The following is a 55,690-nucleotide window of genomic DNA, read 5'->3' as shown; positions in this document are numbered from 1 at the left end:
CGCTCGTGTCGCTGCGCGGGATCGCCAAACATTTTCCAGGCGTCATCGCCAATGCGGATGTCGACCTCGACATCCGTGCCGGCGAGATTCACGCGCTTCTGGGTGAGAACGGCGCCGGCAAGTCGACCTTGATGAACATCCTGACCGGCATCTACCAGGCCGATGCCGGGGAGATCGCCATCGATGGAAAGCCCGTTCGTTTCGGTTCTCCCCTTGATGCTATCGCGGCAGGCATCGGCATGGTTCACCAGCACTTCAAGCTGGTCCAAGCCTTTACCGTCGCCGAAAATATCCATCTCGGATGGGGGGAAACGCCACGGCTGGCGTCGGCCAGGCAACTGGAAGCGAGAACGGCCGCGATCGCAGAAAAGTTCAATCTTGCCGTCAGACCGGACGCCCGCATCCACGCGCTGTCGGCCGGCGAGCAGCAGCGCGTCGAGATCCTGCGCGTGCTGGCGCGGGACGCGCGCGTCCTGATCCTCGACGAGCCGACAGCCGTGCTGACGCCATCCGAGGCACGGGAACTGTTCAAGGCGCTCGACGCCTTCCGCAAATCCGGCAACGCCGTCATCTTCATCAGCCACAAGCTTCATGAAGTCCTGGAGATTTCAGACCGGGTGACGGTTCTTCGCGGCGGCCGCAAGGTGGCGACGCACGAGACGAAAGACTGCGACCACCGCATGCTCGCCGGACTGATGGTCGGGCGCGAAATCGTGCTGGGCAACTACCGCGACCGGTCGGCAGAACCGGGGAACGATGCCCGCCCCACGGTCCTGGAACTCAGGAATGTCTGCGCCGACGACCAGCGCGGCCTGCCAGCGCTCCGGAACATCGATCTCGCCATCCGGGCCGGTGAAATACTGGGCATTGCAGGTGTTGCGGGCAATGGCCAGCGTGAACTGAGCCAGGTCATCACCGGCATCCGGCCGCTTGTTTCCGGCGAAATCCTGGTCGGTGGAAAGGCGGTAAGCCACCAGGACGCGGCAGCCTTCGCAGCATTCGGCATCGGCCACATCCCGGAGGACCGCTTGCGTAGCGGCTTGGCACCTTCGCTCTCGATCGACGACAATGTGGTGATCCGGGAATACAAGACCGATGCGGTCTCGCGCGGTCCGTTCTTCGACCCGCGGGCCGCCAACCGGCTGGCGCGGACCATCGCCGCGGACGCCGAGGTGGCGATTCCCGATTTCAGCATGCCGGTGCGGAACCTCTCGGGTGGCAACCAGCAGCGCCTCGTCGCCCGGCGCGAAATCCGCATCGCGCGGAAAGTCCTGGTCGCTGCCTACCCAAGCCGTGGCCTGGATATCGGCGCCATCAACACCATGCTTCGCTATTTCGTCGAACTTCGAAACCAGGGCGTGGCCGTCGTCCTGATTTCGGAAGACCTCGAAGAATTGCTCAGTCTCTCGGACCGCATCGCGGTTCTCTACGAAGGCCGGATCATGTCAGTTTTTGATGCCGAAAGCGCCGATATGGAGACCATAGGTCTCCTGATGGGCGGGCAGACGGCGGCTGCGCCCGCAACCAGCGGCGCGAGGTCGTGATGTCCTGGCGTCTGCAGCGCTTTCCTTCGCCGAAGCCTTCCGTTGCTCTTGCGGTCCGCGCCGTGGCGATCCTGCTTGCCCTCGTCGTCGGCGGCCTCGTTGTCGCCGTCTCCGGGCTCAACCCGTTCGCCCTCGGCAACCAGGTCATGAAGTCGACATTCGGCTCGAGCTTCGGGCTGGAGGATCTCGGCCTTCTGGCGACACCGCTCATCCTGACCGGGCTTGCGGTCATGATCACCCGGCGCATCGGGTTGTGGAACATCGGTGCCGAAGGCCAGTTCTATGCAGGTGCGCTGGCAGCCGCCGCGATCGGCCTTTTTGTCGAAGGCCCGGCCTGGCTGATGCTGCCGGCGATGTTCCTGGCGGGCGTCGCCGGCGGCATGGCATGGATCACCATCCCGACGCTTGCCCGTGCCTTTGTCGGCGTCAACGAACTCATTACCACGCTGCTGCTGAATTTCGTGGCGACCCTGCTCGTCTACTATTTCGCCACCGGACCATGGCGCGACCGGGGTGCTGGAACGCTCGGCTCCACGCCGCGCATTCGCTACGAGATGCCCGAACTCTGGGGCATGGTTCACTGGGGCTTTGCCATTGCGGTGGTGCTGACGGTTCTGGCGGCGGCGGTGCTGTCCTTCACCCGCTGGGGTTACGAGGTGCGGATCAGCGGCGCCAATCCCGAAAATGCGCTCTATGCCGGCATCCCCGTGCGGCGGCGCATCATCGCGGTGATGCTGTTGTCGGGCGCAGTCGCGGGCGTTGCCGGAATGCTGGAAGTGGCCGGCACGGTGCACCGGCTGCAGGGCGGCATCTCCAACAATTTCGGCTATCTCGGCATCATCGTTGCGGTGCTGGCACGCACCTCGTGTCTTGGCGTCTTTGCCGCCGCGGCACTGATGGCCTTCATCCTCAACGCCGGCATCATCCTGCAAACGCAGGGACTTACCACCAGCGCGATCGTGGCGCTGACCGGCCTGGTGTTGCTGTTCACCGCCATCGGCGACGAGTTTGCGCATTATCGCCTCGTCCGCGCCGATCGAGCCACCGCATAGGATGCCGCCATGGATATCATAACCGGGTTGCTGACGACCGCCGTGCTTGCCGGAGGCGTCCTGGCACTGGCAGCACTGGGCGAGGTCATCTGCCAGCGCGTCGGGGTGGTCAATCTGGGCGTCGAGGGCCTGATGGCACTCGGCGCGGTGACGGCAATCGCCGTCACCATCAGCGTGCCGAACCCGTCGGTCGGCTTTGCCGCAGCACTCTTGGTCGGGCTTTGCTTCGGCATGGTGTTTGCCATGGCGACGGTGCTCTTCCGCGCCAACCAGGTCCTGTGCGGCCTCGCCCTGACGCTGATGGGGACGGGACTTGCCGCCACCGTCGGCAGGGCGTTTTCCGGAATGCCGGCCAAGGCGACCTTCCAGCCGGTGATCGTGCCCTATCTGAGCGACATTCCCATTCTTGGACCGGCCTTCTTCTCCCAGAACATCCTCGTCTACCTGACCTTCATCATCCTGCCGGTCGCCATACACTACCTGATGTTCAAGACACGCCACGGCCTCAACATGCGCGCGGTCGGAGAGAACCCGGGTGCTGCCGACGCCGCCGGCATACCGGTCCAGGCGATGCGCTTCTGGTACGTGTCCCTGGGTGCGGCGCTGGCGGCGGGGGCCGGCGCCTATCTCACACTGGCCTTTGTCCCATCATGGTCGGACGGGATTGTCGCCGGACGCGGCTGGATCGCCGTCGCGCTGGTCATCTTTGCCCGCTACAGGCCGATGAATGTGGTGATGGCGGCGCTGCTGTTCGGGTTGATCACGGCACTTGGCTATGTCGGGCAGGCACGCAACTGGCCGGTCGCCCCTGCCCTTCTCGGCATGCTGCCCTATCTCGGGACACTGTGCTTCATCATCGTTCCCGTCATCGTCCTGCGTCGCATGAGGCAGTTGCCGGCGGCGCCTGCAGCGCTCGGCCTGCCCTATTTCCGCGATGTGCGCTGAACATCTGAAATTCTGAAAACCGGATCCCGTAACGGATCGCGTAGGAGGATACGCATGACCATCGATATCGCCATCATCAACGGCACCGTGATGCCCATGGGCGGCACTGTGCCGATCGAGCGCGGAGCGATCACCATCGCCGGCGGCAAGATCCTGGCCGTCGGCCCGCAGGAAACCATCGACGTCAGCGGCGCTGCAAAGGTCATCGACGCCTCCAACTGCGTGGTCATGCCGGGATTCTGCGACAGCCACACGCATATTGCCTCGAACCTGCTCCTGCGCGGTCTCCTGGAGGACGTCAGGCTGTTCGAATGGCTCTCCACCATGTGGCAGCTCAAACGCAATTTCGATCCCGAGACGCTGTACTGGGCGAGCCTGAACGGTCTCGTCGAAATGGTGAAGTCGGGCGTCACTTCCTTCAACGAGCATTTCGATGCCTATGCGGTGGAGCCGCAGATCGAGGCGCTCAAGAAAATCCCGCTTCGCTCCACCCTTGGCTACGGCTTTGCCGACCGCGGCGTCTATGCATCGATCACCGACTGGTCATGGAAGACGCTGCACAGCTTCGGCGATCTCGTCGCCAAGCACCACAAATCGCAAAACGGATTGCTGCACGTCGGACTGTCACCGCATGCCACATATTCCTGCGGGCCGGAAATGTTCCGCCTGTCGCGCGAGGTCGCCGACGCACACAATGTGCCGATCCACATTCACCTCGCCGAAGCGCCCCAGGAGACGGTCTATGTCGCCGAAACCTACGGCACGTCAGCGGTGCGTTGGCTTCATTCGCTCGAGTTCCTGAAGTCCGATGTGACCGCCGCCCACTGCACGCAACTCGACGAAGATGACGTGAAGATACTGGCAGCGACCAAGACGAAGATCGCCCATTGCCCGTGCTGCAACGCCAAGGTGACTTCCGGTACGCTGCCGCTCAAATGCGTGCGCGAGCACGGCGTCACGGTCGGCCTGGCCACAGACGGGCCAGCCAGCCACAACACCCTCGACATGTTCCAGGAAATGAAGTTCGCCGGCCTCATCCACAAGGACAAGACAGCCGACCCGGAATTCCTGAAGACGACCGAAATCCTGGAAATGGCAACCTCCGAGGGCGCCAAGGCGATGAACCGGCCCGAGACCGGCAAGCTTGCCCCCGGCATGGCCGCCGATGTCATCGTCGTCGACCTCGACAAGGCGCACACGCAGCCGGTCTATGACACCGCAGCGGCACTGGTCTATTCGAGCCGTGCCGACGACGTGCTGCATACCATCGTCGCCGGGCGCCTGCTGATGGAGAACCGCATCGTCGTCGGCATCGACGAGGCGGAAATCAGGGCCAATTTCCGCAGCAAGGCCCATGCGCTCCGCAAGCGCAGCCTGGGCTAGTCGGCTCTGCTGCCACTACGGCGCCCGTAGTGACAGGCCTGGTCATTCCGCAGACACCGAAAGCAATCCGGAAGCACTCGACGCTGTTGCGTCGAGTGCCAGCGATGCGACCATGATCGACGTCGAGGCGAGCGCGTCAGTACCTCTGCTGGATCGTGCTGGTGACAACGGGATCCACGTCCCGGTCGCCGTTGGCGGACAGCGCCACCAACACACCCAGGCTGATGGCAATGGGCGCAAAGAGCAGCGCGACATTTGCCAAGCACTTTACTGGTCCCCACCGGTCGGAGGTGATTTTCCGTTCGTCATCCATGGGGCAATCCTGAGTCGGCTGTTTCACTGCCGTCGGTAGCCGCCCCATTTGGCACGATTAAGCCCCATCCACCGCGTCTTCAGGGCATGGTTAAGGATGCGTGAAGTGCCCCAGGAGCGTTGCCTCGCCGCTTCACCTCGCGACGCTCACATCCGACTTTTGCCTTCGTGGAGTTAGCGGGATGAACATTCCGGGTGACTGCTTCAACAGCCGCTAGGCGCCGAAGGGGCTTGCGCATACAGTCTCAAGCTCCACCATGGAGCTCCCACGAATACGCCGGAGCGATGTCTGCAAGTGAAATGCGCGAACCGGTGCCTGCCATGAAAGCCACGATCGTCCTCCTTGCCTGCCTGGCCCTGTCCTCATGCGGCATGGCAAAAGCCGCAAGGCAAACAGGCCAGACCTTCGACACGTACGGGTGTCTGGCGCGGGACTTCAAAGGCCAGCCCTCGTGCGACGTCGCGGAAAGCGCAACACCCAAGCCATGACTGGACCGGTGGCCGAGCCACCAGCGCAGCGGTGTGCTATTTTGCGGCGCGGCGCCTGGTTGTCTTGCCCGCGCCGGCGCCGGTCGAGGCGTTCTTCAGCCCGGCCTCGATAAGCTCTCCCGTGCGGCGATAGTGTTCGGCAAGGAGCCGGACCGCGCCCTCGCCGTCCCGCTGCAAGGCAGCCTTCATGAGCGCCGAGTGCTCTTCCAGCAGGTTGCGCGGGCGTGCACGCAACTCGTCCGACAGCACCGGCCGGCGATACCGCTCCGTCCTGGTGTAGAGCTGCGCTGCGATGTCGAGCAGTGCCGGCGAGCCACATGCCGAGATCAGCGCATGGTGGAAGCCCTGATGCCGATCCTCCAGGGCCTGGTCAAAGGTGCCCTCGGCTTGCGACGCCTGCAATTCGTGCCTGGCTACGGCCTTGCCAAAGGCATGAAAGGAGGCGACCACCCGCGCCTCCCAGTCGTCGGTGCCCAGGCGGACAGCCCGCCGCAATGCCTCCGATTCGACCAGGATGCGTATACCGATCACATCCCACATCTCGTCCAGCGACACGCCCGCGACGCGAAATCCACGCAGTGAAGCCAGTTCGGCGAGCCGGTCGCTGCTCAGGCGCGTCAGCGCCTCGCGCAAGGGAGAAAAGCTGAGGCCATAACGGTCGCGCAGCACAGCAAGACGCAGCGGCTCGCCGGCCGGGAAAACGCCATTGAGAATGTCGTCGCGGATCAGCCGGTAGGCGCGGTCGGCAAGCGACCCTTCGGATTCGGCGAACTCTGGCTCGGGCACTGGGCTCTGTCTCGAATGGCGATGCAAATGGCGGACCTCGTCACAATCTACCGGCTCAAATATTTTGTGCAATGTGCAATATTTTATAAAATCTGTTGACGCCGGCTGATGGCCATCTATGTTGCGGACGAACGAAATCGGGACGGAGGCGCCGGCATCGGCGGTCGCCTCGCCACCATCAGACAGAGGTGAAAACATGCGTTTGGTTACCTATCGCAGCAGCGTCACTGCGGCGGCGCGTCTCGGCGCGCTGGTCAACGACCTGGTCGTCGACCTGCAGGCGCTCGCGGCCTATTACGACCTGGAACTGCCAAGCGACATGCTGGAGTTCATCGACCTCGGCCCCGCGGCGCTCGATACTGCGCGCAAGATCATCGAGGATTCGACCGATGACTGGCCGGTCGGCACGGTCTTCTACGCTGCCAACGTCAAGCTGCTGGCACCGATCCCGCGGCCGCGCAAGAACATCTTCGGCATCGGCCTGAACTATGTCGAGCACATCACCGAATCGGCGCACATGCTCGAAAACGCGGCAAATCTGCCGAACGAGCCGGTCATCTTCTCCAAGCCGCCGACCACGGTCTGCGGCCCCGGCGACGCCATCGAGCACAACGCCAAGCTCACCCAGCAGCTCGACTGGGAAGTCGAACTCGCCGTGGTCATCGGCCAGCGCGCCAAGCGCGTGTCGGAAGAAGACGCGCTTGGGCACGTCTTCGGCTACAGCGTCATGATCGACGTGTCGGCCCGCGACTGCCGCCGCGCCGGCCAATGGATCGTCTCCAAGGGCCAGGATACCTACGCCCCGTTCGGCCCGTGCATCGTCACCGCCGACGAGATCGCCAACCCACACGCCCTCGACCTGTGGCTCACCGTCAACGGCGTGACCAAGCAGAAGTCGAATACGCAGCACATGCTGTTCAAGGTGCCCTACCTGATCTCGGACATCAGCCAGGGCATCGCGCTCGAGCCCGGCGACATCATCGCCACCGGCACCCCGGAAGGCGTTGGCGCGGGTCGCACGCCCAAGGAATGGCTGTGGCCAGGCGATGTCGTCGAAGCAGGCGTCGATGGCATCGGGCGCCTGCGTTGCCCGGTCGTCGCCGTCTAGACTGTACCGATGAGAGCCGCCTTGCCGCGCGAGGCGGCTCTCGTACCTTCTCAAATTGAGCCGGCACGAGCCCGCAGCTTCAAAGTGCCAACGGCAACCGTTGTCGTGCGACGCAGAGAAGTCAGGGATCTGGTGGTGATGACGCGATCAGCCGCGTCGCCGCGCTTGTTGCGCACCGCGCTACGGAACCTGCTTGAAGCCGCGCCGCCGGTTAGGGTTTGGCCGCCTGTAACCGCTTCCTGAGATCGAGAAGATCGAGCGTGCAGGCGCCGTTCCGGATCGCATCGCGCAGTGTCGCTTCCTTGGCCTCGCGGTCGCGGGCAGCAGAAATCGCGCCGGCGATGTCCGCCCGGCGCACGACAACGACGCCATCCTCGTCGCCCAGGATGGCGTCTCCCGGCCCCACTTGCTCTCCGGCAAGGCTGATCGGCCGGCCGATGCTGCCCAGGCGATTTTTGGTCGTGCCCTTGATGCACAGGCCTCGCGCAAATACCGGGAAATTCATCTGCCTGATGGTCGTGGCATCGCGGACGCAGCCGTCGATGACCAGGCCACGGATGCCCCTGGCGAAGCATGCCTCTGCAAGCAGGTCGCCGAAAGGACCATCGTCGAGCGCACCCTGGTGATCCACGACCAGCACATCGCCGGGACGCGCCACGGCGATGGCAGCGTGGATCATCAGGTTGTCGCCGGCCGGGCAATGCACGGTCAGGGCGGAGCCACAGACGCGCATTGCCGGATCGAGCGGTTTCAGAGCGCCGGACACCGCACCGCGCTGCCCGTTCGCCTCGTGGATCGTCGCCGACGAAAATGTGGCGAGTTCTTCCAGGAGGGCTGGAACGGGCCGTTCGAAATCAGCATCCATGTTCGCGCCCCTCGTCAGGTTTTCTAAGCCGCAACCGTGCCGATGCGGATCGTCAGCGGCTCGAGCCCGGCAATGGTGCCGACCAGTTCGTCGCCGGGGCCGACCGGGCCGACGCCATGGGGCGTGCCGGTCAGGATGACGTCGCCGGCGTGCAGTTCGAAATAGGTCGACAGGTTGGCGATGATTTCCGGAACCTTCCAGATCAGCAGGCTGATGTCGGAATCCTGCCTTGCCTCGCCATTGACGGTGAGCTTGATGTTGCCCGACGACACGTGACCGACCTTTTCGACCGGCGTGATCGGGCCGCAGGGGCACGACTGGTCGAACGACTTGGCGATCTCCCACGGCCTGCCGCTGCCCTGGATGTCGCGCCGCGTCATGTCCAGACCGACGCAATAGCCGTAGACATGATCGAGTGCGTCGGACTCGGCGATGTTGTAGCCGCCCGACTTCAACACGACCGCCAGTTCCATCTCATGATGGAAGTCCTTGGTCATGGTGGCGTAGTGGATCGTCGCTCCATCCTGGACGATCGCGTCAGTCGGTTTCTGGAAGAAAATCGGCGGATCGCGATCCTCGTTGCCGCCCATCTCGCGCACGTGGGCAACGTAGTTGCGCCCGACGCAATAGATGCGACGAACCGGAAACCGCTCCGCCTTGCCCACGACCGGCAGCGATACCTGCTGCGGCGCCTCAACTACGTACCCATTGGCCATATTGGCTCCTCCCTGTTGAACGATCTGACATAGAGCACACAAACGTATCCCACGCAGCAAAAAATGTATGATTTTTTTCTATCTGCATTTTCATGCATTCAAAATTCGGGCCAGCGCCAGACGATGCCATTGCGGACACCTTCCGCGTATCTGGTGGAATCCGGCAGCAATCCCCTCAAAATGAGACATTTTTCTACATAACGGACCTGGGAGCGCCTCTCGCGCGTCAAACAAAAGCTCGCCTACCTCGCGGCTTTCGCGCGCGTCAGCGCATCATAGAAATATGTTTTTGACAGCTATTGCGAAAAATGTAGATTGTTTGAAGGCGTTGTTGACGGAACAAATCCGCGCAGCCGCCACGGGAGGAACAGCTTATGAAAATGGGTCCGGAACTACACCGCAGCGCCAGGGTGGCGCTGACTTTGGTTTTCGCCTCGATCGCCGGCGCAACCGGAAGCGCGTATGCCCAGGAGACCAAGGTCACGATCGTCGTGCCCAATCCCTCGGCCATCAACAATTTTCCGCTGCACGTCGCCATTGGAGAGGGCTACTTCAAGGAACAGGGCCTCGACGTCACCGTGGAGGCGGTGAACGGCTCGGCTTCGGTGCTTCAGTCGATGGCGGCCGGACAGGCGCAGATCGGCAACCCGGGCCCCGGCCCGCTGCTCGGCGCGCGCGCCCGCGGCGAAGATGTCGTCTTCATCTACAACCAGTTCCCGAAGTCCATCTTCGGCCTCGTCGTCAAAGAGGACTCGGCGATCAAGACGCCCACCGACCTCAAGGGCACGACGGTCGGCGTCGGCACGGCCGATGGCGCCGAAGTCGGCTTCAGCCGCGCCATCCTTTCCAAGTCCGGCCTGGCAGAAGGCAATGACTACAAGTTCCTCGCCGTCGGCGACGGCGGCACTGCGGCTGCGGCGTTCCTGAACAACGAGGTCGAATCCTATGCGGCGGCCGTCAGCGACGCGGCGATCATCGGCGCACGCGGCATCCCGCTGCGCGAGATAACGCCTGAGGAATTCCTCTCCTTCTTCGGCAATGGCTGGGCCGTGACGCGCAGCTATCTCGACGGCAATCCAAAGGTCATCGAAGGTTTCGGCAAGGCGCTGGTCAAGGCAACCAAGTTCGGCCTGGATCCCGCCAACAAGGACGCCGTGCTCGCCCATGCCGCAGTCGGCAATCCGCAGGAAGCCGAGGATCCGAAGTTTGCGGCAGCCCTTCTGACCGCCATCCAGGATCGCGTCACGCCGCTCGACGTCTCCACCGGCTACGGCTACCAGCCGCCGGAGCACTGGAAGATGTGGCATGAAAGCCAGGTGGCAACGGGCGCCCTGTCCAAGCCTTTGGACGACCTGAACGCAGCCTACACGAACGAGTTCGTGAAAGCCTGGAACGAATGAACGCACTTCAGCGATCCGCATTCGATGGGGCCGGCCTGGCAGGCCGGCCCGTATACGAGCTCAGGGGCGTCGCCAAAAGCTATGCGCGGCGCTCGATCCACGCGCTCGACCGGGTCGACCTGACCTTGACCGAGGGGAGCTTTTCCTCGGTCATCGGCCCCTCCGGCTGCGGCAAGTCCACGCTGCTCAAGATCATGGCGGGTGTCCTGCCGCCAACCGAAGGCAGCGTCTATCTCGAGGGCACGCCGGTCACCGGCACGCGCCGGGACATCGGCATGATGTTCCAGCAGGCGACGTTGTTTCCGTGGCGCACGACGCTCGAAAACATCGTCCTGCCGATCGAGATCCGCGACGGCAAGAAGGCTGCGCGGGCCATGCACGACGAGGCGCGGGCCCTGCTCGATCTGGTCGGGCTGAAGGGCTTCGATTCCGTGCGGCCCAACGAACTGTCCGGCGGCATGGCACAGCGCGCGGCGATCTGCCGGATGCTGATCACCAAGCCTGCAGTGCTGCTGCTCGACGAGCCGTTCAGCGCGCTCGACGAACTGTCGCGCGACTTCATGAACATGGAGTTGCAGCGCATCTGCATGGAACGCAACGCCACCGCGTTCCTGGTCACCCACTCCATTCCCGAAGCGGTGATCCTGTCCGACACCGTCTATGTCATGTCGCCACGGCCCGGCAACTTCGTCGAGGCCATCAACATCGACCTGCCGCGGCCAAGAACGCTCGACATGATGACCGATCCGAAATTTGGCGAGTATGTGCGCCGCATTCGCGCTCGGCTCGACAAGGGAGCATTCCTGTAATGACCGCAATCGACAATACGGATCAGCGCCCGGAAACAATCTGGAGCGAGCATGTCTCCTTCATGGACCGGATTCCCCGTTCGATCGCCATGGGCGGACTGCTGGTCGGCTTCGTCGCCCTGTGGCAGTTGATCTATGCGATCGGGGTCGTCTCTCCGATCATCCTTCCAGGCCCATGGGAAACCGGTGCCGACATCGCCTTCGTCGGCAAGAACCTGTTCACCGGCGGCTACATGCTGACGGCGCTGTGGATTACCATCAAGGAGGTGATCTTCGGTTTCGCCATTGCCATCACGATCGGCTTCCTGCTCGGTATCCTTGTCGGCGAGACGACGTTCGGCGAGCGTGCGGTGCTGCCCTACCTCGTCGCCATCGACACCATGCCCAAGGTTGCCTTCGCGCCACTGTTTCTTGCCTGGCTCGGCTTCGGCATTGCCTCGAAAGTGGCGCTTGCCGCATTCATCGCAACGTTCCCGATCGTGGTCGGAACGGCAGCCGGGCTCTATGTGGCCGACGAAAACGCACGCATGCTGTTCAAGACCATGGGTGCCAGCCGCTTCCAGACGCTGTTCAAGATGAAACTGCCGCTGGGCCTGCCGCAGATATTCACCGGGCTGAAGATCGCGGCCGTCGGCGTCATGGCCGGCGCCATCACCGGCGAGTTTCTCGGCGGCGGCAAGGGCTTTGGCGAACTCATCCGCGTCGCCTCGTCCCAGCTCAACACGCCAAGAGTGTTTTCGCTGATCATTTTCCTCAGCCTCTTGGGACTGACCCTGTTTTGGTCGGTGGTGTGGCTGGAGAAGAAGCTGGTTTTCTGGCACAAATCGAGCGTGAGCGGAGGCATCGGTACGTGAGGCTTGGCGATAGATTGGGCAACGCATGACACTGGTCGATCAGGCTCTAGCCGAGTCGAAAGCTGGCGAAGGCAGCCGTGCCGAAAAGGTGACGACGGCGACCTTCGTCTACCAGCACCTGCGCCGGGACATCCTCAAGGGTGAGCTCAAGCCCGGCCAGAAGCTGCAGATCGACCAGGTCGCGGCACGCTATTCCGCCGGCACCAATCCGGTTCGCGAGGCGCTCAACCGGCTGTCGTCCGAGCGCCTCGTCGATCGCCACGAGCAGCGCGGTTTCTCGGTGCCGCAGCTGTCGCTCGACAGCCTGCGCGAGCTGGTCAAGACGCGCTGCTGGCTTGAAGCGAAGGCGCTTGAGGAATCCATCGCCAACCGGACCCAGGCGTGGGAGGACAATGTCATCCTCACCTATCATCGCCTGTCGCGCACCAAGGTCCGGCTGCCAGAGGAAGGCGGCGACAATTCGGAATGGGAAATCAAGCATCGCGCCTTCCACAACGCGCTGATTGCGGCTTGCGGCTCCTCGCTGCTGATCAACTACTGCAACGAGATGATGGATCATGCCGAGCGCTACAGATACATCTCGATGATCATCGCGACGACGCCGCGCCGCGATTCCAACGAAGAACATCGCCTGATCATGGAGGCGACCATCGACGGCAATGTCGAATTGGCGAAAGAGCAGCTGGTCAACCAGTACCAGACGACCCTGCGGCTCCTGGAAGAACAGCTCGAAATCGTCGGGGCGGCGTGACCCGGGAAATCTCGAACGGCGAGGTGGCTCCCCAGGCACTTTACGCGCCTCGCCCAAGGCCCTAATCCGACTGCAACATTACCCGGCAGCGGAAGGAAGAATCATGTCCGACGACGTCATCGTGAAAGACAGCAACGGCTCGCAGCTCAACGACGGCGACTCCGTGACCCTGATCAAGGATCTGAAGGTCAAGGGAACCTCGGAGACCATCAAGCGCGGCACGCTGGTCAAGAACATCCGCCTCAATGGGAACCCCGGCGAGGTCGAATGCAACACCAAGCAGGTGAAGGGACTGGTGCTGAAGACCGAGTTCCTGAAAAAGGCCTGACCCGCCTGCCCTACGCATCTGGCGCAACAGGCGCGTCAACGCGGTTTTAAGCTCTCGGGTCCAGACTCGGCGCATGGGTGGATTCGCGCTTCCGAAACTGAGATGGCTGGTGCTTGGAGCGTTTGCAGCGGGCGGCTGGGCGATGACCCAGGACATGCCCAGCAAGGCGCGGGTCGACGACCGTCCGGCAAGGGCAGCGAGCCGCCCCAAAAACCCTGCCACGCCTCCCAGGGAAGCCGCTGCCGTCCGGCCCAAAGCGAATGTCGGTCCCCAGTCCGATGCCAACGTCGTGCGGCCAAAAGCAGAGGTCCCACGGCGCGAAGCGAAAAACCCGCCCAAGACGAGTCAGCAAAAGCTGGCCAGCGCCCAGGCATCGAAAGTCGAACGATCTGGCACCAAGCCCAGTACGCGGCAGCCGACGCCGCAATCCGACTCCGCCCTGCGGCCACCCGCCGACATCAAGACCGGCTCCATCTCGCGGGCACCGACGCCTATGCCGCGCCCCAGGACCACCTCCGCTGCGACCGCGAAATCCGTAGCGGCCAAACCAAAGGCCGAGGCAGCACCCCAACTCAACGTGCTTTACACCAGCACGACGGTCTATCTGCGCCGGCGCCCCAACATGTCGGCGCCCGTCACCTCCAGCCTGAAGCAGGGCGAAAGTGTCCGCGTCTTTGCCCGCGACGGCAAATGGACGCTCGTCTCTGCCTCCGGCCGCAAGGGCTGGGTCCACGGCGAGAATTTGCGGCCAGCCGATCCAGGCGCGCCACGGCCCAGGCAGCAACTGGCGCAGCCGGGAAAGACGGCCATACCGGGCTGACAAGGCAATTTTTGCTGCCGAAACGACGCATATCGCAGCGGTTTGGGCTTTGCGGGTTGAAACCAAACGCATCCGGTGCCAAATCTGCGGCAATGGCTCGCACCCCCGCTGCGGGCAGCCCCAGACATAGTCCGGCAGAGGTCAATGGTCAGCTATCTCGACGCCGCCACGGCGCCCCTCAGGAACACAGGCCAGATCCGCCTCTACGGCGCGGACGCCTTCGAAGGCATGCGCAAGGCCTGTGCGCTCACTGCCCGATGCCTCGACGAACTGGTCGACCGCGTGGCGCCCGGCGTCACCACCGATGCAATCGACCGCTTCGTCTTCGAGTTCGGCATGGACCACGGCGCAATGCCCGCCACGCTCAACTATCGCGGCTACACCAAGTCAAGCTGCACCTCGATCAACCATGTCGTCTGCCACGGCATTCCCGACAACAAGCCACTCAAGGATGGCGACATCGTCAACATCGACGTGACCTACATCCTCGATGGCTGGCACGGCGACTCGAGCCGCATGTACCCGGTGGGCACCGTCAAGCGCGCTGCCGAGCGCCTGCTCGAAGTCACGCATGAGTGCCTGATGCGCGGCATTGCGGCGGTGCGGCCGGGCGCGCGCACCGGTGCCATCGGCGCCGCCATCCAGACATATGCCGAGGCCGAGCGCTGCTCCGTCGTGCGCGACTTCTGCGGCCATGGCGTGGGCGCCCTCTTCCATGATGCGCCGAACATCCTGCACTATGGCAACGTCAACGAAGGCGTCGAGATGCGGCAAGGCATGATCTTCACCATCGAGCCGATGATCAATCTCGGCCGGCCGCACGTGAAGGTGCTGAACGACGGCTGGACGGCGGTCACCCGCGACCGCTCCCTGTCTGCACAATACGAGCACACCATCGGCGTGACGGCCGACGGCTGCGAGATCTTCACGCTGTCGCCCAAGGGGCTCGACCGGCCGGGCCTGCCCGCATAATATCGCTTTCGCCGGCTTCATTCCGGCGGGGGCGGCATGGCAAGCGACGAGCACGACGAGCGCGGTTTCTTCGGCGAGCGGCCATTGCCGACGATCAAGCGCGCCGCCACCCAGGAAAAGCCCCACTATCTCGGCCATCGCGACAGGCTGCGCGAGCGGTTTTCGACCGCGGGCGGCGAAACGCTTGCCGACTACGAACTGCTCGAACTGCTTCTGTTCAGGCTTATCCCGCGCTCGGATACCAAGCCGGTGGCCAAGGCCCTGCTCGCCCGCTTCGGCACGCTTGCCGAAGTTTTAGGCGCTCCAGCCCACCTGCTGCAGGAGGTCAAAGGCATCGGGCCATCGGTCGCGCTCGACCTCAAGATCGTCGCGGCTGCGGCAAGGCGCCTGGCCCGCGGCGAGATCAGCCGCCGCGAAGTGCTGTCGTCGTGGAACCAGGTGCTCGACTATTGCAGGGCGTCGATGGCCTTCGAAGCGCGCGAGCAGTTCCGCATCCTGTTCCTCGACAAGAAAAACGTCCTGATCGCCGACGAGGTGCAGCAGACCGGCACCGTCGACCACACGCCCGTCTATCCGCGCGAAGTCATCAAGCGCGCGCTGGAGCTGTCGGCAACCGCGATCATCCTCGTCCACAACCACCCATCCGGCGACCCGACGCCGTCGCGCGCCGATATCGAGATGACCAGGACCATCATCGATACGGCCAAGCCACTGGGCATCGCGGTGCATGACCACATCATCATCGGCAAGAACGGCTTTGCCAGCATGAAGGGGCTGTTGCTGATCTAGCTCATGATTGCGGCCGCAGCGCCCGCGACGGCATGAAACAAAAAAGGCCGCCGGATTTCTCCAGCGGCCCGTTCGATCTGAGGAGTGTCGCCTTATTCGGCGTCGGCTTCCTTGGCCTTCTTCTTCGGAGCCTTCTTCTTGGGCTCTTCGCCCTCGGCCTTGTCAGCCTTCTTGGCCGCAGCCTTCTTCGCCGGCTTTTCCGAACCCTCGTCCTCGTCGTCGGCGAGCAGTTCTTCCTTGCTCACCTTCTTGTCGGTGACGGAGACCTGCGACAGCAGGTGATCGACGACCTTTTCCTCGAACAGCGGCGCCCGCAGGTTGACCAGCGCCGACGGGTTGTTGCGGTAGAAGTCGAACACTTCCTGCTGCTGGCTGGCCGGGTAGCGGCGAACGGTGTCGAACAGGCCGCGCTGCAGCTCTTCGTCGTTGACCGTCACGCCGGCCTTTTCGCCGATCTCGGCGAGAACCAGACCAAGGCGCACCCGGCGCTCGGCCAGGCGCTGGTACTCGGCGCGGGCCTCTTCTTCAGTCGTCTCTTCGTCGGCGAAGGTGCGGCCGGCGATCTCGAGGTCGCGGGTCACCTGGCTCCAGATATTGCCGAATTCGGCTTCGACGAGCTTCGAGGGTGCCTCGAACTGGTAGGCGCCGTCGAGCTGGTCGAGCAGCTGGCGCTTGACCTTCTGGCGCGTCATGGCGCCGAACTGGTTCTCGATCTGGCCGCGAACGATGTCGCGCAGCTTCTCGAGCGATTCCAGGCCGAGGTTCTTGGCGGTCTCGTCATTGACCTCGAGCTTGCCGGGGGCAGCGATCTCCTTGACGGTGACGTCGAAGGTCGCTTCCTTGCCGGCGAGATGAGCGGCCTGGTAGTTTTCCGGGAAGGTCACGGTGACGAGCTTCTCGTCGCCGGCCTTGGCGCCGATCAGCTGGTCTTCGAAGCCGGGGATGAATTCCTTGGAACCGAGCACCAGCGGCTGGTCGCCGCCCGTGCCGCCGTCGAAGGCAACGCCGTCGATCTTGCCGACATAGTCGATGGTGACGCGGTCGCCTTCGGCGGCCTTGCCGGTCTTCGGCTCATAGGAACGCGCCGACTCGGCAACGCGGTTGACCTGCTCGTCGATCTCGCTTTCCGGAACGTCGTAGACCGGGCGCGACACCTTGATGTCAGTGAAATCCTTGATCTCGATCGCCGGGATGACTTCGTAGCTCAGCGAGAATTCGAAATCGACACCGCCGGCCAGGATCTTCTCGGCTTCCTTCTCGTCCTCGGTCATCACGACGTCGGGCTGCATCGCAGCCTTTTCACCGCGCTCGGCGATGATCGTGCGGGTCGAGTCGGTCAGGATCTCGTTGACGACTTCGGCCATGAAGGACTTGCCGTACATCTTGCGGATGTGCTGCATCGGCACCTTGCCCGGACGGAAGCCGTTGATGCGGACCTTGTCCTTGGCGGCCGAAAGCCGCTTCTCGAGGCGGGCTTCCATGTCGCCGGCAGGAACCGAGACCTTGATCTCGCGCTTGAGGCCGGAGTTGAGCGTTTCGGTGACCTGCATCATCAAACCTTTGTTTTACGTATGGCGCGGCTCAGACGGCGTCCTGCCGTTCAGCCTGCCGGAATTCGTTTGCCGGGGATGGCTTCAAGTTCGCAAATCGGCATCCAGGTCCGCCATATGCGGTCCGTTTGTTCCGCCGTCGTCCGAAGATTACGATAAGCTGTTGTTTTTCCGACTTCTTATCGCATCCTGCAGAGACGGATACTTGCGTCCCATCTTACTCGACAGGCCTTTTGTCACAGGCGGGCCGAATTTTCAACTATCTTCGCGGTTTCTCCCGGCCGAGGTCATTTCCGCTCCGAGATTGACAGAATGATGGCAGCATGGGATTGGCGTTCGCATGCGGATGTGGCGGAACTGGTAGACGCCCTGGATTTAGGTTCCAGTGCCGAGAGGCGTGTAGGTTCGACTCCTATCATCCGCACCACAGTCTCCCAGCCCGCCCTGCCACCAACCGCCCGGCCACGCATCTGACGGCTCAGTACAGCGGCTCCTCGAACAGCATGGTGTCGCCGTCCATCAATGCCTTGATCTGGCCGGTGCCGTCGCTGGCAACGGCGACCTTGATGCCGAAGCTGCGCAATTCGGGTTCAGAGCCGGAGTTGCGCTTGCGCATCTCCTCCTCGATCGCCAGGCCCTCGCCTTCCGGCACATAAAAGCGCTCGATGCCGTAATCGACACGGACAGTCGAGCCCGGGGTCAGGCTCCAGCCATCAGTCACTTCGCCACGGATGTCGACTTCGTCGGCAGCCGCAACCGTCGAGTCGGTGCCGAGCGAGGCGGAGGTTGCGCGCCAATAACCGTCCGTATCCTTCTTCAGGCGAACGACGATCGGTCCTTCGACCGACGCCTGCTCGCCCTGGGGCAGGTTGGCGATCTTCTCCACCTCTATGCGCGAGATGTCGTAGCCGAGCCGGACGTAATCGCCGCGCAACAGGTCGCGCGGGTCGACGGGCTCGACCTTGAGCAGCACTTCCTTGCCGTCGCGCAGGATCGCCGCGCGGCCTGCGATCATCCAGCCGAGAAAACCGATTTGCGCGAGCGCCAGCACAATTGCGGCAATGACGAGCTTGTAGCGGGACATCATGCTGCTCCTCGGACCGGCTCGGGCCTCATCCGCCGTTCGATGCGGATGATCGCATAAGCGAGCCCTGCCAGGATTATTGCGGCTGCGAAGAAGAAGCCGGCCGTGCCCAGCATCGAACCGACGGTGACGAGATAGACGATGGCCAGTTCGAAGGCGAAGCCGAGATAGGCAATCCAGCGCAAGCCGCGGCTCTCGCGGCCAAGGAAGACGATGACCGCTGCGATGACCGCCAATGCAACCGCGGCCGCAATGACAAAGCCGCCGTCCTCGACCTGGTCAACCTGCACCATGCCTATGCCGGAAATAAAGCCGATCAATGCATGCAAAGGCAGCCGTCCGCCGAGTTGGACGATGCGTTCCACGGCATCCGGGGCCAGGGCAGCAACGGCGAGAAGCACCGCCGAGACCAGCGCAAGCACCACTCCAACCTCCAGCGACTCGTGGTTAAAGCCGAGCAGCACTGCATATAGAATGGCAGACAGGGCGATCAGATGCCGGGCAGCGCGGCTCTGCGTCCAGAACGACAGCGCCCAGAACACCGCCAGGAACACAATGAAGAGATGCGGAAACTCCGTGCGGCGGAAGATATCGAACCCCTTCAGCACCAGCCACGCATCGGCGATGCCAACGGCGGCCACGGTCAAGGCGTTGGAGCGCAGCGCCGCGGCGGCGACCGCGGTGCCGATGCACCAGGTGACGACGGCTGTGCTTTCATCGCCGGCGAAGTGATACATCTGCCCGATCAGCGCGATCGAGCCGCCGAAAGCCGCGGCAGCGACCAGCCACAGCGCTTCGCCGAAACCACCTTGGCCACGCTGCTTGAGCAAGGCGCCGCCGACATACCCGATGAAGATGACGGCAAACAGCGCGCCGACGCGGGCAATGCGCGGGATGGCTTCCCAATTGGCGGCGACCAGAATGAGAATGGCGGCAGCAAACAGCAGCGCCGCCATGATCGCGAGGATCGAACCGAAATTCAGGCCGCTGCGCTCATTGTCCTCGACGTCACGAACAAGCGCGTCCGCGGTTGCCCGGTCCAGCAGCCCGGTTTCGACCCAGCGGCCGATGTCGCTCTTCAGCTTGGTGGCGTAGCTCGCCATAAATCGCGTCCCCCTGCCGGCCGTCTGTCACGGCCAAGCCGTTGTCCTCATGGCGAATTTCCGATTCGGTCACAATTATGACCGAAGCCTTAATGCCCATTAATGCTGCAATGCACAAAACGCATTGCTGCCATGCGAGCATAGCGCTTCAATTTTGAGCAAGGCCATCCTATCTACGCCCCGTACACAGAAGAGAAATGAAGACGAACGGAAAACGAAGATGAACCTGATCCGCAACTACCGCAACTGGCGCCGCTACCGTGACACTGTCTCCGAGTTGAGCCGCCTGTCGAACCGTGAACTGACCGACCTCGGCATCACCCGCAGCGACATCCACTTCGTGGCGCGTAAAGCCATCTAACCGAAACCGGGTCCACTGGACCCACCTGTCCGAACCGAAAAGAGAACTAAAATGAACTTGCTCCGCACTTACCGTAACTGGCGCGCTTATCGCGAGACGGTGAACGAGCTTGGCCGTCTGTCGAACCGCCAGCTTGCCGATCTCGGCATCAATCGTGGCGAGATCCAGTCGATCGCCCGCCGCGCAATCTAATTCAAGCTTTCCGTCAACGCCGACCTCCTCCCCGGCCATGACGGATCCGGTCAGCTTCTTCCTCCCGATAAGCTGACCACCCTAACACACCCGCCCGACCTCCTCCCCGGGCGGGTGTCGTTACCCCAGAGAGTTTCGCCCTCTTTGAACTGGCGCAAAGAATTCTGCCTGCGCCGACCTCCTCCCCGGCAAAGGCGAATAGGTCAGCTTCCTCCTCCCAGAAGGCTGACCACCAAAAACGACACCTGCCGGATCCTCCTCCCCCGGCAGGTGTTGTTACCCGAGAGCTTCGCCCTCTTTGAACTGGCGAAAAGAATTCTGCCCGCGCCGACCTCCTCCCCGGCAAAGGCGAATAGGTCAGCTTCCTCCTCCCAGAAGGCTGACCACCAAAAACGACACCCGCCGGATCTCCTCCCCCGGCGGGTGTTGTTGTTTTTGGGCCTGTCAAAGCATCCCGCTCCAGCCCGTGTCGAGGCCCTGCTCTAGTTCAGCGCGCCGCTTTCGAGCACGCCGCGCTGCTTCCAGTCGCTGAGCGGGATGATGTCTGGCGCGCCGCCCATCGGGGCATACCAGGAATCAACCACCCACTTCACGCCGTCGGGTGCGCGGACAACGGCTGTCCAGTGCGGGTACCGGCCATCGAGCAGGAAGCCGCGCGAGGTCTTCGCTTCGACCTTGTGGTGCCTGAGCAGGCCACGCCCGCCGAGATAGCGCAGCAGCGCTTCGGTGTTGGTCGATTCGTCGACGCAATCCATCTGGCCCTTGATCTTCGAAGCGCCGAACTTCGACCGGGGTGCGTCACGTACCCCGGTCACCTGCTGCGCCCGCTTCTCGAAATACGCAACGGCCTGTGCGATCGCCGCACGCTCGGCTTTCGGCGAGGACCGGCCCGCGGCCAGAATGGAGGCGAACCGCTTCGCGTCGCCCGGCCCGAGGTCGAGGCGCGAACGAAAGGCGCAGCCATAGCCATGGCAGATGTCGATGCGCTTCGTGCCCGGCGCTGCATGGCTCGGCCTGGAGTCGGCGCCGACGGTCGAGATCGATACCAGGCCCGCCAGGAGCAGATGAGAGATTGAAAGCCGCATCATGCGGCATCTTAGAAGTTGTCCCGCGGCAGCCGCAACCCCGTATCAGCCGGCGCAATCGTTGCATTCGGCGGGCCAAGGGACTATTCCCGCCACCATGAGCACAAAACCCATCCACATCATCGGCGGCGGCCTCGCCGGATCGGAAGCAGCATGGCAGGCGGCCTCGGCCGGCGTGCCGGTGATCCTGCATGAAATGCGCCCCGTTCGCGGCACCGACGCGCACAAGACCGAAGGCCTGGCCGAACTGGTCTGTTCCAATTCCTTCCGTTCGGACGACGCCGAGACCAACGCGGTCGGACTGATGCATGCGGAGATGCGGCTTGCCGGCTCGCTGATCATGAGCGCGGGCGACGCCAACCAGGTTCCCGCCGGCGGCGCGCTGGCCGTCGACCGCGACGGCTTTTCCAACGCCGTCACCGCCCGGCTCGAAGCCCATCCGCTGATCACCATCGTGCGCGAGGAGGTGACCGGCCTGCCGTCCGCCGACTGGGACCAGGCGATCATCGCCACCGGCCCGCTGACCGCTCCGTCGCTCGCCGATGCCATCGCCGCAAGCACCGGTGCCGACGCACTCGCCTTCTTCGACGCCATCGCGCCGATCATCCATTTCGACAGCATCGACATGAATATCTGCTGGTTCCAGTCCCGCTACGACAAGGTCGGCCCCGGTGGAACCGGCAAGGACTACATCAACTGCCCGATGGACAAGGAGCAGTACGAGGCCTTCGTCCAGGCACTGCTCGACGGCCAGAAGACCGAGTTCAAGGAATGGGAAGGCACGCCCTATTTCGACGGCTGCCTGCCGATCGAGATCATGGCCGAGCGTGGCCGGGAGAGCTTGCGCCACGGGCCGATGAAGCCGATGGGGCTGACCAACGACCACAACCCGACGGTCAAGGCCTATGCCGTCGTCCAGTTGCGGCAGGACAACGCACTGGGCACGCTCTACAACATGGTCGGCTTCCAGACCAAGCTGAAGCATGGCGAGCAGGTCAACGTGCTGCGGATGATCCCGGGGCTGGAAAACGCCGAATTCGCCCGCCTCGGCGGCCTGCATCGCAACACCTATCTCAATTCGCCGACGCTGCTCGATCCGACGCTGCAGCTCAAGTCGCGACCGGGGTTGCGTTTTGCCGGCCAGATCACCGGCTGCGAGGGTTATGTCGAAAGCGCCGCCATCGGCCTGCTTGCCGGGCGCTTCGCCGCTGCCGAACGCCTCGGCCAGCCAATGTCGGCGCCGCCTGCCACCACGGCCTTCGGCGCGCTGCTCAACCACATCACCGGCGGCCATATCGTCTCGGACGACGAACCGGGCAAGCGCTCGTTCCAGCCGATGAACGTCAATTTCGGGCTGTTCCCAGTGATGGAAGCACCCAAGGTCGAAGGCAAGCGCCTGCGCGGCAAGGAAAAGACCATTGCCAAGAAGAAGGCGATGACGGCCCGCGCGCTGGTCGACTGCCGCGTCTGGCTCGGCCTTGCCGAAGCAGCGCAAGCGGCGGAATAATAAGGGGCAAGAAAATGGTTCCGGCCGAAACCAGGCGCCTGATCTTGCGGGAGATGGTGCCTGGCGATCGGGCGGCCATCCTGGCCGTCTTTGCCGACGACTATGCGCGCCGGTTCTACCCCGAGATGACATCGGAAGACGCCGCCATCGAATGGATTGGCAGAAACCGGGATCGCTATCGCCAGGATGGTTTCGGGCTGTGGGCGATCATCGACAAGGCGAGCGGCGCACTGGTCGGCGATTGCGGCCCGACCTGGCAGGACGCGGGCGGCGTTCGCATCCTCGAGATCGGCTACCATGTCGCTCCCGCCTGGCGCGGCCTCGGCATCGCGCTCGAAGCCGCCCGCGCCGCGATGGCCTATGGTTTCGCCGCCCGGGACGAAATGGAGATCGGCTCGATCGTCGCCACGGACAACACCGCTTCGGCAAGCGTTGCCCGGCGGCTACACCGTGACATGCGTTCCTACGTGAACTCCCGTGGTCTCGACCGCTTCCTGTTCTTCACCCGACGCGAAGACCACGACGGAGCCGCCTGAGCTCCCTACTACCAGCCGCGCGACGCCGCTTTCAGCATCAACAGATGCTTGCGCAGCGAAGACATGCCGTCCTTGCCGCGTTCCAGCCGGTCGAGATAGGCGCCTGTCAGCGACAGCGGCAGGAAGGCCGGGCGCAAGCTGGCCGGCAGGGATTTGGCGCCGCGTTCGAAGGCGCGGAAATGTTCACGCGCGAGCGCGGTCATCGCCTGGATGGCATTCCTCGACGACGGCGCCTTGCCGCCGGCGACGAACTCTTCCGGCGTCGTGCCGGCAGCAGCCAGGATGTCGCGCGGCACATAACATTGGCTGCGGGCGCTGTGGACCGGCAACAACCGCAACAGCCCGGTGATCGCCTGCGCGCAACCGGCATGGCCGGCCAGTTCGGCATGTTTGGGCGCCTCTTCGGCATCGAGAACCAGAGCGGCGAGTTGGATCATCGCCGAGGCCGTCTCGCCGCAATAGCCCTCCAGATCGGTGCGCGATGGCATCGGATCGTCATAGAGGTCAAAGATGCGGGCTTCGAGATAGTTGTCGAAGGCGGAAATCGGCAGCCGATGGGTGGCGATCGCAACCATCAGGGCGCCGGCAACAGGATGGCCCGCACCCACCTCGCCGCTGCCCGAGGCGATGACGTCGCGCCACCATTGCAGCCTGATCTCGCCCGGCATCGGCTCGCTGACGCGGTCGCGGATGGCCGCAATCTCGGCGTTGAAGGCGTAAAGCGCCAGCAGCGCCTGTCGCTTTTGCTCGGGTGCGTAGAGTACGGAGAGATACCGGTCGCGGTCGGCAACGCGCACCGCGTCCAACAGAGACCCCGTCGCGTCGTTCGCCCTGGCCACGTCAGTCGACAGCGATGAAGGCAGCAGCCACGGCGCGGTCTTCGGCGAGCAGCACGTTGTAGGTACGCACCGCAGCACCCGTCGACATCGGATCGGCGGAGATCTTCGCTGCCTTGAGGGCCGCCCTGAGGGCCTCGGGCAAGCGGCGCAATTCCTTGCCCATGCCAACGAGCAAGATTTCCACGTCGGCGGCTTCCGCCAGGAGCTTGTCGAAGTCCGCCGGCGTCAGCGCCAGCGGATCAGCCGGCTGCCAGCCGTAGATGCCGGACGGCAGGCACAGGATCGATCCGCGATGGGACATGTCCGCAAAGCGGAACCCGCCGTCGCCATAAGCGTCGACGGGTGCTCGCCCGGGAAAATGCGCCTCGCGGATGATCAGTCCAGCCATGGCCCGTTACGACTTGGTCGGCTGGGCGCCGGCCGGCACCGCCGGCTTGTCCTTGTCGTCCGCCTCGACACTGTCGGGCCGCAGCTTGAACAGGATGAGCAGCGGACCAGCGACGAAGATCGACGAGTAGGTACCGACGACGATGCCGAAGATCATCGCCAGCGTGAACGAGCGGATGACCTCGCCACCGAACAGGTAGAGCGAAATCAGGGCCAGCAGCGTGGTCACGCCGGTGAGCACCGTACGCGAAAGCGTCTGGTTCATCGACAGGTCGAGCAATTGCTCGATCGGCATCTTCTTGTATTTTCGCAGGTTTTCGCGCACGCGGTCGTAAACCACGACAGTGTCGTTGATCGAATAACCGACAATTGTCAGGATCGCCGCGATACTGGTCAGGTTGAACTCGATGCCGGTCACTACATAGAGTCCGATCATCATGGTCACGTCGTGGATGGTGGCCAGGATGGCGCCCATGCCGAACTGCCATTCGAAGCGGAACCAGATGTAGATCAGCATTGCCAGCATCGCGGTCACCACGCCGATCGTACCCGACCAGGCGAGTTCGCTCGACACCGTCGGCCCGACCGATTCCACGCGGCGGAACTCGTAGTCGCTGGCAAGTTCGCCGCGCACCTTCTCGACCACGCTCTGTTCGGCATTGTCGCCGGCCTTCTGGCCCTCGACGCGGATCAGCAAGGTGCTTTCGGAGCCGAATTCCTGGACTTGGACGTCACCGATGTTGAGTTCGCTCAGCCTTGCGCGGACCTCGGACGAACTGGCCGTGCCGCTCTTGGACTGCACCTCGATGCTGGTGCCACCTCGGAAGTCGATGCCGTAGTTCATCTCCATGGTGAAGAACAGGGTCATCGCTGCCAGCGATGCCAGCGCCGAAAGCGTGAAGGCATAGCGGCGCAAGGACATGAACGAATATTTGGTGTTGTCGGGCACGAAGCGCACGAGGCCCTTCGGCAGTTCCTTGGGCTTTACACGGCGCAGCCAGATCGAGACCAGCCAGCGGGTCAAAGTGAAGGCAGTGAACACCGTCGTCACGATGCCGATGGCCAGCGTGACGGCGAAGCCGCGCACCGGACCCGAGCCGAGATAAAACAGGATCAGCGCGGCGATGAAGGTGGTGAAGTTGGCGTCGACGATGGTCGCCAGCGCTCGCGCAAAGCCTGAATCGAGCGATTGCACCAGAGATCGACCCAATTGTCGTTCTTCACGCACGCGTTCGTAGATGATGACGTTGGAGTCCACCGCCATGCCGACGGTCAGGACGATACCGGCGATACCGGGCATCGTCAGCGTTGCGCCGAGGATGGACAGGATTGCGATGATCAGCGCCACGTTGGCGGCAAGTGCGATGTTGGCGATGATGCCGAGCGTGCCATAGGCCACCAGCATGAAGCCAACGACGAGTGTACCAGCAATGACCGAGGCAAACTTGCCGGCCGAGATCGAGTCGGCACCAAGGCTCGGGCCGACGGTACGCTCTTCGACAATCGTCAGGTCGGCGGGCAGCGCACCGGCACGCAGCAGCACGGCAAGATCGTTGGCGCTTTCAGCCGTGAAACTGCCGGAAATCTGGCCCGATCCGCCGAGGATCGGCTCGTTGATCCGCGGGGCCGAGATCACCTGGTTGTCGAGGATGATGGCGAACAGGCGGCCGACACCCTGCTGGGTTGCCTGGCCGAAGCGCGAGGCGCCCTTGCCGTCGAAGCGGAACGAGACGACAGCCTCGCTGGTGCGCTGATCGAACGTCGCCTGTGCATCGACGAGGTTTTCGCCGGAGACGATGACACGGTTCTCGATCAGGTAGGGAATGGGCGGGTCGTCCTGCGAATACATCACCGTCGAACCTGCCGGCGGACGGCCCTGCAGGGCCTCCTGCGGCGACATCGACTGGTCGACCATCTGGAAGGTGAGCTTGGCGGTCTTGCCGAGGATTTCCTTGAGGCGGGTCGGGTCCTGCAGGCCCGGCACCTGGACAAGGATGCGGTCTGCGCCGGCACGCTGGATGATCGGCTCGGTGGTGCCGAGTTCGTTGACGCGGCGGCCAACGACCTCGATCGACTGCGTGACGGCGTTGGAGACGCGATATTCGATGCCGGCATCAGTCAGAGTATAGCGCAACAGGCCGGGTTCCGGCTCTTCGAGCGCAAGTTCGGTCACCGAGCCGGCGCCGAACATGCTCGACGATACCGGCGCAACCAGGGTGGCAAGCGCGGTCTTGGCCGCTTCAAGCTCGTTGGTGTCGGTGATGCGCACCTGGACCGTCTTGCCCGTGCCGGTCAGGCCGGTATAGCCGATCTTGGCATCGCGCAGCATGGTGCGGATATCGTCGCGGGTCGTCTGCAGCCGCTCATCGATCAGGTCCTGCCTGTCGATGGCGAGCAGCATGTGCGAACCGCCCTGAAGGTCGAGGCCAAGCGTCAGCGCGCGCTTGGGAAACCATCCCGGAAGGGAATCGAGCTGAGACTGGGTCAGCATGTTCGGGATGGTGAAGATTACCCCGAGGAGCACGACGGCCCAGATCGAGATCGTCTTCCAGCGCGAAAAATAGAGCATATGGCCTCGTCCGTTAAGGCGTGAAAGCGGTGCGTTCCGCCTCGAATACGGTTATTTCTTGGCGTTCTGGTTGGCGATCGGCTCGCCCTTGACCCGAACGTCGGAGATGGTCGCACGCAGCGCCGTCACCTTGAGGCCGTTGCCCAGATCGACCTCGAGTTCATTGTCGTCGATGACCTTGGTCACCTTGCCGACGAAACCGCCACCCGTGACAACCGTGTCGCCGCGGCGGATCGCGGACAGCATCTCGCCACGCTTCTTGAGCTGGGTGCGCTGCGGGCGGATGATAAGAAAATACATGATCACGAAGATCAGCACAAACGGCAGAATGCTAACGAGAACGTCGGGCGTTCCCCCGGTGGCCTGTGCGTATGCCGGCGTGACGAACATGAATGTCTCCTGAGAAAGTATCGGGATACCGCACACCGGGACCCCGCAAATGTGCGCGGAATATAGTCGCTAAAGCGACCAATGCAACTGCGCTTGGCCCAAGCCGCGGCGCTTTTCCGCGCAATTTGAGCGTGTTACAGCGTCGCGCATTGCTGAAATGTAGAGATGGACAGGATTGGTCATGGAAAAGGCGATCGAAACACTCAACGACAAACTCGACCGTCTGATTGCCGCGGTGGCGATGTTGGCGCCGCCCGCCGCTCCGGAAACGGACATCGACACCGCCGATTGTTTCGTCTGGGCTGCCGATCCCGGCTATCTCGAACCGGTCAATCGCGTCAACCGCGTTGACATCGGCCTGATCAAGGGCGTCGACCGTGTGCGCGACATCCTTGTCGACAACACCGAGCGCTTCGCCACCGGCCTGCCCGCCAACAACGTGCTGCTGTGGGGCGCGCGCGGCATGGGCAAGTCATCGCTGGTCAAGGCGGCGCACGCCAGCATCAACGCCTCGGGCAAGAGCCTCGCCCCGCTCAAGCTGATCGAAATCCACCGCGAGGACATCGACACGCTGCCGAAGCTGATGAACCTGCTCAAGGCAGCCCCCTATCGTTTCATCCTGTTCTGCGACGACCTGTCGTTCGACCATGACGACACCTCCTACAAGTCGCTCAAGGCAGCGCTCGAAGGCGGCGTCGAGGGCCGGCCGGGCAATGTCATCTTCTATGCAACGTCGAATCGCAGGCATCTCCTGCCGCGCGACATGATCGACAACGAGCGCTCGACGGCGATCAATCCGTCCGAAGCCGTCGAGGAAAAGGTGTCGCTGTCGGATCGCTTCGGCCTGTGGCTCGGATTCCACAAATGCTCGCAGGACGAGTATCTCGACATGGTCAACGGTTATGCCCGCTACCATGGCTTCGAAGGCGACCCCGAGACCCTGCGCGCCGAGGCGCTCGAATGGGCAACGACCCGCGGCAGCCGCTCGGGCCGCGTCGCCTGGCAGTTCATCCAGGATCTCGCCGGTCGGCTGGGCAAGCCGCTGAAGGACTGATCCCGCCTGCCAACGAAAACGCCCGCCCCTGGTCGGGACGGGCGAAGCTGGCGGGCAAATTGGAGGTCAGGGCACCCGCTATTCGAGGAAGCCGCTCGGATCGACAGGCGTCGAGTTCTTGCGCACTTCGAAGTGGAGCTTCGGCGCATCGGTCGAACCGCTCATGCCAGACAGCGCGATCTCATCGCCGCGCTTCACCTTCTGGCCGCGCTGCACCTTCAGTTCGCTGGCATGGCCATAGACGGTCACGAGTCCGTTCTCGTGGCGCACCAGTACGGTGTTGCCGAATTCCTTGAGGCCGTCGCCGGCATAGATGACGACGCCGTTTTCGGCCGCCTTGACCGGAGTGCCTTCCGGCACCGAGATGTCGATGCCGTCATTCGATTTGCCGCCGCCCTTGCCGTAGCTGGCAACGACCCGGCCACGCACTGGCCAGCGCATGCGGTCGATGCCGGTGGCGTTGGGCGCTGCCTCGGCCGATTCTTCGGCCTGCTGCACCAGCTTGTCCTTCTTCGGCGGCGTGTAGGCGGCAACCGTCGGCGCCTCGGCGGCCGGCTTTGCCGCCGCGACAGCGGGCTTTGCCGGAGCAGAAGTGCTGGTCACCACCGGATCGACGGCGGCAGGTACTGCCTTGGCAACGGTCGCGCCGGCGGCACCGGGCACCTTCAGCGACTGGCCGATGCGGATGCGGATGCGGCCATCCTGCAAGCCGTTGGCCTGCTTGAGCGCTGCCGTGGTAACGCCAAGCTTGTTGGCGATGCGGTTGAGCGTATCGCCTTCGGCAACCTTGTAGCTGCCGCCTGCGCCGGCAGGCTTGGCATTCTTGTCGGCCGAGGAGTCGATCTGGGCAAGCGCACCGCCTGCCTTAGCCTTGGGCTGCTGCGGCAGCACGGCAACCTTGTCCGTGGACAGCGGCTGCTGGTTTGCCGGAAGCGGCTTCTTGCCAGGCAGCTTGAGCACGTTGTCCTGCGTGGGCTGAGCGGGAGCCTGGGCAACGGTTGCCGTCGTCGTGCGATCGACGGCCGGCGCCAGGGCGGGTGCCTGGGCTGCGTTGACCGGAGCTGGCGCGGGAGCCGGCAAGGACTGCGAAGACACCGGCTGCAGGCTGCCGCGGCTCACGGAGCCTGAATTGCTGGCCGCGAGCGGTGCTGCCTGCGTCTCGCCTGGATAGGGCTGCGGCTGCTGTTGCTGGCTGATGATCGAGCGCTGGTTGGGCGTCGATGCCGTAAAGATGTCGTCGACGCCACCGCCGCCGAATCGAGACACTCCGGAACTGCAGCCCGCCGCCATGCCGGCAACCAGCAGAACGGCGCCGCCGCGCACCATAGAGCGTTTATTCGCCTTCAAAATACTGAAACGCATCGCACTGACCCGCGCTTTACCCGATACCAACTAGGCTTGATTAAAGCGCGTTAATGTTACCGGTCAGTTAAGGGGATCAAATAAATCAAAAGCTTCGCCAACCACATGGCGACAGCAGCCCAGCTCTGGGCTGGGCGGGTGCCATTCTGACAGGCGCAGGGAGGTTTTGCGGGGATTGGCCCAAACGTGCCGGGCTCAGGTCAGGCCGGCACGGCCTGACCTTCAGGCCTAGATGACGGCAGCGACGCCGCGTGCCAGGGGCTGCAGCCGAACGACGCCCAGGTCCTCACGCTCGAATCGGCTTCCGATCTTGGTCAGCTTGCACAGCACCTGTTCGCCCTCTTCCGGGCCGATCGGCGCGATCATCGTGCCACCGCTAGACAACTGGTCGACGAACATGCGCGGATGGCTGTCGAAGGCGGCCCATACGACAATGCGGTCGAACGGCCCCTCGCCCTGCAGCCCGTTCGAGCCGTCTGCCTGGCGCACCAGCGCATTGTTGATGCCGAGCAGTTCGAAGCGTTGGCGCGCTTGTTCGGCAAGCGTCTTGAAACGATCGACGGTGATGACGCGGCCGGCCAGCCGTGCCATCACGGCAGCCGTGTAGCCTGTACCGGTGCCCACCTCGAGCACGCGGTTGCCCGGCTCGATGTTGAGGGCCGCGATCACCGCTGCCTGAAGGTCGGCGCCTTCGATCGCTTCGCCGCATTCGATCGGCAGCATGCGATTCGACCAGGCCAGGGAATGGAACTGCCCGGCGATGAAATCCCGCCTTGGCGTTGCCTCGATGGCAGCAATCAGATTTTTCGGAACGATGCCGCGCCCACGCAGGCGAAGAAGAAAGGCGGCGAAGCCCTCACGGTCGTCCGGCATCATGTTCATGCAATTGCCTTGGCCAGTTGATCGCGCAGTTCATGCGCCGTCATGTCGAGCTTGAGCGGCGTCACCGAGATCTGCTTGTTGCGCACGGCATGAAGGTCGGTGCCCGGCTTGACCTCCGGCTCGTCGCGGCCGAAGCGCAGCCAGTAGTATGGCAGGCTGCGACCGTCACGCCGCTCCTCAACCCAGATGCCGTAGGAGAGCTTGCCCTGGCTGGCAACGACGGGGCCGGTCACCTCTTCGGGCGGGCAGTTCGGGAAATTGACGTTGAGAAGAACGCCGATCGGCAGTTCGGTGGTGATCAGCTTCTTCAGCAGGGCCGGCGCGAGCGCTTCCGCCGTTTCGTAAGGCACGATGCGCTCTTCGTTCTCGTAGACATAGGCCTGGCTCAGCGCGATCGAGCGAATGCCGATCAGCGCGCCTTCCATGGCACCGGCGACCGTGCCCGAATAGGTCACGTCGTCGGCAACGTTGAGGCCCGAATTGATGCCCGACAGGATCAGGTCCGGCGGCTCGGGCAAGATCTTGCGCGCACCCATGATGACGCAGTCGGTCGGCGTGCCGTTCACCGCATAGTGCTTGTCGCTGATCTTGCGCAGGCGAAGCGGCTCCGAGATCGACAGCGAGTGGGCGTAGCCAGACTGGTCGGTCTCGGGCGCCACCACCCAAACATCATCCGACAGCTGGTTGGCGATCCGTTCCAGGACAGCCAGGCCCTCGGCATGGATGCCGTCGTCGTTTGTCAGCAGAATGCGCATGTCACTTCGCTTCGATCTTGGTCAGGCCACCCATGTAAGGCAGCAGCACTTCAGGAATCGTTACGCTGCCGTCTTCGTTCTGGTAGTTCTCGATGACGGCGATCAGGGCACGGCCGACGGCTACGCCCGAGCCATTGAGGGTGTGCAAAAAGCGCGTGCCCTTCTCTTCCTTCGGGCGATAGCGCGCATCCATGCGGCGCGCCTGGAAATCACCGCAGACCGAGCAGGACGAAATCTCGCGGTAGGTGTTCTGGCCCGGCAGCCAGACCTCGATGTCATGGGTCTTGCGCGCGCCAAAGCCCATGTCGCCGGTGCACAGCACGACGGTACGGAACGGCAGGCCGAGCAACTTGAGTACGTTCTCGGCGCAATCGGTCATGCGGTCGTGCTCGGCAAGCGCGCTTTCGGCGTCGACGATCGAAACCAGTTCAACCTTGTAGAACTGATGCTGGCGCAGCATGCCGCGGGTGTCACGGCCAGCCGAGCCTGCCTCCGAGCGGAAGCACGGCGTCAGCGCCGTCAAACGCATCGGCAATTGATCGCCGGCCAGGATTTCCTCGCGCACGAGGTTGGTCAGCGGCACCTCCGCTGTCGGGATCAGCCCGAGGCGGCTGTCGCCATGCGGCACGAAGAACAGGTCTTCCTCGAACTTCGGCAGCTGGTTGGTGCCGAACAGCACCTCGTCGCGCACCAGAAGCGGCGGCTGCACCTCGGTGTAGCCATGCTCGGTCGTGTGCAGGTCGAGCATGAATTGGCCGAGCGCGCGTTCGAGGCGGGCAAGCTGGCCCTTCAGCACGGTGAAACGCGCACCCGAAAGCTTCGCGGCACGCTCGAAATCCATCAGGCCGAGCGCCTCTCCGATCTCGAAATGCTCCCTCACCCAGTTCGGGCGCGGCATGACCTTGCCGACCTTGCGCAATTCGACGTTGTCGTTCTCGTCCTTGCCGACGGGCACGTCAGCGAGCGGAATATTGGGGATGACCGCGAGAGCACCGTCGAGCGCCTTGTCGAGCTCGCGCTCGAGGCCCTCGCCGTCCTGGATGAAGCCCTTGATGTCGGCGACTTCGGCTTTCAGCTTCTCAGCCAGGGCGGAATCACCATTGCGCATGGCGTTGCCGATTTCCTTCGACGCGGCATTGCGGCGCTCCTGCGCCTCCTGCAGCTTCGAAACATGGGCGCGCCGCGCCTCGTCCTTGGCGATCAGGTCATCAACCGTCGAGCTCGCCACCGAAGCCGGCTGCCCGCGCTTGGTCAGCGCTTCGACTAGAGCTTCAGGGTTCTCGCGAATCCATTTGATATCAAGCATTTAAAAAGTTTCCGGTCGCGGCGGTTGTCGAAACGACCGCGACGGCGGATCGGGCTGTCAGCCGGCGTTCGTGCCGCTGCCTGTGCCTTCGAGCGAGGTCGGTGCTGCTTGCGTCTGCTCGGCGGGGTTGTCGCCCGCTTTCTCAGTTTCGCTCGCCACGCGCTCTTGCTCGCGCTTCTTTTCGATCATCCGGGCGGTCCAGATGGAAATCTCGTAAAGAAGGATCGTGGGAAGGGCAAGGCCGATCTGGCTGACCGGATCGGGTGGCGTCAGTATGGCGGCAACCACGAAGGCGATGACGATCGCCCATTTGCGCTTGTCGGCCAATCCCTGGGAACTGACCATGCCGACGCGCGCCATAAGCGTCGTCACGACAGGCAGTTGGAACACCAGGCCAAAGGAGAAGATCAGCGTCATGATGAGGCTGAGATATTCCGAGACCTTGGGCAGCAGCGAAATCTGCACCTCGCCTTCGCCTCCGGACTGCTGCATGGCGAGGAAAAACCACATCACCATCGGCGTGAAGAAGAAGTAGACCAGCGACGCCCCCATCAGGAACAGGATCGGCGACGCGACCAGGAACGGCAGGAACGCTGCGCGCTCGTTCTTGTAGAGGCCGGGGGCGACGAATTTGTAGATCTGCGAAGCGATGATCGGAAACGCGATCACAAGGCCGCCGAACATGGCGAGCTTGATCTGGGTGAAGAAGAATTCCTGCGGCGCAGTGTAGATGAGCTCGACCTTTTCCGGGTCGAGACCGGCCCAGCTGGTTGCCCATTTGAACGGGATCACCAGCAGGTTGAACAGCTGCTTGGCAAAGAAGAAGCAGACCAGGAAAGCGACGAAGAAGCCGCCGATGGACCACATCAGGCGGGTGCGCAGCTCAATCAGATGTTCCATCAGCGGAGCCGAGGACTTGTCGATCTCGTCGTCTTCGGCGCTCACGAGGCTTTTCCTGCTTTTGTCGTCGTCTTGGCGACCGTCTTCTTGGGCGCAGCCGCCTTTGCCGGCGCGACCTTGGCGGCAACCGGCTTGGCGGGACCAGCCTTGGCCTTGGCCTGCACCACGACCTTGGGCTTGGCGGCCGCCTTCGGCATTGTTTCCGCCTTGCCAGCCTTGGCAGCCACTTCGACAGCGGGCACGGGCGTCGCCTTGACCTCGGCGGCCGGGACGACCGGCGTTGCCTCGGGAGCCGCGACGCCCGGCATGACGGTTGCGCCGTTCTTCAGCGGCTCCGCCGGATGCACGGCGCTCGACGCCGGGTCGGCCGGCGCCGCCGGCTGCGACGGCTTCATCGCGGTATCGAGCCCGGCGCGCACGTCGGCCGCCGCCTTTTCGAACGGATTGAGCTGCTTCCTGATCTCATTGGCCGGATTGAGGCCCTTGAGATCGTCGAGCGACTTCTTGACGTCATCGAGTTCGGCTTCTTTCAGCGCCTCGTTGAACTGGCGCTGAAAATCGCCCGCCATGGAACGGGCCTTGGCCGTCATCCGCCCAATGGTGCGGAGCATCTTGGGCAAATCCTTGGGGCCGACGACCACGATCATGACGACCGCGATCACCAGCATTTCGGTCCAGCCGATTTCAAACATGTCGGTGCGATCCGGCTAGCAAGAGACTATGGTCAGCTCTTGCTGGCCTTTTCCTTGGTCGAGTTTACAGCCTCGTCGTTGCGATGCTCGACCGTCTTGGCATCTTCGGCTTCATCGTCCGACATGCCCTTCTTGAAGCTCTTGATGCCCTTGGCCATGTCGCCCATCAGTTCGGGGATCTTGCCACGGCCGAACAGCAGCAGCACGACGACCAGAACGATCAGCCAGTGCCAGATTGAAAACGAACCCATTGAACTCTCTCTTGAACAGTTTCCCTGCGATTGATCTAGGCTCTTTCGCTTCCAGATTCAAACACTAGAACATCCGCTTTCCGAAGCGACAGCCATATATCCCGAGCTTTTGCGGACAAAGCGCCGCATCGCACACGCGCCCTGACCGGCGTTTCCGCTCCCGGCACCGCAAGTTCCAGCAATTCGACGACGCCGAGATACCGCCGCGAGATGACGCGCGCCTGGGTTTCGCCGGTGTCTTCGCTGACGTCGATGCCGGTCAGGCGCACGGCCACCGATACCTGGGTACCGTCGGCGACCGATGTTTCAACCTCGCCGACAGGTGTGTCGGCGTAACCGTCGACAACCCTGGCCGAAAAGACGTTCAGCTCGGAGAAGAAACCGGCGGCGAACAGGTTTGCCGGCCTGAGGTACAAATCATCCGCCCTGCCCGTCTGCACCAGCTTGCCATCCTTCAGCAGCGCGATACGGTCGCCCATGCGCATCGCCTCCTCGGCGTCGTGGGTGACGACGATCGCGGTGGCGCGGCTTTCGCGCAGGATTGCCAGCGTTTCGGCGCGCACCGAATCCTTGAGCCGCGAATCGAGACCCGAAAACGGCTCGTCCATCAGCAGCACCGCCGGACGCGGCGCGAGGGCACGGGCAAGGGCGACGCGCTGCTGCTCGCCGCCGGACAGCGCGTGCGGATAATTGTCGGCATAATGCTCGAGACCGACGCGGTTGAGCGCGATCAAAGCCTCGCGCCTGCCCTCCTCGCGCGACAGGGCAGTCAGGCCGAACCGCACATTGTCGAGGATGGTCAGGTGCGGAAACAGGGCGAAATCCTGGAAAACCAGGCCGATTGAGCGCTGTTCCGGCGGCAGGAAGACCGAAGGACCGGCGATTTCCTTGCCGTTGAGCATGACCTGGCCGGATGTCTGCGCCTCGATGCCGGCGGCGATCCTGAGCAGCGTCGTCTTGCCCGAGCCGGAGGGGCCGAGCAGGCACAGAACCTCACCCGGCTCGGCGGCAAGGCTGACGTCACGCAGCGTCTCCGAGCCATTGCCAAAGGAATGGCGGATGTTTTCGAAGGACAGGCGCGCGGCGAAGGTCACGCCCGCAGTGACGCGGGATGCCGCCTGGGCTTGGCTGGTCGTCACAGAATGGACCTCCCGGGGCCGGTTCCACACCGGCGCCGGTCAATCATCTGTGACGCGGGGTGTCAACAGGCCAAGCTCCTCGAGATCGATGTCCGTCAACGGATCCTCGTCGTCGGACAGCAGGTCCGGGTCGGACGGCGGCAACGGCACCGAGAAGCCGGGCGGCATGCGCGACGACAGCAGCCCTGCTCCCTTCAGCTCTTCCATGCCGGGCAGGTCGCGGATTTCCTCCAGGCCGAAATGATCGAGGAACTTGTCGGTGGTGCCGTAGGTGACCGGCCGCCCCGGCGTCTTGCGGCGGCCGCGCATGCGCACCCACTCGGTTTCCATCAGCGTATCGAGCGTGCCCTTGGAGGTTTCGACGCCGCGGATGTCCTCGATCTCGGCACGGGTCACCGGCTGGTGGTAGGCGATCACCGAAAGCACTTCCAGTGCGGCGCGCGACAGCTTCTTCTGCTGCACCGTGTCACGGCTCATCAGGAAAGCCAGATCGCCCGCCGTGCGAAAGGCCCATGAATCCGCGACCTTGACCAGGTTGACGCCGCGGCGCTCGTAGATGCGCTGCAGTTCGGCCATAGCCGCTGGCACGTCGACACCTTCGGGCAGGCGCGAAACGAGCTGCCGTTCGCTCACCGGCTCGGCGCTGGCGAAGACGATCGCTTCGGCCATGCGCACGGCCTCCGCCAGATGCAGCCGCGCCGCCGGATTGATCTCGACGGCATCGCCATCCTCGTCATCGACGGAAAACGGAACGACGTTCGATCCTTCGCTCATGCAGCACCTTCGGTCTGCCGTGGGGCGGATTGGCGCTCACGCAGATAGATCGGCGCGAACGGTTCGTGTTGACGGATTTCGACGCTACCCTCCCGAACCATTTCCAGGCTCGCGGCGAAAGAACTGGCAATCGCGGTTGCGCGCTCTTCTGGGCTGGTCATGTAGCGGATGAGAAAATGGTCGAGCGCGGTCCAGTCCTTCAACTCCCCGACCATGCGGGTCAGGATGTCGCGTGCCTGCTTGAGCGACCAGACACCGCGCTTGGCAATCTGCACGCTGGTGATGGCCTGGCGCTGCCGCTGGCCGGCATAGGCACTCAACAGATCGTAGAGCGAGGCCGAATATTCGTTGCGCTTGTCGACGATGACCAGTTCGGGCGCGCCGCGCTGGAAGACGTCGCGACCGAGCCGGTTGCGGTTGACCAGCCGCGAGGCGGCATCGCGCATGGCTTCGAGCCGCTTGAGCCGGAACTGCAACACTGCTGCCAGTTCTTCGCCGCTTTCGCCCTCGTCGCCCGGTAGCTTGGGGATCAGCAGCTTGGACTTCAGGAAGGCGAGCCAGGCCGCCATGACCAGATAGTCGGCTGCGAGTTCCAGCCGCAGCGCCCGCGCCTGCGAAACGAAGGTGAGGTACTGCTCGACCAGCGCCAGGATCGAAATGCGGGACAGGTCGACGCGCTGGCTGCGCGCCAGATGCAGCAGGAGGTCGAGCGGGCCTTCGAAGCCGGCAACGTCGACAACCAGCGACGGATCGTCGGTCGTGCGCTGGTCGGCGTTCTCCGCCCACAGGCGGTCCATCGGTGCCGGCTTCTGCGCCTTGCTTTCCAATGCTTCCGCCAAATCCCTGCCTTCTCGTTGAGAGGCTATGCAACTGCCTCGAAATATTGTCCGAATTCCGCCCGAAGCGATGCTTCATCATGGCCATCGCCCGCCTTGACCATGGCAAGGGCCTTTTCGGCGCGCTCGAGCGACTTGCCGGAAAGTGCCGTGGCCCGCGAGGCGATGCCCTCCATCTCCTCCATCACCCCGTTGCAGTGAAGGACAAGATCGACGCCCGCCGCAAGGATTGCCGCCGACTTTGACGGGAAATCCCCAGAAAGTGCCTTCATCGAGGTGTCGTCGCTGACCAGAAGGCCGTCGAACCCGATCTCGCCGCGCACGATTTCCTCGATGACCTTGCGAGACGTCGTCGCCGGGGCCGTGGGATCGACCGCGCTGAAGATGACATGCGCGGTCATGGCGATCGGCAGATGGTTCAGCGCCTTGAACGGCGCGAAGTCGTGGGCGCGCAACTCATCGAGCGTTTCATGGACCGTCGGCAATTCGAAATGGGTGTCCGAAACGGCCCGGCCATGGCCGGGAATGTGCTTCATGACCGGCAGGACGCCGCCTGCCAGCAGCCCTTCAGCCGCAGCGAGGCCGAGTGCGGCAACGCTCTCCGGATCCTTGCCATAGGCACGCGCCCCGATGACGTCGCTCGCCCCCTCGACCGGAACATCCAGCACCGGCAGGCAGTCGGCGGTGATGCCGTAGCGGGCGAGATCGAAGGCATGCAGGCGCGCGAGCAGCCATGTCGCCCGCAGGCCCGCCTCGCGGTCATTGCGATAGAGCGCGCCCAGCGCACCGCCGGCGGGGTAGTTCGGCGCCAGCGGCGGGCGCAGGCGCTGCACGCGCCCACCTTCCTGATCGATGAAAACGGGTGCATCCGGCCGTCCGACGCTGTCACGCATCTGGGCGACGAGGTCGCGGATCTGCTCCGGCTCCTTGACGTTTCGGGCAAAGAGGATGAAGCCCCACGGCCGCTCGCGACGGTAGAAGGCAATCTCTTCAGCGATGAGCGACAGGCCTGCGCAGCCGAGGATGATGGACTTTGATTCGGTCATGACGGGAAGCTTAGCGCCTTTTTGGGTGAGAGAGAATCGGCTGCAATCCGCGCGGGCGGACCGGAAACGAAAAACGGCGCAGCAGGTGCCGCGCCGTTTGCCGATTTGTTGGCTGCGAACCTACTTCGAGACGAAGCAGTTGCCGCCGGCTGCCTTGTAGCTCTCGCACAGGCTGACCGCGTCGTTGCGGGTGCCGGCCGGCACGCGGACGCGCCAGAAGGTGCCCTTGCCGGCGATCTCGGCCTTGACGATGCTGACCTCGCGACCGTTGAGCACGCTGCCATAGCGGCGGGCCAGATCGGCATAGGTCGACTTGGCGGCGGCTTCGCTCGGCTGCGAGGCGATCTGCATCGCCCAGGCACCCGAAGCTGCTGCGGTCGGGGCCGATGGCGCGAGGGCCGCAACCTGGTCCGGCTTGACCTCGCCGACCACGTCGACTGGCTGTTCGGAAGGGCGCTGCGGAGCGATCGGAGCCGAAGCGGGCGTATTTGCCGACTGGGCAGGCGCCGGGGTGTTGGCAACCGGCGCAAGGGCGGGTTGCGCAGGCACGGTGCCGGTAGCCTCGCTGGCGACGCGCTGCGGCGCCGGATCGTTAGGCTCGGCGGCAGCCACCGCGGCAGGTGCCGGATCTTCGCGCGGCACCAGCGTGCCATCGGGCCGCACGACCATGGTGCGGACCTTGCGCGGGGCAACTGCGGCCGTCTCGGTGCTGGCGTCGGGTTGGTCTGCCTGAGCGGCCTGCGCGACGCGATCCTCGGCCTTCGGCAGCGGCGCATCGGCGGTCTCATCCGCATCCAGCGGCAGCGTGTCGTTGGCGCGTGCCTCGGCGTCCTGAGCCACCACATCGATGGGCTCTTCGGTGTTGGTGACGAGCTTTTCCTGCGCCGGCGCGCCGTTGGCGGCACCGCCTGCGACACGGTCATAGACTTTGTTGTCCTGGTTCGGCACGGTCATGCCACCCGGATTTTCCGGCTTGACCTTGATCGGGGTCTCGTCAGCCTTGACGATGACAGGCGCACCGGCGTCATCGCCGCCACCGAAGGAGAGCCCCCAGGCGCCGATGCCGCCGACAACGGCGACCGCGCCGACGATAGCGGCGATCATGAGGCCGCGACGGGCCGGGCGTGCCGCAGCCGACGAACCGGGCAGCGCTTCCATGGCTTCGTCGAAATCCGGATCGTAGTCGAAGTCGTCGACCGGTGCCTGCTCACGCGGCGCCGAACCGCGGCCCTGCTGCATGCCACCAAGGTCAAAGCCGATCAGGCGATCGTCTGCCTGAGCCTGTGACTGGCGACCGGCGTACATGCCGGCCGCGCCCGCCGCTGCTGCGGCTGCGGCAAACTCGATCGGCTGCGATGCATCGCCGTCACGCAGCGTCTTTCGGTCAAAGCCGCTGGCATAGGGATTGGGTTCATAGCTCGACGAAGCTGACGGCTTGCTTGCCTCGGGGGCGTTCATCTCGTTCATGAGGTTCGAGAATTCGCTATCGAGATCGTCGAAGGCCGGTGCCGGGGGCGTATCGTCCTCGAAGGACAACTCGGGAATGTCGAGATCGTCGGCCAGGGCGACGGCCTTCTCCGGCACGTCCACCGTCTCGACGTCGGGTGCATCGTCAAAGGACGAAACGGCGGCGAACAGTTCAGCTTCGAGATCGTCGGCTACATCGACGGCGGGCTCGGCCTGCTGCCCGTAGGTTTCGGGCTCGGGCTGGTTCACATAGGATTCCGGCTCGGGCTGCGGCACGTAAGCTTCGGGCTCTGCCTGCGGCACGTAGGTTGGTGCAGGCGCAGCATAGGTCTCGGGCCGGTAGCTCGGCTGCGTCTCGGCGACAGGCGCCGTTGCGCGCGGGGCGACGGGCGTCCCCAGGCCCCAACTGCGGGCCTGTTCATAGCGCGATGCTGCCAGCGGCCGGTCAGCGGCGGCCACGGCTGCAGGCGCGATTGCGGCGGGCGCGACAGTTTCAGTCACGGCCGCTTCCGCACTGCGCTCGAAAGCCATGTCGAAGGCGTCGTCGTCGAAATTGACATCGACGTCGGCCTGCTGGTCGTAGCTGGGCTCGGTGTAGCCTGCATCGGAAGCGACAACCGTCGCTTCGTCGGCGGCCGCGAAATCCTCGACCTGATGCGTCTCATCGGCGTAGGACGCCGCATAGTCGGCGTCTTCAACCGCCTGCGGCTCGGTTTCGGCGGGCTGCTCAGGCGCCCAGAACGAGTTGGTGAACGTTGGCTCCGGCGCCTCGACGCGCAGCGGTGCAGGCTCGGAAAGCGCCTTGGCCTGATTGCTCATGGTGCCGAGCAGCGCGTTGAGCTCGTCCTCGAGGCTGGTGTCAGCCGCGACAGCGGCCGCAGGCGCGGCTGCCGTGGCGACCTCGGGCTCGAAGGCCGGCGCGTGGGCAGCGGCAGGCTCGTAAGCAGGCTCCTCGTCGCGCAGGGCATCCTGCAGGCGGCGCTCGAACTCGTCGTAATCCTGGGCCTGGGCCTGGGCCTGGGCGGCAGGAGCTGCCTGCACCTGCGGCTCTTCGGCCAAGTCCTCATGGGTGAAGGCAATTTCAGCCTCGGCCGGCTGATATTCGCCGAGCGTCAGCTGATCGCCGCCATCGCTTTCGACAGCGTAATCCGCACCGTCATGGGCTGCAAAATCCATGTCGACATCGGCAAGCGCGACATCGAAGTCAGCATCGAGATCGGTTTCGAGGGGCGCCTGATAGGCCACGGGCCCCTCGACCTGCGCAGCGGTCTCCTCGACCGGCAGCAGTTCGTCTTCGAGCGTGAAGTGTTCGTCGAAGGAAGCAGCGACGGCATCGTCGAACGCCGCGTCGGCCACGGCTTCGGGCGCAGCCGCATAGGCAGGCTCGACGGCGAAGGTCGGTTCCACGGCATAAGCCGGCTCCGCCGAAAAGGCTGGCTCGACCGCATAAGCCTGCTCTTCAGGCCTGAGCAGTTCGTCCTCCAGCGAAAACTCCTGCTCGAAGGATGCGGCGACGGCATCATCGAACGAGGGATCGGAAGCAAATTCCGGCTCTTGCGCGCGACCATAACCAGTCTCTTCGAAACGAGCCTCGGCTGGCGCATAGGCCGTCGGCGCATCAGCCTGGACATAGCCGGCGGGCGCATCACGCTCCGGTGCGGCCAACAGGTCGTCGCCGGCCAGCTCGCCGAGCAGCTCCTTTTCCAGGTCGATGCCGAAATCGTCGTCCATCGCCGGCTCGACCCGGGCCGCGGGCACGCCAACATCCTGGCGCACCACAGGCTGGCGCGGATCGAAGCCCATGATCCTCGTCAGCTCGGCGAACGGATCTTCATCGGCGAAATCGTTCTTATCGGCGATCTTCAGCTGGGGTCTGTCTGCCATTCTTTTTCCCGAACTCTCGCACTTTTTTCGGACGCCATGAACGTCGCGTAAGGTTGGCCCTTACCAGCGCAATGTGGGCAAAAGGTGACAGAAAGCCTCTGTTAACCTAGCGCATTTCGGTGGGCGCATCCGCTCCGATCAACGCCAGGCCCGACGTCAAGACGTCCGAAACAGCCTGCACCAGCCCGAGTCTGGCATGGGTCAATTCTGGATCGTTAACCTTAACAAACCGTAAGTCGGGGTTGTCCGTGCCGCGATTCCAGTGTCCGTGGAAGCTGCTGGCGAGATCGTAAAGGTAGAAAGCCAGCCTGTGCGGCTCCATCGACTGAGCAGCGGACTCGATCAGGCGCGGATACTCGGCGAGCTTCTTGACAAGCGCGATTTCGCCTTCGTCGGTCAGCCGCTCGACAGCTGCACTGAGCTTCGAACGCTCGAATCCGACCTCGCCCAGCTGCTCCCTGGCCTGCCGGAACACCGAATGGGTACGGGCCGAGGCGTACTGCACGTAGAAGACCGGGTTGTCCTTGGACTGCTCGGTGACCTTGGCGAAATCGAAGTCCAGGGGCGCATCGCTCTTGCGGTAGAGCATCATGAAGCGGATCGCGTCGCGGCCGACTTCCTCGACCACCTCGCGCAGGGTGATGAACTCCCCTGCCCGCTTGGACATGCGCACCGGCTCGCCGTCGCGGAACAGCTTGACCAGTTGGCACAGCAGCACGTCGAGCTTCACGGCGCCGTCGGTGACCGCGCGCGCCAGCGCTTCCATGCGCTTGACGTAGCCGCCATGGTCGGCGCCGAGCACGAAGACCAGCTCCTCGAAGCCGCGATCAACCTTGTCCTTGAGATAGGCGACGTCGGCGGCAAAATAGGTGAAAGCGCCGTCCGACTTAACCAGCGGGCGGTCCATGTCGTCGCCGACCTCGGTCGAGCGGAACAGCGTCTGCTCGCGGTCTTCCCAGTCGTCCGGCTTCTCGCCCTTGGGCGGGGGCAGCTTGCCCTTGTAGATGTGACCCTTCAGCGTCAGGTCGCTGATCGCCGAGCGGATCGCCCTGGCGTTGTCGGCATGGAGCGTGCGCTCGGAGAAAAAGACCTCGTGGCGGACGTTGAGCAGCGCCAGGTCTTCGCGGATCATCTCCATCATCGCATCGATGGTGCGGTCCTTGATGATGCCAAGCGCTTCGTCCTCGGGCTTCTGCAGCAGGTCGCGGCCAAACTCCTTGGCCAGCGCCTGACCGACCGGTACGAGATAATCGCCGGGATAGAGACCTGCCGGGATCTCGCCTATGGCGTCGCCGAGCGCTTCGCGATAGCGCAGCATCACCGAGCGGCCGAGCACGTCGATCTGCACACCGGCGTCGTTGATGTAATATTCCTTGGTGACGTCATAACCGGCGAAGCCGAGGATGTTGGCGAGCGCATCGCCGACAACCGCTCCGCGGCAGTGGCCGACATGCATCGGCCCGGTCGGGTTGGCCGAAACGTATTCGACGTTGACGCGCTTCTTCTTGCCAAAGCCCGAGCGGCCATAGTCGGCGCCACGCGACAGGAGATCGGACAGATGCTTCTGCCAGAACGCGTCCTTGAGCTTGAGGTTGACGAAACCCGGGCCGGCGACCTCGGCCTTGACCACATCGGCGTCCTTGGCGAGTTCCGCGACCAGGCGTTCGGCCAGCGCGCGCGGGTTCTGCCCGGTCGGCTTGGCCAGCACCATCGCCGCATTGGTTGCCAGGTCACCATGGGTGGCGTCGCGCGGCGGCTCGACTGCAATGCGCGTCAGGTCAAGCACACCGCCGTCTTTCGGAGTCAATTCAAGGGCTTCGACGGCTTTGGTGATCCGCTCGCTGAAATCGGCGAAAATGTTCATTTCTAGGCTTTCGTAGGACGCTTCGACGCCACTTTTGACGTGACATTCCACTGAATGTTGATTTTCCCGGCCTAAACCAAATCGGGCGTATGGTCAAACAAGCGCCGGTGTTCCTTGATGGCGTAGGTGTCGGTCATGCCGGCCAGGAAATCGGCGACGGCACGCGCCTTGATGCGGTCCTCGGCCCGGTCCAGCCCCTCGCGCCACCCCTCTGGCATGGCACGGGGATCGGCATAATAGACATCGAACAGCTCGCGCACGATGCGGTCGGCATTGGCCCGCACCCGCATCACCTCCGAATGCCGGTACATGTTGCGGTAGAGAAAGGCCTTGAGCTCCTTCTCGGACGCCGCCATCTCGTCGGAAAAGGTCACCATCGCTTCGCCGGCCGACCTGACCTCGTCGGCACTTCCAGGCGCCAGGCGCGCTATCCGGGCGGTTGCGGTCGCAATGACGTCCTCGACGAAGATGGTGATCTGGCGCCGCATCAACTCGTGGCCGGTGCGCACGGCATCAAGGGCCGGATAGCGCTCGCGCACGCCGCGCAGGATCGAGGCAGGCAGGCCCACGCCATCGAGCATGTCGAGCGTCAGCAGGCCGGCCCTGAGCCCGTCGTCAATGTCATGGGTGTTGTAGGCGATGTCGTCGGCGATGGCCGCGCATTGCGCTTCCAGGCTGGCAAAGCGGTCAAGCTCGAGGTCGTGCAATTCGGAATAGTCGCGGATCGCCTGCGGCACGGGCCCATTCAGGCCCTTACCTGAGGTGTCGGTCAGCGGACCATTGTGCTTGACCAGCCCTTCGAGCGCTTCCCAGGTCAGGTTGAGCCCGTCGAATTCGGCATAACGGCTCTCCAGCCTTGTCACCACGCGCAGCGACTGGGCGTTGTGGTCGAAGCCGCCCCAGGCCGCCATCTTCTCGTTCAGCGCGTCCTCGCCGGTATGCCCGAAGGGCGTATGGCCGAAATCGTGGACAAGGGCGATCGCCTCGGCGAGATCCTCGTCGCAGCGCAAGGCGCGGGCAAGCGCGCGGGCGATCTGCGCCACTTCGATGGTGTGCGTCAGCCGGGTGCGGAAGTGATCGCCCTCATGGGCAACGAACACCTGGGTCTTGTGCTTCAGGCGGCGAAAGGCGGTCGAGTGGATGATGCGGTCGCGGTCGCGCTGGAACGGCGTGCGCGTCGGGCTCTCGACCTCGTCGAACAGACGGCCGCGCGAAGCCGCGGGATCGCAGGCATAGGCCGCGCGCGGCCGGTAGCCGAAGCCGATATCGCCAAGTTGCCGCTCGCCTGCCATACTCCCCACCTGTTGACTTGCCCCAGGTGGCTTCATACCTATCATAAGAAACCGAAAGCAAGGTGACGCCGATGGGCGCTGATGCCAAGACTGCCATGAAGGTCGACATGACCGAAGCCGCTGCCAGGCGGATTGCAAAGATCGTCGCCGGCGATCCGGGCAAGATTGCCTTGCGCATCTCGGTCGAAGGCGGGGGCTGCTCCGGTTTTTCCTACAAGTTCGACCTGGTCGATGGCCGCAACGACGACGACGTCGCCATCGAACGTGACGGCGCGACGCTGCTCGTGGACGACCTGTCGCTGGTCTACATGGGCGGTTCGGTGGTCGATTTCGTCGACGACCTCATGGGCCAGTCGTTCCAGATCAAGAACCCCAACGCAGTCGCCGGCTGCGGCTGCGGCACCAGCTTCTCCATCTAGCCATGCGCCGGGTCGGAGCGCTCCGCCAGGTTGCGCTCTCCGCCGGTCGCGACATCGATGACACGCTGGGCTTCTGGCTCGACGTGCTCGGCCTGCCGGTGCACGCCCGCTACGACCCGCCCGGCATCGCCTTCATCATCGCCGGCAACGTCAGGCTGTTCTTCACCGGTGGCGTGCCGCAGGCGACCGTCTATCTCGACATCGCCGACCTCGATTCCTTCTACGAGATCGCATCCGACAAGGGCGTCGCCTTCACCACGGCGCCGACGCTGGTCCATCGCGACGCCGAGGGCGAGTTCGGCCCGGCCGGCGAAAGCGAGTGGATGGCGTTCCTCAAGGATCCGGCCGGCAACACGATCGGCCTCGTCGAGCGCAAATAAGATTCCGAAACCTGTCAAAAAGCAAAGGGCCCCTTGCGGGGCCCTCGCCTGTTGTCGTCATCCGAAGCATCAGGCTTCCGAGGCCATGGCAGCCTCGCGTACCTCGGCTTCATTTTCCTTGGTGCCGTTGAAGAAGGCGTTCAGCACCACCGCCGAAACCGAGGCGAGCAGGATGCCCGATTCGATCAGCGGGTGAAGGTTGTGCGGCATCCACATCTTGAAGTCGGGCGCCACCAGCGGGATCATGCCGAAGCCGATCGACACCGCAACCACGAACAGGTTGTTGCGGTTGGTCTTGAAGTCGACATTGGCGAGAATGCGGATACCTGTCGCCGCCACCATGCCGAACATCACCAGCCCTGCACCGCCGAGCACGAAGGTCGGCAGCGCCTCGACCAGCGCGCCCATCTTGGGCACCAGGCCGAGGATGATCAGGATCACGCCGCCGGCTACGCAGACGAAGCGGCTCTTGACGCCGGTGACGCCGACGAGACCGACATTCTGCGAGAAGCTGGTGTAGGGGAAGGTGTTGAACAGGCCGCCGATGATGGTGCCGAGACCGTCGGTGCGCAGGCCGGCCGAAAGCATCGGCTGGGTCACCTTCTTGCCGGTCATGTCGCCAAGCGCCAGGAACATGCCGGTCGATTCGATCATCACCACGATCATCACCAGAACCATGGTGATGATCAGGATCGGCTCGAAGATCGGCATGCCGAAGCGCAGCGGCGTGACCAGTTCGAACCAGCCGGCGGACGCCACCTTGTCGAAATGCATCATTCCGAGCGAGGCGGTAAGCACACCGCCGATGACGATGCCGAGCAGCACGGCGATGTTGGCCACGAAGCCCTTGCCGAACCTGGCGATCGCCAGGATCGACACCAGCACCACCGCCGAGATGCCGATATTGGTCAGCGGCGCATAAGCGGGGTTGGACACAGACGCCGCAAGTCCCAGCTTTTCGGGCAGCGGCGGGATTGTCGAGCCGGTGGCGGCGGCCATCTCGGTCACCGTCTTCAGCCATTCGGCGTGTTCGGGCGAAACCAGCTTCGGCGCGGTTGGACCGAACGGATTGCCGAAGATCCAGTTGATGCCGATGCGCATCAGCGAGGCGCCGATGACCACGATGATGGTGCCGGTGACGACGGGCGGAAAGAACCGCAGCATGCGGCTGACAAGCGGCGCGATCAGCAGCGCCACGATGCCGGCGCCGATGATCGCGCCAAAGATCATGCGTGCGCCATCCGGCCCCTGGTTGGCGTTGGCCATGGCGACCATCGGGCCGACGGCGGCGAAGGTGACGCCCATCATGACCGGCAGCTTGATGCCGAACCACTGGGTAGCGCCAAACGACTGGATGATGGTGACGACGCCGCAGACGAACAGATCGGCCGAGATCAGGAAAGCGACCTGTTCCGGGTCGAGCTTGAGCGCGCGTCCGATGATGAGCGGCACGGCGATCGCGCCGGCATACATGACCAGCACGTGCTGGATGCCGAGCGCGGCCAGACGAGGCGCCGGTAGCACCTCGTCCACAGGATGAGTACTGTTGGACATGGCATTTGTTCCCCTTTTGCCAGCCGGTCCGAAGAATGCCGAAGAGGACCGGTTCCCTTCTCCCTAGGGATGGTGCAGGATCGTCTGGAACGGCCTTTCAGGCTATCAAGAATTATTTGAAATAATCGCGTGAAATTCATGAAGATCGTGACCTGGAATATCAACGGCGTCAGAGCCCGCATCGACAACCTGATGCACTGGCTCAAGGAAAGCGCGCCCGACATTGTTTGCCTTCAGGAAATAAAGACTGTCGACGAAGGATTTCCCCGTTTCGAGATCGAGGCGCTTGGCTATAACGTCGAAACGCACGGCCAAAAAGGCTTCAACGGCGTCGCTATACTTTCGAAACTGCCGTTCGACGAGGTCAATCGCGGCCTGCCCGGCGATGATTCCGACGAGCAGGCACGCTTCATCGAGGGCGTGTTCTCGACCGACAACGGCGTCTTGCGCGTGGTTTCGCTCTACCTGCCCAACGGCAACCCGGTCGGCACCGAGAAATTCCCCTACAAGCTGTCATGGATGGCCAGGCTGGAACGCTGGGCCGCCGAGCGGCTGGCGCTCGAAGAAGCGCTGGTGCTTGCCGGCGACTACAACGTCATTCCCGAGGCGATCGACGCCCGCAACATCGAGCTGTGGCTTGGCGACGCGCTGTTCCAGCCGGAGACCAGACAGGCCTTCCGGCGGCTCGAAAACCTCGGCTTCACCGAGGCGGTACGCTCGGTCACCGACCAGCGCGACGTCTATACATTCTGGGATTACCAGGCCGGCGCCTGGCAGAAAAACAACGGCATCCGCATCGACCACCTGCTGTTGTCGCCGGAAGCAGCCAACCGCTTCACTTCGGCGTCGATCGAAAAGCATGTGCGGGCGTGGGAAAAGCCGTCAGACCACGTGCCGGTGGCGATAGACCTCGCTCTCGCAGCCGCCTGAGGCAAGCCGCCAGAGCTGGCGGGGTATTGGCGGCGGGAGGCAGTTCAGCGCCAAAAGACGAGCGCGTGGCCTTCCCGGCGCTCGCTGCCGGCCGAAGCCTACTGGTTGCCCTTGGTCAGGATGTCTTCGGCCAGCGAAATCGCGGTGCGGCGGTCGGATTCGTCGGCGAGCGCGAACGCCTCTTCCTGCATTCCCCGGATCCAGGGCTGGTCAGCCGGCTGGGCGCGTTCGAGGGCCGCGGTCATCATGGCGAGGCCGCGAACCACCTTGCCGCTCTCGAACAGCAAATTGCCAAGGGTCGCCTGGGCGCCGGCATGGCCCTTTTCGGCGGCAAGCTGCAGCCAGCGGCCGGCCTGCCTGACGCTGGCCTTCACGCCGCCGTCGCCCTTGAGGAACATCTTGCCCATTTCGAACTGGGCATTGGGGTTGCGGTAGTTGGCGGCGGCGCGCATGTAGTATTCCTGCGCCGCGACCGGATTGGCCGAGACCGGGCTGCCAGGGATGCCATGCTTCATGTAGCCGCCGAGCGCCACCAGAGCGTCGGAAACATAACTCTCCTCGGGCGAGCCAGGCTCGACGTCCTGCTCGGCGATCTCTGAGAAGAACTTGAAGGCTTCGTAGTCGTTCTGGGCCACGCCATCGCCTTCGGCATACATGCGGGCGAGCTTCCAGGTGGCGCCGATCTGGCCGTTTTCGGCAGCGTAGCGATAGGCTTCGACAGCCTGGTCCTTGTGGCCGCTCTTGTAGGCGGAGAAACCGAACTGGAACACCGCCCACGGGCTCGACTCCGGCTTCACGCCGGTCTTGTCGTCGAAGACCTTGTCGTCGAACGCCCGCGCCTCGCCGGCGGCGCCCAGCAGGGAGGCCGCGACAAGCGCCGAATAGGCTGATGCTCTTACCAACTCAGATATGCGCATAGCAGTGTGTTTCTTCCGCCCACCTCGGTGGGTGACCGTGCCGTCGCCGCCCGACGGGGCGGTTCCGGCACAATTCCAGATCGTCCCCGACCGATGTCCGGCCGGGCACGGCTTCCACTCTTTCGCCCTCTCCGCGAGTTCGACACCAGGCTGCGCCATGCCGATCCGCTCGGCCGGACGCGCCATGTCCTGAACATCTATGGCGTCAAGATGCGCGCTGTTTTCGACCAAAGTACGGCCAACTTCAGGCAAGCAACCGCGGTCGCGCAAAGGCATCGACCGGGCGCCGACGACATCAAGACTACTTCCGCGCGCGGCGCGAAACCTCACGGGCAAAGAACAGGCAGGCGCATGCGCCGAGGCTGCCGTCGTATGACGGCTCGGCAGCTTGGCCCTGAAGATCGCCTTGGCGTTCATTCCTATTCCTGCCGCAGCATTGCGGCCCCTTGCACGTATCGTCCGATGTCCCGTCGCGGGCATCCCGGGTCCGAAGACCTATCCGGGGTGCGCCGGGTTTATGGCGGGAAATAGGCAATTGCCCCGCTTGGTTTCTTAGCCGAAAGCTTGAGGCAAAAGTGTTGCTGAATCGTCACAACTGTTGCCGACTTGCCGCGCCATGGTTTCCGAAACGCAAACGGACGCCGGCAACAAAAAAGCCGAGCGCAGGGCCCGGCTTTTGATGGGGGTTAGAAGGTGGTGGTTACCACTTGACCCCGTAGTTGGCCGAAACGGCAAATCCCCAGTCCGCGCCTACCGTACGGTTGGCCGGGCCATACTGCGTCTCGGAAGCCTCGCCCATATGGATAGCAGCCACTCCAAGGCGGAGCTCGCCGCCAAGCTTATCCTTCATCGAGACACCTGAGCCAATCGTGTACGTTTCTGCGGTCAAATCCCAGCCAGTGCCGACCCCCCGGTCCCATGTGGCGAAGACTGTACCTGAAATCTGGTCAGTGAATGCATGTCCGACGCCCGCGGTGACGGTCCAACCATCTCTCCAGAAATACTGGTTCCTGCTTGTAAGTGCTGTACCTGGAATTTGAAGGATAAGTTCCTCGGTAACAGACCAGTCCGTCCACTTAACGTTGCCGTAGACAAGCCAGCCAGGAGCCACACCAGTCTGCAGTTTCAATTCGACGCTCTGGGGCAACTCAGCCGTACCCACAGCATCCCTCGTCAGTGGGAAGGGAATGCCGGGGATTGGAGGCGTAAGACGCGCCGAACCACTAGCATCCACAGAGAAGCCAGAACGGTACATAAGCTGACCACGCAGGGCTATCTCGGGGATGTCGTATCCCACACCGGCACGCCAACCAATGCCTGTGTCGCGAAGCGTGCCATCGAGGGCTCCACCGACTGCAACGAGGTCGTACTTGACGCTCTCTACGAATACACCGCCCAACACCCAGAGCCGTCCCTTGCCAAGGTCGACCTTATAACCGCAGGTTGCGCCATATTCATTGACGCTGAAGTCCTCATCGAGCTTGCCAATGGTCCCGCTCGGGATTGGCCAAGTCGCGTCACCGCCGAACGACTGCGTGAATGTGCCTGCGCAACTCAGGTCATCAAATATCTTGAACTTCACAGCAGCCGAAGGAATAGCGTATGTATCGGCATAGTCGACACCGACAAGCGCAGCCTGTGGATTTACCGTAAACTTCCGGGTCGGGCTCACGATCGTCACGCCCGTACGCAGGTTGAAATTGCCTTCTTCGTACAGAATATCCGTATCGGCCGTGCCACGGCTGAAGCCGCCAGCCTGGGCTGCGCCTGCCGCAATGATCGTCAGCGCAGTTGCCCCCAGCAGCGCTTTAAGACGCGAAATGTTCATTTTGTGTCCTCTCCCGAATGCTCGCGATGAGAATTGACCGATTTCATTCTGATCACGCAACATTGATTTTTTGCAAACGCCGCAGCGCCGGAGCCAGGCTCGGCCGTTGCCGCCAACCTTCCTCTTACGCAAACGTCAATTCTGGTGGATTCGCTATGCCGACGGAAAGATTTCCAGGAAATTCCGGAGAAGCTTGCCCGGAAATCGGCATTTTTGGGGGTATATCAGCGCCTTGTTACATTATGGCAACAATCAGGCGCGAAATGGTTACATTGACCACAATTTACGCTGCGGCATGGCCATTCCGGTAGCAAAAGACGGTCCTGCCGCAGCGTCATTCCGCGGCAGGATTTCGACCTCGAATCGTCAGCCGGCGTCGCGAACCCGCGACAGCGCGGTGTCGAGCTTTTCCTGCGTCTGGCGATAGTCGTCGAGCTTTTCGCGCTCGGCGGCGACAATCTCCTCGGGCGCGGAAGCGACGAATTTTTCGTTCGACAGCTTCTTGTGCAGCCGGGCGATCTCCTCCGTCGTCTTGGCCAATTCCTTCTGCAGGCGCGCGGCTTCAGCGGTCAGGTCGATCAGGCTGCCAAGCGGCAGGCATGCTGTCGCCTCACCGGCGACGATCTGGGCGGCGCCCTTGGGCGCTGCTGCCTCGTGCGTGATCTCGCCGACACGGGCCAGGCGCGCGATCGCCGACTGGTGGCGCTTGAGGCGCTCCAGCGTCTCGTCATTGGCGCCGACGAAGACCAGGGGCGCGATTGCCGCCGGCGGCACGTTCATCTCCGAGCGCACCGAGCGGATGCCGCTGACCAGGTCGACCAGCCAGTTGATCTCGGCTGCGGCCGCCGCATCCTCGAAATCGGGCGCCGGCCAGGCCGCATGGCAGAGCAGCGACGAACGCTCCTTGCCCTCGCCCGCGGTATGCGCCCACAACTCCTCGGTCATGAACGGCATCATCGGATGCAGCAGCTTGTAGATCTCGTCGAGCACGAACGCCGCCACGGCCTGGCTTTCGGCCTTGGCTGCCTCGTCCTCGCCCATGAAGATCGGCTTCAGCAGTTCCAGGTACCAGTCGCAGAAGGTGTTCCAGACGAAGCGGTAGGCAGCACCGGCCGCCTCGTTGAAGCGGTAGCTGGTGATCGAAGCCGTCACCTCGCGCGTGGCGCGGGTGAGTTCGGTCAGGATCCAGCGGTTGACGGTGAGCTTGGCATCGTTGAGCCAGAACTCGTCGTTGCGCTTGACCCCGTTCATCTCGGCAAAGCGCGTGGCGTTCCAGAGCTTGGTGCCGAAGTTGCGGTAGCCGGCGATGCGCGCCGGGTCGAGCTTCACGTCGCGGCCCTGGGCTGCCATGATCGCCAACGTGAAGCGCAAGGCATCGGCGCCGTATTCGTCGACCAGTTCGATTGGATCGATGACGTTGCCCTTCGACTTCGACATCTTCTGGCCGCTCTTGTCGCGGACCAGCGCATGGACATAGACCGTGTGGAACGGCTCTTCGTCCATGAAATGCAGGCCCATCATCATCATCCGGGCGACCCAGAAGAAGATGATGTCGAAGCCGGTCACCAGAACGTCGGTCTGGTAGTAGGTGTCGAGTTCGGGCGTCTTGTCGGGCCAGCCGAGCGTCGAAAACGGCCACAACGCCGACGAGAACCAGGTGTCGAGCACGTCCTCGTCGCGGGTCAGGATCTTGCCGGGCTCGAAATTCTCGAGCTGCTCCTCGACCCAGGCCTTCCACGGCCCGTCGAGGGCGAGATAATGCTGGATGGCCGCGTCGAGGGCCTCTTCCTCGGTGCGTTCGACGAAGACGTGGCCGTCCGGACCGTACCAGGCCGGGATCTGGTGACCCCACCACAGCTGGCGCGACACGCACCAGGGCTGGATGTTCTCCATCCAGTCGAAATAGGTCTTTTCCCAGTTCTTGGGCACGAAGTTGGTGCGGCCCTCGCGCACGCTGCGGATGGCGGGCTTGGCCATTTCGGCGGCATTGACCCACCACTGGTCGGTCAGATATGGCTCGATCGGCACGCCGCCACGATCGCCATGCGGCACCATGTGCTTATGCGGCTCGATCTTGTCGAGGAAACCGCCCTCTTCCATGATCTGGACGACCAGTTTGCGCGCGGCGAAGCGGTCGAGGCCGTGAAGCTTCGCCCAGACACCGTCGCGCATGTCGCTGCGCTCGACACCTTCGAGGAATTCCTCGTTGTCGGCGATGTTGATGTTTGCCTCGACGGTGAGGATGTTGATCGCCGGCAGATTGCGGCGCTTGCCAACCTCGAAGTCGTTGAAGTCGTGCGCCGGCGTGATCTTGACCGCGCCCGACCCCTTTTCCGGGTCGGAATATTCATCGGCGACGACGGGAATCTTGCGGCCGACGATCGGCAGCACGACGTTCCTGCCGACGAGCGCCGCATACCGCTTGTCGTCGGGGTGCACGGCAACCGCGGTGTCGCCCAGCATCGTCTCGGGCCGGGTCGTGGCGACGGTTATATAGGTCGCAGGGTTTTCGGGGTCGTAGACCTCGCCCTCGACCGGATAACGGAAGTGCCAGAGGCTGCCGTTGACCTCGTGCTGCTCGACCTCGAGATCGGAGATCGCCGTCAGCAATTTGGGGTCCCAGTTCACAAGGCGCTTGTCCTTGTAGATCAGGCCCTGCTTGTGCAGCGTGACGAAGACCTCGATGACAGCCTTTGACAGGCCTTCGTCCATGGTGAACCGCTCGCGCGACCAGTCGCAGGAGGCACCCAGCCGCTTCAGCTGGTTGAAGATCATGCCGCCGGATTCGTCCTTCCACTCCCAGACCTTGTCGACGAACTGCTCGCGGGTCAGGTCGCGGCGATGGATCTGCTTTTCCATCAGCTTGCGCTCGACCACCATCTGGGTAGCGATGCCGGCATGGTCCATGCCCGGCTGCCAGAGCACGTTCTTGCCGCGCATGCGCTCGAAGCGGACGAGGATGTCCTGCAGCGTGTTGTTCAGCGCGTGGCCCATATGCAGCGAGCCGGTGACGTTGGGCGGCGGGATCACGATGGTGAACGGCTCCGCGCCCTCGGCAGCCCCCGCGCCGGCCTTGAAGGCATCGGCGTCTTCCCAGGCCTTGGCAATCTTGGGTTCGACGGTCTTGGCGTCGTAGGTCTTCTCAAGCATCGGAATTGGTTCCGTTTGGTCCGGATTTTGCTGGTCCGGTGTAAATCGGATGGGTGCGGGCAAGTCAACAGCACGGCCTGCCGCAACCGGGAACGAAAACGCCGCCCGAAGGCGGCGCTTTCATGTCGGCAAGGCCGAAATCGCTAAACGCCGCGGGCCACGCGCTCGATCTCTTCGCGTACCAGCCGCTCGACCAGCGTCGGCAGGTTGTTGTCGAGCCAATCCTGCAGCATCGGCCGCATCATTTCGGCAGCAATGTCGTCGAACGACTTGCGGCTGCGCGCCGCGTAGGCGTCGTTGAGCTCGCCGAAGGCGGCCGACACCTGGCGGCCGGCCTGTTCGGAAATGATCGCGGGCTTCACCGCAAACGGCTCCTCGGCAGCTGCCTGTTCGATCGGCGAGGCAACAGGCTCGACCGTCGCCGCCGCCGGAGCCTCGACCTCCCGCGCCGGGCCGGCCAGGCGCTCCATCTGCTCTACCGCAAGGGTGGACTTTGGTGCCCAGCTCGCCGTCGTGCGCGGCAACGCAGGGGCATTTTCGACATTCGTTTCGGCGATGGCCGGCTTCTGCTCGGCCGACGGCCACGTCACGGCGCTGGGCTCGGGTGCCTTGGCTTCGGCCACCGTCGGCGCCTGCGCGGGTTCGGCGGGGCGAACCGTCGCCGGCTTGGCCTGCAGATCGGCCCTGAACGCCTCGACCTCGATGATGTTGCGGTCGCCGCGATCGTCTTCCGGCTCGGGGCGCATCTGCTCGAAGTCGACCGCCGGACGTCGTCCGGTGTCGTTGTCCTCGATGATCCTGCGGATGGAAGCGAGTATCTCTTCCATCGAGGGTTCGCGCTGAGCGCTGCTAGCCTGGGCCATCGTCACATCCGCCGCCTTTGTGACAGGTTACAAAACCCGCCCGTCGAAACGGGCTTCGAATCAGGACCTTAGCGTAGCCGACTGATTCCCCTTCGAGAATCCCCAATCGGACAGCCCCGGCGATTTCAACAGATTACCGCGCAATCCGTGGCCGCCAACGAGAACGGGCGTCCGCTCGCTAAAGCAGACGCCCGTTTCAATTTCCGCACCCGGTGCGCTGGAGGTCAGCGGCCGTCCGGCGTCCGCAGTCCGATCCACTTGTCCTTGACGGCGTTGAAGTGCTCTTCCGGCCGGTACTTGGTGACATTCAGCCCGAGACGCTCGACCGACAGGTTGCCCGCGGCCGACAGGATGGCATAGCTCGCAACCACCACATCGCGCTCGGCGGTCGCCAGGTTGATCTGGGCGTCGATGACATCCTTCTGGGCGTTCAGCACGTCGAGCGTGGTGCGCTGGCCGACGTTGCGTTCCTCGACGACGCCGCTGAGCGCGAGCTGTGCAGCCGAGATCACTTCGCGATTGGCTGCAACGGCCTCGCGGGCCGCAGTGTACTGCGTCCAGGCGGAAGTCACCGCCGCACGCACCTGGTCACGGCTGACATCGACTTCGATGCGGGCCT

At 63.6% G+C, this 55,690-nt stretch carries 54 protein-coding genes and 1 tRNA gene (2 of these 55 running past the window's edge); 23 read left to right on the top strand and 32 right to left on the bottom strand.

Annotated elements, in window-relative coordinates; translation table 11 throughout:
* The 4 genes in view from ASC75_RS04295 to ASC75_RS04280 are tightly spaced (at most 54 nt apart) and all read left to right on the top strand, a layout consistent with a single transcriptional unit that may run on beyond the window.
* Positions 1 to 1,544: the 3' portion of an ABC transporter ATP-binding protein gene (locus ASC75_RS04295; protein WP_055970970.1), read on the top strand. Its footprint begins 46 nt before the window's first position; the window shows 1,544 of its 1,590 coding nt (coding positions 47–1,590); the start codon falls outside the window, past its left edge; the stop codon is at positions 1,542 to 1,544.
* On the top strand, positions 1,544 to 2,596 hold the full coding sequence (locus ASC75_RS04290) for an ABC transporter permease (RefSeq protein ID WP_055970848.1): 1,053 nt from the start codon (positions 1,544 to 1,546) through the stop codon (positions 2,594 to 2,596). The genes ASC75_RS04295 and ASC75_RS04290 overlap by 1 nt, the downstream gene beginning before the upstream one ends.
* Before the next feature lie 9 nt (positions 2,597 to 2,605).
* Positions 2,606 to 3,541, top strand: a complete 936-nt coding sequence (locus ASC75_RS04285; protein WP_055970846.1) for an ABC transporter permease — start codon at positions 2,606 to 2,608, stop codon at positions 3,539 to 3,541.
* A gap of 54 nt (positions 3,542 to 3,595) precedes the next feature.
* On the top strand, positions 3,596 to 4,924 hold the full coding sequence (locus ASC75_RS04280) for an amidohydrolase (protein ID WP_244487750.1): 1,329 nt from the start codon (positions 3,596 to 3,598) through the stop codon (positions 4,922 to 4,924).
* A 136-nt stretch (positions 4,925 to 5,060) separates the two neighbouring features.
* Here ASC75_RS04280 and ASC75_RS25835 read toward each other — a convergent pair whose 3' ends face one another.
* Complete coding sequence (locus ASC75_RS25835) at positions 5,061 to 5,237, bottom strand: hypothetical protein (protein WP_156381099.1); 177 nt, start codon at positions 5,235 to 5,237, stop codon at positions 5,061 to 5,063.
* Positions 5,238 to 5,557: 320 nt separating this feature from the next.
* Here ASC75_RS25835 and ASC75_RS26355 point away from each other — a divergent pair, with 320 nt between their 5' ends.
* Positions 5,558 to 5,725 (top strand): hypothetical protein, encoded by a 168-nt coding sequence (locus ASC75_RS26355; RefSeq protein ID WP_184117327.1) that lies wholly within the window; start codon positions 5,558 to 5,560, stop codon positions 5,723 to 5,725.
* Between the two features lie 36 nt (positions 5,726 to 5,761).
* Here the strand turns inward: ASC75_RS26355 and ASC75_RS04275 are convergent, their stop codons facing one another.
* Positions 5,762 to 6,709, bottom strand: coding sequence for an FCD domain-containing protein (locus ASC75_RS04275; RefSeq protein ID WP_082496388.1), 948 nt, complete (start codon positions 6,707 to 6,709; stop codon positions 5,762 to 5,764).
* Between ASC75_RS04275 and ASC75_RS04270 the strand changes: the two genes are divergently transcribed.
* Complete coding sequence (locus tag ASC75_RS04270; RefSeq protein WP_055970844.1) at positions 6,708 to 7,619, top strand: fumarylacetoacetate hydrolase family protein; 912 nt, start codon at positions 6,708 to 6,710, stop codon at positions 7,617 to 7,619. The two genes, ASC75_RS04275 and ASC75_RS04270, sit on opposite strands and share 2 nt — an antisense overlap.
* Before the next feature lie 211 nt (positions 7,620 to 7,830).
* On the opposite strand, the gene ASC75_RS04265 is transcribed toward ASC75_RS04270, so the two are convergent.
* The gene (locus tag ASC75_RS04265; protein WP_055970843.1) at positions 7,831 to 8,484 is read right to left on the bottom strand and encodes a 4-carboxy-4-hydroxy-2-oxoadipate aldolase/oxaloacetate decarboxylase; all 654 of its coding nucleotides are present in this window, start codon (positions 8,482 to 8,484) and stop codon (positions 7,831 to 7,833) included.
* Between the two features lie 23 nt (positions 8,485 to 8,507).
* Positions 8,508 to 9,200: a fumarylacetoacetate hydrolase family protein gene (locus ASC75_RS04260; RefSeq protein WP_055970841.1), complete on the bottom strand. Its 693-nt coding sequence runs from the start codon at positions 9,198 to 9,200 to the stop codon at positions 8,508 to 8,510.
* A gap of 374 nt (positions 9,201 to 9,574) precedes the next feature.
* On the opposite strand from ASC75_RS04260, the gene ASC75_RS04255 reads away from it, so the two are divergent.
* From ASC75_RS04255 to radC, 8 genes are all read left to right on the top strand, one after another.
* On the top strand, positions 9,575 to 10,600 hold the full coding sequence (locus ASC75_RS04255) for an ABC transporter substrate-binding protein (protein WP_082496387.1): 1,026 nt from the start codon (positions 9,575 to 9,577) through the stop codon (positions 10,598 to 10,600).
* Positions 10,597 to 11,409, top strand: coding sequence for an ABC transporter ATP-binding protein (locus ASC75_RS04250; RefSeq protein ID WP_055970837.1), 813 nt, complete (start codon positions 10,597 to 10,599; stop codon positions 11,407 to 11,409). Before ASC75_RS04255 ends, ASC75_RS04250 begins: the two co-directional genes overlap by 4 nt.
* Positions 11,409 to 12,263 (top strand): ABC transporter permease, encoded by an 855-nt coding sequence (locus ASC75_RS04245; RefSeq protein ID WP_055970835.1) that lies wholly within the window; start codon positions 11,409 to 11,411, stop codon positions 12,261 to 12,263. The genes ASC75_RS04250 and ASC75_RS04245 overlap by 1 nt, the downstream gene beginning before the upstream one ends.
* A 25-nt stretch (positions 12,264 to 12,288) precedes the next feature.
* Positions 12,289 to 13,014: a GntR family transcriptional regulator gene (locus ASC75_RS04240; RefSeq protein ID WP_055970833.1), complete on the top strand. Its 726-nt coding sequence runs from the start codon at positions 12,289 to 12,291 to the stop codon at positions 13,012 to 13,014.
* Between the two features lie 103 nt (positions 13,015 to 13,117).
* Positions 13,118 to 13,342 carry an alkylphosphonate utilization protein gene (locus ASC75_RS04235; protein ID WP_055970831.1) on the top strand — a complete coding sequence of 75 codons (225 nt, stop codon included), beginning with the start codon at positions 13,118 to 13,120 and terminating at the stop codon, positions 13,340 to 13,342.
* A gap of 109 nt (positions 13,343 to 13,451) precedes the next feature.
* Positions 13,452 to 14,162: an SH3 domain-containing protein gene (locus tag ASC75_RS04230; RefSeq protein ID WP_162244889.1), complete on the top strand. Its 711-nt coding sequence runs from the start codon at positions 13,452 to 13,454 to the stop codon at positions 14,160 to 14,162.
* Positions 14,163 to 14,306: 144 nt separating this feature from the next.
* Entirely contained in the window at positions 14,307 to 15,134 is an 828-nt protein-coding gene (map, locus tag ASC75_RS04225) for a type I methionyl aminopeptidase (RefSeq protein WP_055970827.1), read from the top strand.
* A gap of 36 nt (positions 15,135 to 15,170) precedes the next feature.
* Complete coding sequence (gene radC / locus ASC75_RS04220) at positions 15,171 to 15,923, top strand: DNA repair protein RadC (protein ID WP_055970825.1); 753 nt, start codon at positions 15,171 to 15,173, stop codon at positions 15,921 to 15,923.
* A 92-nt stretch (positions 15,924 to 16,015) separates the two neighbouring features.
* On the opposite strand, the gene tig is transcribed toward radC, so the two are convergent.
* A complete protein-coding gene (gene tig / locus ASC75_RS04215) occupies positions 16,016 to 17,473 on the bottom strand; it encodes a trigger factor (protein ID WP_055970967.1) in 1,458 nt (485 codons plus the stop codon).
* Between the two features lie 342 nt (positions 17,474 to 17,815).
* On the opposite strand from tig, the gene ASC75_RS04210 reads away from it, so the two are divergent.
* Positions 17,816 to 17,900, top strand: a tRNA-Leu gene (locus tag ASC75_RS04210).
* Between the two features lie 51 nt (positions 17,901 to 17,951).
* Here ASC75_RS04210 and ASC75_RS04205 read toward each other — a convergent pair.
* Positions 17,952 to 18,560, bottom strand: coding sequence for a GDYXXLXY domain-containing protein (locus ASC75_RS04205; RefSeq protein ID WP_055970823.1), 609 nt, complete (start codon positions 18,558 to 18,560; stop codon positions 17,952 to 17,954).
* A complete protein-coding gene (locus tag ASC75_RS04200) occupies positions 18,557 to 19,660 on the bottom strand; it encodes a DUF2157 domain-containing protein (protein ID WP_055970821.1) in 1,104 nt (367 codons plus the stop codon). Before ASC75_RS04200 ends, ASC75_RS04205 begins: the two co-directional genes overlap by 4 nt.
* A gap of 220 nt (positions 19,661 to 19,880) precedes the next feature.
* On the opposite strand from ASC75_RS04200, the gene ASC75_RS25090 reads away from it, so the two are divergent.
* Both ASC75_RS25090 and ASC75_RS25085 read left to right on the top strand, forming a co-directional pair.
* Entirely contained in the window at positions 19,881 to 20,021 is a 141-nt protein-coding gene (locus tag ASC75_RS25090; RefSeq protein WP_082496386.1) for a DUF1127 domain-containing protein, read from the top strand.
* A 51-nt stretch (positions 20,022 to 20,072) separates the two neighbouring features.
* Positions 20,073 to 20,213: a DUF1127 domain-containing protein gene (locus ASC75_RS25085; RefSeq protein WP_018427695.1), complete on the top strand. Its 141-nt coding sequence runs from the start codon at positions 20,073 to 20,075 to the stop codon at positions 20,211 to 20,213.
* A 482-nt stretch (positions 20,214 to 20,695) separates the two neighbouring features.
* Here the strand turns inward: ASC75_RS25085 and ASC75_RS04195 are convergent, their stop codons facing one another.
* Complete coding sequence (locus ASC75_RS04195; RefSeq protein WP_055970819.1) at positions 20,696 to 21,301, bottom strand: hypothetical protein; 606 nt, start codon at positions 21,299 to 21,301, stop codon at positions 20,696 to 20,698.
* Between the two features lie 94 nt (positions 21,302 to 21,395).
* On the opposite strand from ASC75_RS04195, the gene trmFO reads away from it, so the two are divergent.
* Positions 21,396 to 22,805: a methylenetetrahydrofolate--tRNA-(uracil(54)-C(5))-methyltransferase (FADH(2)-oxidizing) TrmFO gene (gene trmFO, locus ASC75_RS04190; protein ID WP_055970817.1), complete on the top strand. Its 1,410-nt coding sequence runs from the start codon at positions 21,396 to 21,398 to the stop codon at positions 22,803 to 22,805.
* A gap of 14 nt (positions 22,806 to 22,819) precedes the next feature.
* Positions 22,820 to 23,341: a GNAT family N-acetyltransferase gene (locus ASC75_RS04185; RefSeq protein WP_055970815.1), complete on the top strand. Its 522-nt coding sequence runs from the start codon at positions 22,820 to 22,822 to the stop codon at positions 23,339 to 23,341.
* A gap of 8 nt (positions 23,342 to 23,349) precedes the next feature.
* Here ASC75_RS04185 and ASC75_RS04180 read toward each other — a convergent pair whose 3' ends face one another.
* From ASC75_RS04180 to yajC, 4 genes are read right to left on the bottom strand one after another with little or no spacing between them, the layout of a single operon-like run.
* A complete protein-coding gene (locus ASC75_RS04180) occupies positions 23,350 to 24,147 on the bottom strand; it encodes a phytoene/squalene synthase family protein (protein ID WP_082496396.1) in 798 nt (265 codons plus the stop codon).
* 34 nt (positions 24,148 to 24,181) lie between these two features.
* Positions 24,182 to 24,568 carry an Mth938-like domain-containing protein gene (locus tag ASC75_RS04175; protein ID WP_055970811.1) on the bottom strand — a complete coding sequence of 129 codons (387 nt, stop codon included), beginning with the start codon at positions 24,566 to 24,568 and terminating at the stop codon, positions 24,182 to 24,184.
* Between the two features lie 6 nt (positions 24,569 to 24,574).
* Positions 24,575 to 27,136, bottom strand: coding sequence for a protein translocase subunit SecDF (gene secDF / locus ASC75_RS04170; RefSeq protein ID WP_055970809.1), 2,562 nt, complete (start codon positions 27,134 to 27,136; stop codon positions 24,575 to 24,577).
* A 51-nt stretch (positions 27,137 to 27,187) separates the two neighbouring features.
* Positions 27,188 to 27,526: a preprotein translocase subunit YajC gene (yajC, locus tag ASC75_RS04165; protein ID WP_055970807.1), complete on the bottom strand. Its 339-nt coding sequence runs from the start codon at positions 27,524 to 27,526 to the stop codon at positions 27,188 to 27,190.
* Positions 27,527 to 27,707: 181 nt separating this feature from the next.
* Between yajC and ASC75_RS04160 the strand changes: the two genes are divergently transcribed.
* Entirely contained in the window at positions 27,708 to 28,580 is an 873-nt protein-coding gene (locus ASC75_RS04160; protein ID WP_055970805.1) for an ATP-binding protein, read from the top strand.
* A 78-nt stretch (positions 28,581 to 28,658) separates the two neighbouring features.
* Here ASC75_RS04160 and ASC75_RS04155 read toward each other — a convergent pair whose 3' ends face one another.
* The 14 genes from ASC75_RS04155 to ASC75_RS04090 all read right to left on the bottom strand — a co-directional run bounded on the left by ASC75_RS04155 (position 28,659) and on the right by ASC75_RS04090 (position 45,030).
* Entirely contained in the window at positions 28,659 to 29,942 is a 1,284-nt protein-coding gene (locus ASC75_RS04155) for a M23 family metallopeptidase (RefSeq protein ID WP_055970803.1), read from the bottom strand.
* Positions 29,943 to 30,170: 228 nt separating this feature from the next.
* Positions 30,171 to 30,824 (bottom strand): protein-L-isoaspartate(D-aspartate) O-methyltransferase, encoded by a 654-nt coding sequence (locus ASC75_RS04150; protein ID WP_055970802.1) that lies wholly within the window; start codon positions 30,822 to 30,824, stop codon positions 30,171 to 30,173.
* Positions 30,821 to 31,579 carry a 5'/3'-nucleotidase SurE gene (gene surE / locus ASC75_RS04145; RefSeq protein WP_055970800.1) on the bottom strand — a complete coding sequence of 253 codons (759 nt, stop codon included), beginning with the start codon at positions 31,577 to 31,579 and terminating at the stop codon, positions 30,821 to 30,823. Before surE ends, ASC75_RS04150 begins: the two co-directional genes overlap by 4 nt.
* A gap of 1 nt (position 31,580) precedes the next feature.
* Positions 31,581 to 32,885, bottom strand: a complete 1,305-nt coding sequence (serS, locus tag ASC75_RS04140) for a serine--tRNA ligase (RefSeq protein WP_055970798.1) — start codon at positions 32,883 to 32,885, stop codon at positions 31,581 to 31,583.
* A 57-nt stretch (positions 32,886 to 32,942) separates the two neighbouring features.
* Positions 32,943 to 33,785: a twin-arginine translocase subunit TatC gene (tatC, locus tag ASC75_RS04135; RefSeq protein WP_055970965.1), complete on the bottom strand. Its 843-nt coding sequence runs from the start codon at positions 33,783 to 33,785 to the stop codon at positions 32,943 to 32,945.
* A gap of 41 nt (positions 33,786 to 33,826) precedes the next feature.
* Positions 33,827 to 34,477, bottom strand: coding sequence for a Sec-independent protein translocase protein TatB (gene tatB, locus ASC75_RS04130; RefSeq protein WP_055970796.1), 651 nt, complete (start codon positions 34,475 to 34,477; stop codon positions 33,827 to 33,829).
* Positions 34,478 to 34,509: 32 nt separating this feature from the next.
* Complete coding sequence (locus tag ASC75_RS04125) at positions 34,510 to 34,728, bottom strand: twin-arginine translocase TatA/TatE family subunit (RefSeq protein WP_055970794.1); 219 nt, start codon at positions 34,726 to 34,728, stop codon at positions 34,510 to 34,512.
* Positions 34,729 to 34,763: 35 nt separating this feature from the next.
* Positions 34,764 to 35,867 (bottom strand): ABC transporter ATP-binding protein, encoded by a 1,104-nt coding sequence (locus ASC75_RS04120; protein WP_055970792.1) that lies wholly within the window; start codon positions 35,865 to 35,867, stop codon positions 34,764 to 34,766.
* A 39-nt stretch (positions 35,868 to 35,906) separates the two neighbouring features.
* A complete protein-coding gene (gene scpB, locus ASC75_RS04115; RefSeq protein ID WP_055970789.1) occupies positions 35,907 to 36,641 on the bottom strand; it encodes an SMC-Scp complex subunit ScpB in 735 nt (244 codons plus the stop codon).
* Positions 36,638 to 37,438, bottom strand: coding sequence for a ScpA family protein (locus ASC75_RS04110; RefSeq protein ID WP_055970963.1), 801 nt, complete (start codon positions 37,436 to 37,438; stop codon positions 36,638 to 36,640). The genes scpB and ASC75_RS04110 overlap by 4 nt, the downstream gene beginning before the upstream one ends.
* Before the next feature lie 65 nt (positions 37,439 to 37,503).
* Positions 37,504 to 38,523 carry a beta-N-acetylhexosaminidase gene (gene nagZ / locus ASC75_RS04105; protein ID WP_055970787.1) on the bottom strand — a complete coding sequence of 340 codons (1,020 nt, stop codon included), beginning with the start codon at positions 38,521 to 38,523 and terminating at the stop codon, positions 37,504 to 37,506.
* A gap of 120 nt (positions 38,524 to 38,643) precedes the next feature.
* Positions 38,644 to 41,874 carry an SPOR domain-containing protein gene (locus ASC75_RS04100; protein WP_055970785.1) on the bottom strand — a complete coding sequence of 1,077 codons (3,231 nt, stop codon included), beginning with the start codon at positions 41,872 to 41,874 and terminating at the stop codon, positions 38,644 to 38,646.
* A 106-nt stretch (positions 41,875 to 41,980) separates the two neighbouring features.
* Positions 41,981 to 43,738, bottom strand: coding sequence for an arginine--tRNA ligase (gene argS / locus ASC75_RS04095; RefSeq protein ID WP_055970784.1), 1,758 nt, complete (start codon positions 43,736 to 43,738; stop codon positions 41,981 to 41,983).
* Positions 43,739 to 43,809: 71 nt separating this feature from the next.
* Positions 43,810 to 45,030: a deoxyguanosinetriphosphate triphosphohydrolase gene (locus ASC75_RS04090; RefSeq protein WP_055970782.1), complete on the bottom strand. Its 1,221-nt coding sequence runs from the start codon at positions 45,028 to 45,030 to the stop codon at positions 43,810 to 43,812.
* Positions 45,031 to 45,101: 71 nt separating this feature from the next.
* Between ASC75_RS04090 and erpA the strand changes: the two genes are divergently transcribed.
* Together erpA and ASC75_RS04080 are read left to right on the top strand one after the other, a co-directional pair.
* Positions 45,102 to 45,449, top strand: a complete 348-nt coding sequence (gene erpA, locus ASC75_RS04085; protein ID WP_055970779.1) for an iron-sulfur cluster insertion protein ErpA — start codon at positions 45,102 to 45,104, stop codon at positions 45,447 to 45,449.
* Between the two features lie 2 nt (positions 45,450 to 45,451).
* Positions 45,452 to 45,829, top strand: coding sequence for a VOC family protein (locus ASC75_RS04080; protein ID WP_055970777.1), 378 nt, complete (start codon positions 45,452 to 45,454; stop codon positions 45,827 to 45,829).
* 69 nt (positions 45,830 to 45,898) lie between these two features.
* Here ASC75_RS04080 and ASC75_RS04075 read toward each other — a convergent pair whose 3' ends face one another.
* Positions 45,899 to 47,383, bottom strand: a complete 1,485-nt coding sequence (locus ASC75_RS04075; protein WP_055970775.1) for a nucleobase:cation symporter-2 family protein — start codon at positions 47,381 to 47,383, stop codon at positions 45,899 to 45,901.
* A 138-nt stretch (positions 47,384 to 47,521) separates the two neighbouring features.
* Between ASC75_RS04075 and xth the strand changes: the two genes are divergently transcribed.
* Positions 47,522 to 48,313, top strand: coding sequence for an exodeoxyribonuclease III (gene xth, locus ASC75_RS04070; protein ID WP_055970772.1), 792 nt, complete (start codon positions 47,522 to 47,524; stop codon positions 48,311 to 48,313).
* Between the two features lie 98 nt (positions 48,314 to 48,411).
* On the opposite strand, the gene ASC75_RS04065 is transcribed toward xth, so the two are convergent.
* From ASC75_RS04065 to ASC75_RS04045, 5 genes are all read right to left on the bottom strand, one after another.
* A complete protein-coding gene (locus ASC75_RS04065; protein WP_055970771.1) occupies positions 48,412 to 49,230 on the bottom strand; it encodes a tetratricopeptide repeat protein in 819 nt (272 codons plus the stop codon).
* A gap of 700 nt (positions 49,231 to 49,930) precedes the next feature.
* Positions 49,931 to 51,058 (bottom strand): outer membrane protein transport protein, encoded by a 1,128-nt coding sequence (locus tag ASC75_RS04060; protein WP_055970768.1) that lies wholly within the window; start codon positions 51,056 to 51,058, stop codon positions 49,931 to 49,933.
* Between the two features lie 366 nt (positions 51,059 to 51,424).
* Positions 51,425 to 54,208, bottom strand: coding sequence for a valine--tRNA ligase (locus ASC75_RS04055; protein ID WP_055970764.1), 2,784 nt, complete (start codon positions 54,206 to 54,208; stop codon positions 51,425 to 51,427).
* 143 nt (positions 54,209 to 54,351) lie between these two features.
* Positions 54,352 to 55,071 (bottom strand): PopZ family protein, encoded by a 720-nt coding sequence (locus ASC75_RS04050; RefSeq protein WP_082496385.1) that lies wholly within the window; start codon positions 55,069 to 55,071, stop codon positions 54,352 to 54,354.
* A 224-nt stretch (positions 55,072 to 55,295) separates the two neighbouring features.
* On the bottom strand, positions 55,296 to 55,690 hold the end of the coding sequence (locus tag ASC75_RS04045; RefSeq protein WP_055970760.1) for a TolC family outer membrane protein. Its footprint extends 988 nt past the window's final position; the window shows 395 of its 1,383 coding nt (coding positions 989–1,383); its start codon lies beyond the right edge, outside the window; it ends in the stop codon at positions 55,296 to 55,298.

This window comes from Aminobacter sp. DSM 101952 (genome assembly GCF_001424795.1).
Lineage (GTDB): Bacteria > Pseudomonadota > Alphaproteobacteria > Rhizobiales > Rhizobiaceae > Aminobacter > Aminobacter aganoensis.
Note: the sequence above shows the minus strand (reverse complement) of the source record. Positions and strands in the feature narration are given on the sequence as shown.

Coding starts and splice junctions, on each gene's coding strand:
- ASC75_RS04290 (WP_055970848.1), top strand. CDS start 1,544: ATGTCCTGGCGTCTGCAGCGCTTTCCTTCGCCGAAGCCTTCCGTTGCT.
- ASC75_RS04285 (WP_055970846.1), top strand. CDS start 2,606: ATGGATATCATAACCGGGTTGCTGACGACCGCCGTGCTTGCCGGAGGC.
- ASC75_RS04280 (WP_244487750.1), top strand. CDS start 3,596: ATGACCATCGATATCGCCATCATCAACGGCACCGTGATGCCCATGGGC.
- ASC75_RS25835 (WP_156381099.1), bottom strand. CDS start 5,237: ATGGATGACGAACGGAAAATCACCTCCGACCGGTGGGGACCAGTAAAG.
- ASC75_RS26355 (WP_184117327.1), top strand. CDS start 5,558: ATGAAAGCCACGATCGTCCTCCTTGCCTGCCTGGCCCTGTCCTCATGC.
- ASC75_RS04270 (WP_055970844.1), top strand. CDS start 6,708: ATGCGTTTGGTTACCTATCGCAGCAGCGTCACTGCGGCGGCGCGTCTC.
- ASC75_RS04275 (WP_082496388.1), bottom strand. CDS start 6,709: ATGTTTTCACCTCTGTCTGATGGTGGCGAGGCGACCGCCGATGCCGGC.
- ASC75_RS04265 (WP_055970843.1), bottom strand. CDS start 8,484: ATGGATGCTGATTTCGAACGGCCCGTTCCAGCCCTCCTGGAAGAACTC.
- ASC75_RS04260 (WP_055970841.1), bottom strand. CDS start 9,200: ATGGCCAATGGGTACGTAGTTGAGGCGCCGCAGCAGGTATCGCTGCCG.
- ASC75_RS04255 (WP_082496387.1), top strand. CDS start 9,575: ATGAAAATGGGTCCGGAACTACACCGCAGCGCCAGGGTGGCGCTGACT.
- ASC75_RS04250 (WP_055970837.1), top strand. CDS start 10,597: ATGAACGCACTTCAGCGATCCGCATTCGATGGGGCCGGCCTGGCAGGC.
- ASC75_RS04245 (WP_055970835.1), top strand. CDS start 11,409: ATGACCGCAATCGACAATACGGATCAGCGCCCGGAAACAATCTGGAGC.
- ASC75_RS04240 (WP_055970833.1), top strand. CDS start 12,289: ATGACACTGGTCGATCAGGCTCTAGCCGAGTCGAAAGCTGGCGAAGGC.
- ASC75_RS04235 (WP_055970831.1), top strand. CDS start 13,118: ATGTCCGACGACGTCATCGTGAAAGACAGCAACGGCTCGCAGCTCAAC.
- map (WP_055970827.1), top strand. CDS start 14,307: ATGGTCAGCTATCTCGACGCCGCCACGGCGCCCCTCAGGAACACAGGC.
- radC (WP_055970825.1), top strand. CDS start 15,171: ATGGCAAGCGACGAGCACGACGAGCGCGGTTTCTTCGGCGAGCGGCCA.
- tig (WP_055970967.1), bottom strand. CDS start 17,473: ATGCAGGTCACCGAAACGCTCAACTCCGGCCTCAAGCGCGAGATCAAG.
- ASC75_RS04205 (WP_055970823.1), bottom strand. CDS start 18,560: ATGATGTCCCGCTACAAGCTCGTCATTGCCGCAATTGTGCTGGCGCTC.
- ASC75_RS04200 (WP_055970821.1), bottom strand. CDS start 19,660: ATGGCGAGCTACGCCACCAAGCTGAAGAGCGACATCGGCCGCTGGGTC.
- ASC75_RS25090 (WP_082496386.1), top strand. CDS start 19,881: ATGAACCTGATCCGCAACTACCGCAACTGGCGCCGCTACCGTGACACT.
- ASC75_RS25085 (WP_018427695.1), top strand. CDS start 20,073: ATGAACTTGCTCCGCACTTACCGTAACTGGCGCGCTTATCGCGAGACG.
- ASC75_RS04195 (WP_055970819.1), bottom strand. CDS start 21,301: ATGATGCGGCTTTCAATCTCTCATCTGCTCCTGGCGGGCCTGGTATCG.
- trmFO (WP_055970817.1), top strand. CDS start 21,396: ATGAGCACAAAACCCATCCACATCATCGGCGGCGGCCTCGCCGGATCG.
- ASC75_RS04185 (WP_055970815.1), top strand. CDS start 22,820: ATGGTTCCGGCCGAAACCAGGCGCCTGATCTTGCGGGAGATGGTGCCT.
- ASC75_RS04175 (WP_055970811.1), bottom strand. CDS start 24,568: ATGGCTGGACTGATCATCCGCGAGGCGCATTTTCCCGGGCGAGCACCC.
- secDF (WP_055970809.1), bottom strand. CDS start 27,136: ATGCTCTATTTTTCGCGCTGGAAGACGATCTCGATCTGGGCCGTCGTG.
- yajC (WP_055970807.1), bottom strand. CDS start 27,526: ATGTTCGTCACGCCGGCATACGCACAGGCCACCGGGGGAACGCCCGAC.
- ASC75_RS04160 (WP_055970805.1), top strand. CDS start 27,708: ATGGAAAAGGCGATCGAAACACTCAACGACAAACTCGACCGTCTGATT.
- ASC75_RS04155 (WP_055970803.1), bottom strand. CDS start 29,942: ATGCGTTTCAGTATTTTGAAGGCGAATAAACGCTCTATGGTGCGCGGC.
- ASC75_RS04150 (WP_055970802.1), bottom strand. CDS start 30,824: ATGAACATGATGCCGGACGACCGTGAGGGCTTCGCCGCCTTTCTTCTT.
- surE (WP_055970800.1), bottom strand. CDS start 31,579: ATGCGCATTCTGCTGACAAACGACGACGGCATCCATGCCGAGGGCCTG.
- serS (WP_055970798.1), bottom strand. CDS start 32,885: ATGCTTGATATCAAATGGATTCGCGAGAACCCTGAAGCTCTAGTCGAA.
- tatC (WP_055970965.1), bottom strand. CDS start 33,785: ATGGAACATCTGATTGAGCTGCGCACCCGCCTGATGTGGTCCATCGGC.
- tatB (WP_055970796.1), bottom strand. CDS start 34,477: ATGTTTGAAATCGGCTGGACCGAAATGCTGGTGATCGCGGTCGTCATG.
- ASC75_RS04125 (WP_055970794.1), bottom strand. CDS start 34,728: ATGGGTTCGTTTTCAATCTGGCACTGGCTGATCGTTCTGGTCGTCGTG.
- scpB (WP_055970789.1), bottom strand. CDS start 36,641: ATGAGCGAAGGATCGAACGTCGTTCCGTTTTCCGTCGATGACGAGGAT.
- ASC75_RS04110 (WP_055970963.1), bottom strand. CDS start 37,438: ATGGACCGCCTGTGGGCGGAGAACGCCGACCAGCGCACGACCGACGAT.
- nagZ (WP_055970787.1), bottom strand. CDS start 38,523: ATGACCGAATCAAAGTCCATCATCCTCGGCTGCGCAGGCCTGTCGCTC.
- ASC75_RS04100 (WP_055970785.1), bottom strand. CDS start 41,874: ATGGCAGACAGACCCCAGCTGAAGATCGCCGATAAGAACGATTTCGCC.
- argS (WP_055970784.1), bottom strand. CDS start 43,738: ATGAACATTTTCGCCGATTTCAGCGAGCGGATCACCAAAGCCGTCGAA.
- ASC75_RS04090 (WP_055970782.1), bottom strand. CDS start 45,030: ATGGCAGGCGAGCGGCAACTTGGCGATATCGGCTTCGGCTACCGGCCG.
- erpA (WP_055970779.1), top strand. CDS start 45,102: ATGGGCGCTGATGCCAAGACTGCCATGAAGGTCGACATGACCGAAGCC.
- ASC75_RS04080 (WP_055970777.1), top strand. CDS start 45,452: ATGCGCCGGGTCGGAGCGCTCCGCCAGGTTGCGCTCTCCGCCGGTCGC.
- ASC75_RS04075 (WP_055970775.1), bottom strand. CDS start 47,383: ATGTCCAACAGTACTCATCCTGTGGACGAGGTGCTACCGGCGCCTCGT.
- xth (WP_055970772.1), top strand. CDS start 47,522: ATGAAGATCGTGACCTGGAATATCAACGGCGTCAGAGCCCGCATCGAC.
- ASC75_RS04065 (WP_055970771.1), bottom strand. CDS start 49,230: ATGCGCATATCTGAGTTGGTAAGAGCATCAGCCTATTCGGCGCTTGTC.
- ASC75_RS04060 (WP_055970768.1), bottom strand. CDS start 51,058: ATGAACATTTCGCGTCTTAAAGCGCTGCTGGGGGCAACTGCGCTGACG.
- ASC75_RS04055 (WP_055970764.1), bottom strand. CDS start 54,208: ATGCTTGAGAAGACCTACGACGCCAAGACCGTCGAACCCAAGATTGCC.
- ASC75_RS04050 (WP_082496385.1), bottom strand. CDS start 55,071: ATGGCCCAGGCTAGCAGCGCTCAGCGCGAACCCTCGATGGAAGAGATA.